Source organism: Serratia sp. CY71090, from assembly GCF_052166845.1.
GTDB lineage: Bacteria > Pseudomonadota > Gammaproteobacteria > Enterobacterales > Enterobacteriaceae > Serratia > Serratia nematodiphila.
Map to the genome: position 1 here is coordinate 113,856 of NZ_JBJNOA010000011.1, position 54,691 is coordinate 168,546.

The 54,691-nt window shown below is 60.3% G+C and carries 60 protein-coding genes (2 of these 60 only partly in view); 39 read left to right on the plus strand and 21 right to left on the minus strand.

The features are described from left to right. The 10 genes from csrD to ACJ8OK_RS19460 form a co-directional block, all read left to right on the plus strand. Positions 1–615, plus strand: partial view of an RNase E specificity factor CsrD gene (gene csrD, locus ACJ8OK_RS19415; RefSeq protein ID WP_033631995.1) — the end only. It extends 1,320 nt beyond the left edge of the window; the window shows 615 of its 1,935 coding nt (coding positions 1,321–1,935); the start codon falls outside the window, past its left edge; the stop codon is at positions 613–615. 412 nt (positions 616–1,027) lie between these two features. Next, positions 1,028–2,071, plus strand: a complete 1,044-nt coding sequence (gene mreB / locus ACJ8OK_RS19420) for a rod shape-determining protein MreB (RefSeq protein ID WP_003855260.1) — start codon at positions 1,028–1,030, stop codon at positions 2,069–2,071. Between the two features lie 94 nt (positions 2,072–2,165). Beyond that, a complete protein-coding gene (mreC, locus tag ACJ8OK_RS19425; protein WP_028127540.1) occupies positions 2,166–3,191 on the plus strand; it encodes a rod shape-determining protein MreC in 1,026 nt (341 codons plus the stop codon). Continuing rightward, positions 3,188–3,676, plus strand: a complete 489-nt coding sequence (gene mreD / locus ACJ8OK_RS19430) for a rod shape-determining protein MreD (protein ID WP_004936918.1) — start codon at positions 3,188–3,190, stop codon at positions 3,674–3,676. Before mreC ends, mreD begins: the two co-directional genes overlap by 4 nt. A gap of 10 nt (positions 3,677–3,686) precedes the next feature. Beyond that, positions 3,687–4,271: a Maf family protein gene (locus ACJ8OK_RS19435; protein ID WP_004936921.1), complete on the plus strand. Its 585-nt coding sequence runs from the start codon at positions 3,687–3,689 to the stop codon at positions 4,269–4,271. A 38-nt stretch (positions 4,272–4,309) separates the two neighbouring features. After that, entirely contained in the window at positions 4,310–5,779 is a 1,470-nt protein-coding gene (gene rng / locus ACJ8OK_RS19440; protein ID WP_004936922.1) for a ribonuclease G, read from the plus strand. An 88-nt stretch (positions 5,780–5,867) separates the two neighbouring features. Next, the gene (gene yhdP / locus ACJ8OK_RS19445) at positions 5,868–9,671 is read left to right on the plus strand and encodes an AsmA2 domain-containing protein YhdP (protein WP_442530850.1); all 3,804 of its coding nucleotides are present in this window, start codon (positions 5,868–5,870) and stop codon (positions 9,669–9,671) included. After that, positions 9,668–10,528, plus strand: a complete 861-nt coding sequence (gene nit1, locus ACJ8OK_RS19450; protein ID WP_082997296.1) for a deaminated glutathione amidase — start codon at positions 9,668–9,670, stop codon at positions 10,526–10,528. Before yhdP ends, nit1 begins: the two co-directional genes overlap by 4 nt. A 7-nt stretch (positions 10,529–10,535) precedes the next feature. Then, positions 10,536–11,981 (plus strand): metalloprotease TldD, encoded by a 1,446-nt coding sequence (tldD, locus tag ACJ8OK_RS19455; RefSeq protein ID WP_442530852.1) that lies wholly within the window; start codon positions 10,536–10,538, stop codon positions 11,979–11,981. A gap of 151 nt (positions 11,982–12,132) precedes the next feature. Continuing rightward, positions 12,133–12,897, plus strand: a complete 765-nt coding sequence (locus ACJ8OK_RS19460) for a CDP-diacylglycerol diphosphatase (RefSeq protein ID WP_033631998.1) — start codon at positions 12,133–12,135, stop codon at positions 12,895–12,897. A 59-nt stretch (positions 12,898–12,956) separates the two neighbouring features. Here the strand turns inward: ACJ8OK_RS19460 and ACJ8OK_RS19465 are convergent, their stop codons facing one another. Together ACJ8OK_RS19465 and uriH are read right to left on the minus strand one after the other, a co-directional pair. Beyond that, a complete protein-coding gene (locus ACJ8OK_RS19465) occupies positions 12,957–14,639 on the minus strand; it encodes a Wzy polymerase domain-containing protein (protein ID WP_442530853.1) in 1,683 nt (560 codons plus the stop codon). Positions 14,640–15,332: 693 nt separating this feature from the next. Next, complete coding sequence (gene uriH / locus ACJ8OK_RS19470; RefSeq protein ID WP_033632000.1) at positions 15,333–16,274, minus strand: uridine-preferring nucleoside hydrolase UriH; 942 nt, start codon at positions 16,272–16,274, stop codon at positions 15,333–15,335. Positions 16,275–16,481: 207 nt separating this feature from the next. On the opposite strand from uriH, the gene ACJ8OK_RS19475 reads away from it, so the two are divergent. After that, entirely contained in the window at positions 16,482–16,745 is a 264-nt protein-coding gene (locus ACJ8OK_RS19475) for a zinc ribbon domain-containing protein (protein ID WP_442530855.1), read from the plus strand. Next, the gene (locus ACJ8OK_RS19480) at positions 16,742–17,086 is read left to right on the plus strand and encodes a hypothetical protein (RefSeq protein WP_033632002.1); all 345 of its coding nucleotides are present in this window, start codon (positions 16,742–16,744) and stop codon (positions 17,084–17,086) included. Before ACJ8OK_RS19475 ends, ACJ8OK_RS19480 begins: the two co-directional genes overlap by 4 nt. On the opposite strand, the gene aaeR is transcribed toward ACJ8OK_RS19480, so the two are convergent. Beyond that, the gene (gene aaeR, locus ACJ8OK_RS19485) at positions 17,077–17,988 is read right to left on the minus strand and encodes an HTH-type transcriptional activator AaeR (protein WP_015379188.1); all 912 of its coding nucleotides are present in this window, start codon (positions 17,986–17,988) and stop codon (positions 17,077–17,079) included. The two genes, ACJ8OK_RS19480 and aaeR, sit on opposite strands and share 10 nt — an antisense overlap. Positions 17,989–18,302: 314 nt before the next feature. On the opposite strand from aaeR, the gene aaeX reads away from it, so the two are divergent. The 5 genes from aaeX (at position 18,303) to ACJ8OK_RS19510 (ending at position 22,469) form a co-directional block, all read left to right on the plus strand. Then, on the plus strand, positions 18,303–18,506 hold the full coding sequence (gene aaeX, locus ACJ8OK_RS19490) for a p-hydroxybenzoic acid efflux pump operon protein AaeX (RefSeq protein ID WP_004936952.1): 204 nt from the start codon (positions 18,303–18,305) through the stop codon (positions 18,504–18,506). 7 nt (positions 18,507–18,513) lie between these two features. After that, a complete protein-coding gene (aaeA, locus tag ACJ8OK_RS19495; protein WP_004936954.1) occupies positions 18,514–19,449 on the plus strand; it encodes a p-hydroxybenzoic acid efflux pump subunit AaeA in 936 nt (311 codons plus the stop codon). Next, complete coding sequence (gene aaeB / locus ACJ8OK_RS19500; protein WP_015379187.1) at positions 19,449–21,416, plus strand: p-hydroxybenzoic acid efflux pump subunit AaeB; 1,968 nt, start codon at positions 19,449–19,451, stop codon at positions 21,414–21,416. Before aaeA ends, aaeB begins: the two co-directional genes overlap by 1 nt. A 280-nt stretch (positions 21,417–21,696) precedes the next feature. After that, positions 21,697–22,164, plus strand: a complete 468-nt coding sequence (locus tag ACJ8OK_RS19505; RefSeq protein WP_033632004.1) for a ribonuclease — start codon at positions 21,697–21,699, stop codon at positions 22,162–22,164. A gap of 5 nt (positions 22,165–22,169) precedes the next feature. Next, positions 22,170–22,469 (plus strand): barstar family protein, encoded by a 300-nt coding sequence (locus ACJ8OK_RS19510; protein ID WP_004936963.1) that lies wholly within the window; start codon positions 22,170–22,172, stop codon positions 22,467–22,469. Positions 22,470–22,499: 30 nt separating this feature from the next. Here the strand turns inward: ACJ8OK_RS19510 and yjgA are convergent, their stop codons facing one another. After that, on the minus strand, positions 22,500–23,048 hold the full coding sequence (gene yjgA, locus ACJ8OK_RS19515) for a ribosome biogenesis factor YjgA (protein ID WP_004936968.1): 549 nt from the start codon (positions 23,046–23,048) through the stop codon (positions 22,500–22,502). A 179-nt stretch (positions 23,049–23,227) separates the two neighbouring features. Here yjgA and pmbA point away from each other — a divergent pair, with 179 nt between their 5' ends. Both pmbA and cybC read left to right on the plus strand, forming a co-directional pair. Further along, positions 23,228–24,568 carry a metalloprotease PmbA gene (pmbA, locus tag ACJ8OK_RS19520; protein WP_004936970.1) on the plus strand — a complete coding sequence of 447 codons (1,341 nt, stop codon included), beginning with the start codon at positions 23,228–23,230 and terminating at the stop codon, positions 24,566–24,568. Positions 24,569–24,706: 138 nt separating this feature from the next. Beyond that, complete coding sequence (cybC, locus tag ACJ8OK_RS19525; protein WP_015379185.1) at positions 24,707–25,093, plus strand: cytochrome b562; 387 nt, start codon at positions 24,707–24,709, stop codon at positions 25,091–25,093. Between the two features lie 4 nt (positions 25,094–25,097). Here cybC and ACJ8OK_RS19530 read toward each other — a convergent pair whose 3' ends face one another. Beyond that, positions 25,098–25,880, minus strand: coding sequence for an AraC family transcriptional regulator (locus tag ACJ8OK_RS19530; protein ID WP_033632005.1), 783 nt, complete (start codon positions 25,878–25,880; stop codon positions 25,098–25,100). A 283-nt stretch (positions 25,881–26,163) separates the two neighbouring features. Here ACJ8OK_RS19530 and ACJ8OK_RS19535 point away from each other — a divergent pair, with 283 nt between their 5' ends. From ACJ8OK_RS19535 to ACJ8OK_RS19545, 3 genes are read left to right on the plus strand one after another with little or no spacing between them, the layout of a single operon-like run. Beyond that, entirely contained in the window at positions 26,164–27,618 is a 1,455-nt protein-coding gene (locus ACJ8OK_RS19535; RefSeq protein WP_442530859.1) for an FAD/NAD(P)-binding protein, read from the plus strand. Beyond that, positions 27,615–28,496 carry a formyltransferase family protein gene (locus ACJ8OK_RS19540; protein ID WP_442530861.1) on the plus strand — a complete coding sequence of 294 codons (882 nt, stop codon included), beginning with the start codon at positions 27,615–27,617 and terminating at the stop codon, positions 28,494–28,496. The genes ACJ8OK_RS19535 and ACJ8OK_RS19540 overlap by 4 nt, the downstream gene beginning before the upstream one ends. Then, positions 28,489–29,277 (plus strand): sulfite exporter TauE/SafE family protein, encoded by a 789-nt coding sequence (locus ACJ8OK_RS19545; protein ID WP_235363161.1) that lies wholly within the window; start codon positions 28,489–28,491, stop codon positions 29,275–29,277. The genes ACJ8OK_RS19540 and ACJ8OK_RS19545 overlap by 8 nt, the downstream gene beginning before the upstream one ends. A 37-nt stretch (positions 29,278–29,314) precedes the next feature. Here the strand turns inward: ACJ8OK_RS19545 and rnk are convergent, their stop codons facing one another. After that, on the minus strand, positions 29,315–29,725 hold the full coding sequence (gene rnk / locus ACJ8OK_RS19550; protein ID WP_004936993.1) for a nucleoside diphosphate kinase regulator: 411 nt from the start codon (positions 29,723–29,725) through the stop codon (positions 29,315–29,317). Between the two features lie 444 nt (positions 29,726–30,169). Between rnk and ACJ8OK_RS19555 the strand changes: the two genes are divergently transcribed. The 10 genes from ACJ8OK_RS19555 (at position 30,170) to ACJ8OK_RS19600 (ending at position 38,975) form a co-directional block, all read left to right on the plus strand. Beyond that, on the plus strand, positions 30,170–30,496 hold the full coding sequence (locus ACJ8OK_RS19555) for a glycine dehydrogenase (protein WP_089192640.1): 327 nt from the start codon (positions 30,170–30,172) through the stop codon (positions 30,494–30,496). A 36-nt stretch (positions 30,497–30,532) separates the two neighbouring features. Beyond that, positions 30,533–30,898 (plus strand): glycine-rich SFCGS family protein, encoded by a 366-nt coding sequence (locus ACJ8OK_RS19560; protein ID WP_004937000.1) that lies wholly within the window; start codon positions 30,533–30,535, stop codon positions 30,896–30,898. Beyond that, positions 30,898–31,194, plus strand: a complete 297-nt coding sequence (locus tag ACJ8OK_RS19565) for a DUF4312 family protein (protein WP_004937003.1) — start codon at positions 30,898–30,900, stop codon at positions 31,192–31,194. Before ACJ8OK_RS19560 ends, ACJ8OK_RS19565 begins: the two co-directional genes overlap by 1 nt. A gap of 30 nt (positions 31,195–31,224) precedes the next feature. Further along, positions 31,225–32,001 (plus strand): DUF4311 domain-containing protein, encoded by a 777-nt coding sequence (locus ACJ8OK_RS19570; protein ID WP_004937006.1) that lies wholly within the window; start codon positions 31,225–31,227, stop codon positions 31,999–32,001. Between the two features lie 11 nt (positions 32,002–32,012). Beyond that, complete coding sequence (locus ACJ8OK_RS19575; protein ID WP_004937013.1) at positions 32,013–32,663, plus strand: DUF4310 family protein; 651 nt, start codon at positions 32,013–32,015, stop codon at positions 32,661–32,663. A 63-nt stretch (positions 32,664–32,726) separates the two neighbouring features. Further along, the gene (locus ACJ8OK_RS19580; RefSeq protein WP_004937015.1) at positions 32,727–33,866 is read left to right on the plus strand and encodes an amidohydrolase/deacetylase family metallohydrolase; all 1,140 of its coding nucleotides are present in this window, start codon (positions 32,727–32,729) and stop codon (positions 33,864–33,866) included. Next, entirely contained in the window at positions 33,850–34,968 is a 1,119-nt protein-coding gene (locus ACJ8OK_RS19585) for a DgaE family pyridoxal phosphate-dependent ammonia lyase (protein ID WP_442530863.1), read from the plus strand. Before ACJ8OK_RS19580 ends, ACJ8OK_RS19585 begins: the two co-directional genes overlap by 17 nt. Further along, a complete protein-coding gene (gene dagF / locus ACJ8OK_RS19590) occupies positions 34,965–35,705 on the plus strand; it encodes a 2-dehydro-3-deoxy-phosphogluconate aldolase (RefSeq protein WP_033648993.1) in 741 nt (246 codons plus the stop codon). The genes ACJ8OK_RS19585 and dagF overlap by 4 nt, the downstream gene beginning before the upstream one ends. Positions 35,706–35,792: 87 nt before the next feature. Beyond that, a complete protein-coding gene (locus ACJ8OK_RS19595) occupies positions 35,793–37,007 on the plus strand; it encodes a lactonase family protein (protein ID WP_033632011.1) in 1,215 nt (404 codons plus the stop codon). Positions 37,008–37,058: 51 nt separating this feature from the next. Next, positions 37,059–38,975 (plus strand): BglG family transcription antiterminator, encoded by a 1,917-nt coding sequence (locus ACJ8OK_RS19600; protein WP_033632012.1) that lies wholly within the window; start codon positions 37,059–37,061, stop codon positions 38,973–38,975. A gap of 4 nt (positions 38,976–38,979) precedes the next feature. Here the strand turns inward: ACJ8OK_RS19600 and ACJ8OK_RS19605 are convergent, their stop codons facing one another. The 13 genes from ACJ8OK_RS19605 to ACJ8OK_RS19665 all read right to left on the minus strand — a co-directional run bounded on the left by ACJ8OK_RS19605 (position 38,980) and on the right by ACJ8OK_RS19665 (position 48,025). Next, a complete protein-coding gene (locus tag ACJ8OK_RS19605; RefSeq protein ID WP_004937031.1) occupies positions 38,980–39,402 on the minus strand; it encodes a helix-turn-helix domain-containing protein in 423 nt (140 codons plus the stop codon). After that, positions 39,399–39,710, minus strand: coding sequence for a type II toxin-antitoxin system HigB family toxin (locus ACJ8OK_RS19610; protein ID WP_004937033.1), 312 nt, complete (start codon positions 39,708–39,710; stop codon positions 39,399–39,401). The genes ACJ8OK_RS19605 and ACJ8OK_RS19610 overlap by 4 nt, the downstream gene beginning before the upstream one ends. Before the next feature lie 282 nt (positions 39,711–39,992). Continuing rightward, positions 39,993–40,265: a PTS phosphocarrier protein NPr gene (npr, locus tag ACJ8OK_RS19615; protein WP_004937034.1), complete on the minus strand. Its 273-nt coding sequence runs from the start codon at positions 40,263–40,265 to the stop codon at positions 39,993–39,995. After that, complete coding sequence (gene rapZ / locus ACJ8OK_RS19620) at positions 40,262–41,116, minus strand: RNase adapter RapZ (RefSeq protein WP_015379177.1); 855 nt, start codon at positions 41,114–41,116, stop codon at positions 40,262–40,264. The genes npr and rapZ overlap by 4 nt, the downstream gene beginning before the upstream one ends. A gap of 127 nt (positions 41,117–41,243) precedes the next feature. Beyond that, positions 41,244–41,705 (minus strand): PTS IIA-like nitrogen regulatory protein PtsN, encoded by a 462-nt coding sequence (gene ptsN, locus ACJ8OK_RS19625; protein WP_016930212.1) that lies wholly within the window; start codon positions 41,703–41,705, stop codon positions 41,244–41,246. Between the two features lie 155 nt (positions 41,706–41,860). Continuing rightward, positions 41,861–42,148, minus strand: a complete 288-nt coding sequence (gene hpf / locus ACJ8OK_RS19630) for a ribosome hibernation promoting factor (RefSeq protein WP_004937038.1) — start codon at positions 42,146–42,148, stop codon at positions 41,861–41,863. 23 nt (positions 42,149–42,171) lie between these two features. Beyond that, positions 42,172–43,605 (minus strand): RNA polymerase factor sigma-54, encoded by a 1,434-nt coding sequence (gene rpoN, locus ACJ8OK_RS19635; RefSeq protein ID WP_021505109.1) that lies wholly within the window; start codon positions 43,603–43,605, stop codon positions 42,172–42,174. A 52-nt stretch (positions 43,606–43,657) separates the two neighbouring features. Next, the gene (gene lptB / locus ACJ8OK_RS19640) at positions 43,658–44,383 is read right to left on the minus strand and encodes an LPS export ABC transporter ATP-binding protein (RefSeq protein ID WP_004937040.1); all 726 of its coding nucleotides are present in this window, start codon (positions 44,381–44,383) and stop codon (positions 43,658–43,660) included. Positions 44,384–44,389: 6 nt separating this feature from the next. After that, entirely contained in the window at positions 44,390–44,929 is a 540-nt protein-coding gene (gene lptA / locus ACJ8OK_RS19645; protein WP_004937045.1) for a lipopolysaccharide ABC transporter substrate-binding protein LptA, read from the minus strand. After that, on the minus strand, positions 44,898–45,476 hold the full coding sequence (gene lptC / locus ACJ8OK_RS19650; protein ID WP_004937047.1) for an LPS export ABC transporter periplasmic protein LptC: 579 nt from the start codon (positions 45,474–45,476) through the stop codon (positions 44,898–44,900). Before lptC ends, lptA begins: the two co-directional genes overlap by 32 nt. After that, positions 45,473–46,027 carry a 3-deoxy-manno-octulosonate-8-phosphatase KdsC gene (gene kdsC, locus ACJ8OK_RS19655; protein ID WP_021505108.1) on the minus strand — a complete coding sequence of 185 codons (555 nt, stop codon included), beginning with the start codon at positions 46,025–46,027 and terminating at the stop codon, positions 45,473–45,475. The genes lptC and kdsC overlap by 4 nt, the downstream gene beginning before the upstream one ends. 17 nt (positions 46,028–46,044) lie before the next feature. Continuing rightward, a complete protein-coding gene (gene kdsD, locus ACJ8OK_RS19660; RefSeq protein ID WP_033632015.1) occupies positions 46,045–47,031 on the minus strand; it encodes an arabinose-5-phosphate isomerase KdsD in 987 nt (328 codons plus the stop codon). Positions 47,032–47,047: 16 nt separating this feature from the next. Next, on the minus strand, positions 47,048–48,025 hold the full coding sequence (locus ACJ8OK_RS19665) for a calcium/sodium antiporter (protein ID WP_033632016.1): 978 nt from the start codon (positions 48,023–48,025) through the stop codon (positions 47,048–47,050). A 303-nt stretch (positions 48,026–48,328) separates the two neighbouring features. Between ACJ8OK_RS19665 and mlaF the strand changes: the two genes are divergently transcribed. The 7 genes from mlaF (at position 48,329) to murA (ending at position 53,140) form a co-directional block, all read left to right on the plus strand. Beyond that, on the plus strand, positions 48,329–49,144 hold the full coding sequence (mlaF, locus tag ACJ8OK_RS19670) for a phospholipid ABC transporter ATP-binding protein MlaF (protein ID WP_004937055.1): 816 nt from the start codon (positions 48,329–48,331) through the stop codon (positions 49,142–49,144). 4 nt (positions 49,145–49,148) lie between these two features. Then, entirely contained in the window at positions 49,149–49,931 is a 783-nt protein-coding gene (gene mlaE, locus ACJ8OK_RS19675) for a lipid asymmetry maintenance ABC transporter permease subunit MlaE (RefSeq protein WP_004937059.1), read from the plus strand. Positions 49,932–49,935: 4 nt separating this feature from the next. Then, positions 49,936–50,484: an outer membrane lipid asymmetry maintenance protein MlaD gene (gene mlaD / locus ACJ8OK_RS19680; protein WP_004937061.1), complete on the plus strand. Its 549-nt coding sequence runs from the start codon at positions 49,936–49,938 to the stop codon at positions 50,482–50,484. 14 nt (positions 50,485–50,498) lie between these two features. Next, positions 50,499–51,128, plus strand: a complete 630-nt coding sequence (gene mlaC / locus ACJ8OK_RS19685) for a phospholipid-binding protein MlaC (protein ID WP_004937063.1) — start codon at positions 50,499–50,501, stop codon at positions 51,126–51,128. Further along, positions 51,128–51,430, plus strand: a complete 303-nt coding sequence (mlaB, locus tag ACJ8OK_RS19690; RefSeq protein WP_004937064.1) for a lipid asymmetry maintenance protein MlaB — start codon at positions 51,128–51,130, stop codon at positions 51,428–51,430. The genes mlaC and mlaB overlap by 1 nt, the downstream gene beginning before the upstream one ends. Positions 51,431–51,570: 140 nt before the next feature. Then, positions 51,571–51,825 (plus strand): BolA family iron metabolism protein IbaG, encoded by a 255-nt coding sequence (gene ibaG / locus ACJ8OK_RS19695; RefSeq protein WP_004937066.1) that lies wholly within the window; start codon positions 51,571–51,573, stop codon positions 51,823–51,825. Positions 51,826–51,880: 55 nt separating this feature from the next. Next, positions 51,881–53,140, plus strand: a complete 1,260-nt coding sequence (murA, locus tag ACJ8OK_RS19700; protein ID WP_004937068.1) for a UDP-N-acetylglucosamine 1-carboxyvinyltransferase — start codon at positions 51,881–51,883, stop codon at positions 53,138–53,140. 71 nt (positions 53,141–53,211) lie between these two features. Here murA and degS read toward each other — a convergent pair whose 3' ends face one another. Together degS and degQ are read right to left on the minus strand one after the other, a co-directional pair. After that, positions 53,212–54,270, minus strand: a complete 1,059-nt coding sequence (gene degS / locus ACJ8OK_RS19705; protein WP_004937070.1) for an outer membrane-stress sensor serine endopeptidase DegS — start codon at positions 54,268–54,270, stop codon at positions 53,212–53,214. A gap of 88 nt (positions 54,271–54,358) precedes the next feature. After that, a protein-coding gene (gene degQ, locus ACJ8OK_RS19710; RefSeq protein ID WP_004937072.1) for a serine endoprotease DegQ crosses the window boundary here: on the minus strand, positions 54,359–54,691 show its 3' portion. The gene runs 1,038 nt beyond the window's last position; the window shows 333 of its 1,371 coding nt (coding positions 1,039–1,371); its start codon lies off the right edge, out of view — the gene reads right to left on this strand; the stop codon is at positions 54,359–54,361.

Consider the following 54,691-nt stretch of genomic DNA (forward strand, 5'->3'; position numbering starts at 1 on the left):
CTGCCGGCGGAATATATGCCGCTGGTGCAGCAGCTGGGGTTGGCGGAGAGTTACGATCGCCAACAGGTGAGCCGCATCATTCCCTTGTTGGCGCAGTGGCCTGAGGAAACGCTGGCGTTTCCACTGTGCGTGGACTCGATTTTGCAGCGCTCTTTCCAGCGCTGGCTACGCGATACGCTGTTGCAATGCGAAAAAAGTCAACGTCGGCGAATTCTGATTGAACTTGCGGAGGCAGATGTGTGTCAACATATCGACCGTTTGCGTCCGGTGCTGAGGCTGTTGTCAGGGCTGGGCTGCCGCCTTGCGGTGTCCAAAGCGGGTTTAACCGTGGTCAGTACGTCCTATATCAAGTCGCTGCAGGTGGAGATCGTCAAGCTCCACCCGGGGTTGGTGCGGAGCATCGATAAGCGGGACGAAAACCAGCTGTTCGTGCAGAGCCTGACCGGCGCCTGCGCGGGCACGCGCGCGCAGGTGTTCGCTGCCAGCGTACGTACGCGCAACGAATGGCAGACGCTGAAAGAGCGTGGGATCCATGGCGGGCAGGGCGACTTTTTCGCGTCGCCGGAACCGATCGACGCGGGGCGTAAAAAATATTCACGTCGTTATCGTGTTTAAGCTGATTGACGGACAAAAATTGACGTAGAATGAGGGCCGGATCCATCTGGGCCTCGTTACCGTCTTTTTGGAGTTTTTTCCAAACTGCCTGCGACAACAACGCCTATTTGAGATAGGCTCTTGTCTGCCTTTATCTGGTTGACGTTGGTAGGTGCTTACCACCGGCGGCAATCAGGGAATATGTTAGATTTTATGAGCTGTGTTACGCCGTTTCGTGCGTTGACAGGGTGGTAAACTGAGCCTTTGTTCAGGGAATTCAGGCCTCATCCAATTTCCGTGCATTCGAGCAGAAACAATACAGACTATTTTTCACCGAAGTAGAACGTTTTTGCGCCTTGTCGCTGCTTCGTGTGGTTGGTAAAGTAGGCGGATTTTATTTTCCGCCCCCAGCTTGCAGGATTATCCTTTCGTTATGTTTAAGAAATTTCGTGGCATGTTTTCCAACGACTTGTCCATCGACTTGGGTACCGCCAATACCCTGATTTATGTTAAAGGGCAAGGCATCGTACTGAATGAACCTTCGGTGGTTGCCATTCGTCAGGATCGTGCCGGCTCCCCAAAGAGCGTTGCGGCCGTCGGTCATGACGCCAAACAGATGCTGGGCCGCACCCCCGGCAACATCGCGGCTATTCGCCCGATGAAAGACGGCGTGATCGCCGACTTCTTCGTGACCGAAAAAATGCTGCAGCACTTTATCAAACAGGTTCACAGCAACAGCTTCATGCGCCCAAGCCCGCGCGTGCTGGTCTGTGTGCCGGTCGGCGCGACCCAGGTTGAACGCCGCGCTATCCGCGAGTCCGCCCAAGGGGCCGGCGCGCGCGAAGTGTTCCTGATTGAAGAACCGATGGCGGCGGCGATCGGCGCAGGTCTGCCGGTCTCCGAAGCGACAGGCTCCATGGTGGTGGATATCGGTGGCGGTACCACTGAAGTGGCGGTGATCTCGCTGAACGGCGTGGTGTACTCCTCTTCCGTGCGCATCGGCGGCGACCGCTTCGATGAAGCCATCATCAATTATGTGCGCCGCAACTACGGCTCGCTGATCGGCGAAGCGACCGCCGAGCGCATCAAGCACGAAATCGGTTCTGCCTATCCGGGCGACGAAGTGCGCGAAATCGAAGTCCGCGGCCGTAACCTGGCCGAAGGCGTACCGCGCGGCTTTACCCTGAACTCCAATGAAATCCTCGAAGCCCTGCAAGAGCCGCTGACCGGCATCGTCAGCGCGGTGATGGTGGCGCTGGAGCAGTGCCCGCCAGAATTGGCCTCCGACATTTCCGAACGCGGCATGGTATTGACCGGCGGCGGCGCGCTGCTGCGCAACCTCGATCGCTTGCTGATGGAAGAAACCGGCATCCCGGTCGTAGTGGCGGAAGATCCACTGACCTGCGTGGCGCGCGGCGGCGGCAAGGCGTTGGAAATGATCGACATGCACGGCGGCGATTTGTTCAGCGAAGAATAGTCAGCCCCTGGAAGGAGGAATCGTATCGGATGAATGCGCACAGCGAGAATCGGGTACGGTTCCTCTTTCTGTTGTCGAGGAACTCGCATAATTTATGAAGCCGATTTTTAGCAGGGGGCCTTCCCTGCAACTGCGACTTTTTTTGGCGGTGATTGCGGCCATTGGCCTGATCGTTGCCGACAGCCGGCTCGGCACGTTCGTGAAGATACGCAACTACATGGACACCGCAGTCAGCCCTTTCTATTTTCTGGCCAACGGGCCGCGTAAAGTTTTGGACAGCGTGTCAGAGACGCTGGCCACCCGCCAACAGCTGGAGCTGGAAAACCGCGCTCTGCGGCAGGAACTGCTGCTGAAAAACAGCGATATTCTTCTTCTTGGCCAATTCAAGCAGGAAAACGCCCGCTTGCGCGAGCTGCTGGGTTCTCCGTTGCGTCAGGACGAACACAAGATGGTCACCCAGGTGATCTCCACCGGTTCCGATCCGTATAGCGATCAGGTGGTGATCGACAAAGGGTCGGACAACGGCGTCTATGAAGGCCAGCCGGTGATCAGCGACAAGGGCGTGGTCGGTCAGGTGGTGGCGGTGGCGAAAGTCACCAGCCGCGTGCTGCTGATCTGCGACGCCTCGCATGCGCTGCCGATCCAGGTGCTGCGCAACGATATTCGGGTGATCGCCGCGGGCAGCGGCTGCGCCGACGATCTGCAACTGGAGCATCTGCCGAACAACACCGACATCCGCGTTGGCGACGTGCTGGTCACCTCCGGCCTCGGCGGCCGCTTCCCGGAAGGGTATCCGGTGGCGGTGGTTTCCTCGGTCAAGGTCGACAACCAGCGTGCTTACACTGTGATTCAGGCGCGGCCGACCGCCGGTCTGCAGCGCTTGCGTTACCTGTTGTTGCTATGGGGCGCCGATCGCAACGGCGACATGCCGCTGCCGCCGGACGAAGTGCACCGCGTGGCCAATGAACGCCTGATGCAGATGATGCCGCAGGTGCTGCCGCCTGCCGGTTCCGTCGGGCCGCAGCTGCCGGCTCCGGCCACCGGGGTGGCGCCGCAAACCACGGCACCGGCCTCTGCTCAGCCTCAGGTTCAGCCCGCGGCGGCGGGGGTGGTGCAATGAACAGCTACCGCAGCCACGGGCGCTGGATAATCTGGCTGTCGTTCCTGGTGGCGTTGGTGCTGCAAATCATGCCGTGGCCGGAGCAGATCTACATGTTCCGGCCTTCCTGGCTGGTGCTGATCCTGATCTACTGGGTGATGGCTTTGCCACATCGGGTCAACGTCGGCACCGGCTTCGTGCTGGGGCTGATCATGGATCTGATCCTCGGTTCCACGCTGGGCGTGCGCGCGCTGGCGCTGGGCATCATCGCCTATCTGGTGGCGTTCAAATTCCAACTGTTCCGCAATATGGCGCTGTGGCAACAGGCGCTGATTGTCGTGCTGCTGTCGCTGTCGATGGACGTGGTGGTGTTCTGGGCTGAGTTTTTAGTGATCAACGTCTCTTTCCGCCCAGAGGTGTTCTGGAGTAGTGTGGTAAACGGCATTTTGTGGCCGTGGTTATTCCTGTTGATGCGCAAAATCCGCCGTCAGTTCGCCGTACAGTAAGGGTATATCAATGACTTCGCTTTATCTGGCCTCCGGCTCCCCACGTCGACGTGAACTGCTGACCCTGCTGGGCGTGTCGTTCGACATTCTGCTGACGCATACCGAAGAGCAGCGCCGGGAAGGCGAAGCCGCAGAAGCCTATGTGCGCCGCCTGGCGCAGGACAAGGCCAAAGCGGGCGTGGCGCTGGCGCAGGAAGATCGGCCGGTGCTGGGCGCCGACACCATCGTGGTGCTCAACGGCCGGGTGCTGGAGAAGCCGCGCGACGAAGCCCATGCGGCGGACATGCTGGCGGCCCTGTCCGGCAAGCAGCATCAGGTGATGACGGCAGTGGCGATCGCCGATCGCCACGACGTGCGTTGCCAGCTGGTGGTGACCGACGTGACGTTCCGCAGCCTGTCACAACAGGATATCCGCGACTATATTGCTACGGGCGAACCGATGGATAAGGCGGGCGCCTATGGAATTCAAGGAAAGGGTGGTTGTTTCGTCAGAACGATAACCGGGAGTTATCACGCAGTGGTCGGTCTGCCGCTGGTCGAAACACATGAGCTGCTCAGTAATTTTGTCGCATTACGTGATGTAAGAACCGGTTGATGGGCGCTGCCACTATCGACCGGCTCTGAGGAGAAGGCATGACAGCTGAGCTACTGGTTAATATCACACCGTCTGAAACGCGGGTCGCCTATATCGATGGCGGCATTCTGCAAGAGATCCATATCGAACGCGAATCCAAACGCGGCATCGTCGGCAATATCTATAAAGGGCGCGTCAGTCGCGTCCTGCCGGGCATGCAGGCGGCGTTCGTCGACATCGGCCTCGATAAGGCCGCCTTCCTGCACGCCTCTGACATCATGCCGCATACCGAATGCGTCGCCGGCGACGAGCGGAAAAACTTCCACGTGCGCGACATCGCCGAGCTGGTGCGCCAGGGGCAAGACCTGATGGTGCAGGTGGTGAAAGATCCGCTTGGCACCAAGGGCGCGCGTCTGACCACCGATATCACGCTGCCTTCGCGTTATCTGGTCTTCATGCCGGGTGCGGCGCACGTCGGCGTGTCGCAGCGCATCGACAGCGAAGCCGAGCGCGAGCGCCTGAAGGCGATCGTGGCGCCGCACTGCGACGAGCTGGGCGGCTTTATCATCCGCACCGCGGCGGAAGGCATCGGCGAGGAAGAGCTGGCGCAGGACGCCGCATTCCTCAAACGGCTGTGGACCAAGGTGATGGAGCGCAAGAAGCGCAACCAGACCAAATACAAGCTGTACGGCGAGCTGGCGTTGGCGCAGCGCATCTTGCGCGATTTCGCTGGCGCGGCGCTGGATCGCATCCGCGTCGATTCGCGGCTGACGCACGATCTGCTGGTGGAGTTCACCGGCGAGTACATCCCGGACATCACCAACAAGCTCGAGCTCTATACCGGCAGCCAGCCGATTTTCGATCTGTACGATGTGGAAAACGAGATCCAGCGTGCGCTGGAGCGCAAGGTGGAGCTGAAGTCCGGCGGCTATCTGATCATCGATCAGACCGAGGCGATGACCACGGTCGACATCAACACCGGCGCCTTCGTCGGCCATCGCAACCTCGATGAAACCATCTTCAATACCAACATCGAGGCGACGCAGGCCATTGCGCGCCAGCTGCGGCTGCGCAACCTGGGCGGCATCATCATCATCGACTTTATCGATATGAACAACGAAGAGCATCGCCGCCGGGTGCTGCACTCGCTGGAGCAGGCCTTGAGTAAAGATCGGGTAAAAACCACGATCAACGGCTTCTCTCAGCTAGGCTTAGTTGAAATGACGCGTAAACGAACGCGTGAAAGCATTGAACATGTGCTCTGTCACGATTGTCCTACTTGCAATGGGCGCGGCACCGTGAAAACGGTGGAAACCGTGTGCTACGAGATCCTGCGCGAGATTGTGCGCGTGCACCATGCTTACGATTCCGATCGCTTCCTGGTGTACGCCTCTGCGGCGGTCGGCGAAGCGCTGAAGAGCGAAGAGTCGCATGCGCTGGCCGAAGTGGAGATCTTCGTCGGCAAACAGGTGAAGGTGCAGATCGAACCGTTGTACAGCCAGGAGCAGTTCGACGTCGTCATGATGTAGCCCGCCCGACATCGATAGGGGCTCGGCACGCCGGGCCCGTCAGTGCATAGATATTCCCGTTGCCAGGCAGCGGAGCAAGGAGAACTGCGTGAGGCGACTGCCTGGGATTCTGTTAGCAACAGGCGCCACCCTAATCGTGATTGTGGCGCTGCTGATCAGCGGGCTGCGCCTGATGCTGCCGAAGCTGAACGACTACCGTCCCCAACTGCTGGCGCAGGTGGAGAAGTTGTCCGGCGTGCCCGTGCAGATGGATTTCCTACAGGGCAGTTGGGAAACCTTCGGCCCGCAGCTTGAAGTGCGTAACCTGAGCGTTACGCTGCCCAAAAGCGATGTGCATATCGAGCGCGTGACGCTGGCGCTGGATGTGTGGCAGTCGCTGTTGCACTGGCGCTGGCAGTTCCGCGATCTGACCTTCTATCAATTCCGGCTTGATTTGAACGCCACGCTGGGCGGCGATCGGCAGGGCGATGGCCTTGAACCCGGTAAAATCAGCGATCTGATGCTGCGCCAGCTCGACCATTTCGATCTGCGCGACAGTCGTATTTCATTCCTGACGCCCGCCGGCGCGCGCGCCGAATTCGACATTCCCCAGCTGACCTGGCTCAACGGCCGCGATCGCCACCGCGCCGAGGGGCAGATCAGCCTGTCGACGCTGAACGGCCAACACGGCGTGGTGCAGCTGCGCATGGACCTGCGCGATAATCAGGGCCTGCTGGACACCGGCACGGTCTATCTGCAGGCCGATAACATCGACATGAAACCCTGGTTTACCCGCTGGCTGCGTGCCAACACCGGGCTGGAAAGCGCCGACTTCAGCCTGGCTGCTTGGCTGCAGGTGCAGAACGGCGAGATCGCCGGCGGCCATGCGTTGCTCAAGCAGGGAGCGGCCAACTGGAATACCGGCTCCGCGCAGCACCGGCTGGACGTGGACAATCTGGCGCTGTCGCTGCGCCGCCAGGGCACAGGGTGGCAGCTCGACGTGTCGCAGCTGCGTTTGAGCACCGACGGCCAGGCCTGGCCGCAGGGCGCGCTTTCCGCCCTGTGGCTGCCGGAAAACACCGAATTCATGGGGCCGGCGCAGAATGAAGAGCTGCGGGTGCGCGCGACCAACCTTCAGCTGGAGCGCCTGTCGGCGCTGCTGCCGACCTTCTCGTTCCTCAGCCCGGACGTGCTCGAGCGCTGGAACGATCTGCAGCCGCAGGGGCAGGTGGCAGCGCTGGCGCTGGACATCCCGCTCAAGCAGCCGGAAAAGAGCCGTTTTCAGGCGCTGTGGCGCGATGTCAGCTGGCAGCGTTGGGAACTGCTGCCCGGCGTCAACCACTTCTCCGGTGCGCTGAGCGGCGGGGTGGAGAACGGCCGCCTGACGCTGGGGCTCACCGACAGCACCCTGCCTTACGGCGACATGTTCCGCGCTCCGCTTGAAATCAACAGCGCGCGCGGCGCGCTGACCTGGCGTTACAACGATCAAGGGTGGGAGCTGGCGAGCCAGGGGCTGGACGTCAAGGCGAAGTCGCTGTGGGTCAACGGTGATTTCCGTTATCAGCAGCCGGCCAAGGGCGATCCGTGGCTGAACATTCTGGCGGGCATCCGCCTGTATGACGGCGCCGACGCCTGGCGCTATTTCCCGGAGCCGTTGATGGGCAAGCATCTGGTGGACTACCTGAGCGGCGCCATTCAGGGCGGCCAGGTGGATAACGCCACGCTGATTTATTCCGGCGATCCGCAGCACTTCCCGTATCGTAAAAACGAAGGGCAGTTTGAAGTCTTCGTACCGCTACGTCACGCCACCTTCCAGTTCCAACCGGGTTGGCCGGCGCTGACCGATTTGGCGATCGATCTCGATTTCGCCAACGAGGGATTGTGGATGCATGCGCCGCAAACCCGATTGGGTAAGGTGGCGGGTAAAAATATCAGCGCGGTGATCCCGGATTACCTGAAAGAGCGGCTGCTGATCGATGCCGAAGTCGCGGGTGCGGGCAGCGACGTGCATGACTACTTCATGCAGACGCCGTTGCACGATTCGCTCGGGGCGGCGCTGGAGCAGCTGCAGATTGGCGGTGATGTCAGTGGGCGCTTACATCTTGATATTCCCCTGGACGGCGAGCAGGTCAGAGCCACCGGCGAAGTGGCGCTGAACAACAATTCGTTGCTGATAAAGCCGCTGGACAGCGAACTGCAAAAGCTCAGCGGCAAGTTCCGCTTCGACAACGGCAACCTGCAGAGCGACCCCCTGTCGGCCAACTGGTTCGGGCAGCCGGTGGCGGTCAACTTTTCCACGCAGGAAGGCGATCGCGATTACAAGATCAATGTCGGCCTGAAGGGCGACTGGCAGCCGGGCAAGTTCCCCGGCCTGCCGACAGAGGCTGCCGCTGCGCTCAGCGGCAGTGCGCCCTGGCAGAGTCAGGTGGCCATCACGTTGCCGCATCAGGGCTCGGCCAGCTACGATATCGGTCTGGACGCAGACCTGAAGAAAGTGAGCAGTCACTTACCTTCACCGCTGGACAAGGCGCCGGGCGAGGCGTTGCCGGTGAACGTCAAGGTTAAAGGCGGTCTTAACGGCTTCACGTTGACCGGCAGCGCGGGCAAGCAGAACCGCTTCAACAGCGAATGGAACTTCGACAAAAAACAGGTGAATCTGGCGCGTGCCGCCTGGCAAACCAACGGTGGCGGCACCCCGCCGCTGCCGGCCGGCAAATCGATGACGCTGAACCTGCCGGCGCTGGACGGCGAGCAGTGGCTGGCGCTGCTGGCGCCGGCGCTGAAACAGGGCGGCGGCAGCGGTCAGGTGGGCGGTTTCAGCTTCCCCACCACCGTGGCGCTGACCACGCCGCAGCTGCTGTTGGGCGGCCAGGCCTGGCATAAGCTGACGCTGTCGGCCGAAAAACAGCTTGGCGCTACCCTGGTGAGCGCCAAGAGCGACGAAGTGGACGGCAGCCTGCGGGTGGCCGATCGCGGGCCGTGGCGCGCCGATATCAACTACCTGTATTACAACCCACAGTTCGCCGAGACGAAAAATGCGGCGGGCGCGCCGTCGCCGTCGACCGAGAAAGTTTCCTTCCGCGACTGGCCTTCGCTGATGCTGCGCTGCAAGTCGTGCTGGGTGCTGGGGCAGAACCTCGGCAAGGTCGAGGCGGATTTGACTAATCGGGGGGATACCCTGACGCTGGATCACGGCCTGGTCGATACCGGTAAAGGGCGCATGAGCGCCACCGGCTTGTGGAAGCAAAACGCGCAGGAAGAGCGCAGCTCGCTGAAAGGCAAACTACTCGGCGGCAAGATAGATGAAACCGCCGCCTTCTTCGGCATCACTATCCCGCTGAAGGGGGCGCCTTACGACGTGGACTTCGATCTGTACTGGCACGGCGCGCCGTGGCAGCCGCAGGTCAATACGTTAAGCGGCGCGCTGCAGGTCAAGATGGGCAAGGGCGAGATCGACAGCATGGGCGGCGGCCGCGCCGGCCAGCTGCTGCGGCTGGTCAGCTTCGACGCCCTGCTGCGCAAGCTGCAGTTCGATTTCAGCGATACCTTCGGCAAAGGTTTCTACTTTGATTCCATCCGCAGCACCGCCTGGCTGAAAGATGGCATAATGCATACTGATAATCTATTGATCGACGGCCTGGCAGCGGACATCGCCATGAGCGGCCAGATCGATCTGGCGCGCCGCCGCATCGATATGGAGGCGGTGGTGGCGCCGGCGATTTCGGCGACCGTCGGCGTGGCCACGGCGTTTGTCGTCAACCCGATCGTCGGCGCGGCGGTATTTGCCGCCTCGCAGGTGCTGGGGCCGCTGTGGAGCAAGATTTCGCTGATTCGCTACCATATCGGCGGCGATCTCGACCAGCCGAAGATCAATGAGGTACTTCGTAAGGCAAAGGAGGATAAGGCGTCATGAGGAATGCTAACGTTGCGTTGTTGCAGTTGTGCAGTGGCGATCAGGTGCGCGATAACCTGGCCCAGATTGAACAGCAGATCAAGCAGCTCAATGCCGGGGTAAAACTGGTCATGACGCCGGAGAACGCGCTGCTGTTCGCCAACTCCGCGGCCTACCGCCAACAGGCGGAAAAACAGGGCGATGGCCCGCTGCAGAACGCGGTGCGCGAGCTGGCGCGCCGCTATCGGGTGTGGTTGCTGGTGGGCTCGATGCCCTTGATCAGCCGCGAAAACCCGGAACTTATCACCACCAGCAGCCTGTTGTTTGACGAGCAGGGCGAAATCCGCGCCCGCTATGACAAACTGCACATGTTCGATGTGGATATCAACGATGCGCACGGCCACTACCGCGAGTCGGATACCTACCAGCACGGGCAGCACCTGACGGTGGTGGATACGCCGGTCGGGCGTTTGGGCATGACCATATGCTACGATTTGCGCTTCCCCTCGCTGTTCCAGGCGTTGCGGGCGCAGGGCGCCGAACTGATTTCGGTGCCGGCTGCCTTTACCCGAGTGACCGGTGAGGCACATTGGGAAATCCTGCTGCGCGCCCGGGCGATCGAAAACCAGTGCATGATCCTGGCGCCGGCGCAGGTGGGGCGCCACGGGCCGACTCGTCGCACCTGGGGCCACACGCTGGCTGTTGACGGCTGGGGCAAGGTGCTGGCCGAGAACGCGGACGCCGTGGCGGCGCTGAAGGTGCGCGTGGACGCCGCAAGCCTGAAAAATATTCGTGCGCAGATGCCGGTGCTGCAGCACAACCGATTCCAGACGTCGCTGACGGCGCCGTCTGACAAGCTATCCTCCAATCAAGAGTGAAACCATTATGAGCCTGACGTTTGTCAGTGAGCAGTTACTCGCTACCAACAAGCTGAGTCATCAAGACCTGTACAGGGTACTGGGTCAACTGGCAGAACGCCGTATCGACTACGCCGATCTCTATTTCCAGTCCAGCTATCACGAAGCCTGGGTGATCGAGGACGGCATCATCAAGGATGGCTCTTACAATATCGACCAGGGCGTCGGCGTGCGCGCCGTCAGCGGTGAGAAGACCGGCTTCGCCTATGCCGATCAGATCACCCTGAATGCGCTGCAGCAGAGCGCCCAGGCGGCGCGCAGCATCGTGCGCGAGCAGGGGGACGGGCGGGCGCATACCCTGGGCGAGATCGGTTACCGGGCGCTGTATCCGCTGCTCGATCCGCTGCAAAGCCTGCCGCGCGAAGAGAAAATTGCCTTGCTGCACCGCGTCGACAAGGTGGCGCGCGCCGCCGATGCGCGAGTGCAGGAAGTGAACGCCAGCATCACTGGCGTTTACGAGCAGGTGTTGGTGGCCGCCACCGACGGCACGCTGGCGGCGGACGTTCGCCCGCTGGTGCGCCTATCCGTCAGCGTGCTGGTGGAACAGGACGGCAAGCGTGAGCGCGGCTCCAGCGGCGGCGGCGGCCGTTTCGGTTACGACTATTTCCTGGAAACCGTCGACGGCGACGTGCGCGCCGATGCCTACGCCAAAGAAGCGGTGCGCATGGCGCTGGTCAATCTTGGCGCGGTGGCGGCGCCGGCCGGCAATATGTCGGTCGTGCTGGGCGCCGGCTGGCCGGGCGTGCTGCTGCATGAGGCGGTGGGCCACGGCCTGGAAGGCGACTTCAACCGACGCGGCACCTCGGTATTCAGCGGCCATATGGGTGAGCTGGTGGCTTCCGAACTGTGCACCGTAGTGGATGACGGCACCCTGCAAGGGCGCCGCGGCTCGCTGGCGATCGACGACGAAGGCGTGCCGGGTCAGTACAACGTGCTGATTGAAAACGGCGTATTGAGAGGCTACATGCAGGACAAGCTCAACGCGCGGCTGATGGGTGTCGCCCCGACCGGCAACGGCCGCCGCGAGTCCTACGCGCATCTGCCGATGCCGCGCATGACCAACACCTACATGCTGGCGGGCCAATCGACGCCGGAAGAGATCATCGCCAGCGTCGAGTACGGTCTGTACGCGCCGAACTTTGGCGGCGGTCAGGTGGACATCACCTCCGGCAAGTTCGTGTTCTCCACCACCGAAGCCTACCTGATCGAAAAGGGCCGCATCACCAAACCGGTAAAAGGGGCGACGCTGATCGGCTCCGGCATCGAGGCGATGCAGCAGATCTCGATGGTCGGCAACGATCTGGCGCTCGATAAAGGCGTGGGCGTGTGCGGCAAGGAAGGCCAGAGCGTGCCGGTAGGCGTTGGCCAACCGACGCTGAAACTGGATACGTTGACCGTCGGTGGCACGGCGTAATCTTTCTTCAAGGGGGCATGCGTTGGCCCCTCAACCATTCTCCATTTCGCGGCCTTTCTCGCATTCGTAACGCTAAGCGCGGCAGGACGCCGTAGCCTGCACGACATAATGGAATGAAATTGACGTGGCGAAAAAACAGAGCACGACAAGAATGACGCGCCTGGCATTATCCGCTCGGCGTTGGCTGCTGGTGCTGGGCGTTCTGTCCCTGACGGGCTGCGCCCGTTCCGATGCGCTGTGGGGCGTGGTCGATAAACTCTGCATGGCCAACTATCAGCAAAAACGCAATCCGGCCCCGTGCGAGCAGATTTATATGCCGCAGGGGAAAGCGCAGGGCTTTAGCGTGCTGCAGAACCCGCGTTACCCTTATCACTTTATCCTGGTGCCGACGGCGCCGCTCTCCGGCATTGAAAGCCCGCAGCTGCTGGTTGGAGAACGGACAGACTATTTTGGCTATGCCTGGCTGATGCGTTACCGGCTGGCCGCCGAGTATGGCGGGCCGGTGCCGGATGATATGTTGGGCATGGCGATCAACTCCGCTTACGGCCGCAGCCAAAACCAGTTGCACATTCACCTGACCTGTCTGCGCGAGGACGTGCGGCGCCAATTGCAGGCGGAACGCCCCTACATACAGGAACAATGGCGGCCTTTGCCGGATAAGTTGTTGCGCCACACCTATTATGCTCGCCGCGTGATGCAGCCAGCCGTGATGGGCATCTACCCGATTAAGGATTTGGCGGATTATTTCCATCTGTCGCCGCCGCAGCTGGCGGAATATGGCGTGGTCGTCGTTCCGACGACGTTTGCCGGCCGGCAAGGGTTTATCTTGCTGGCCTCGAAACGCGGCTGGGACGTCGGCAATCGCGCGTCGGTAGAGTCGCTGCTGGATAAAGAGTGCGCGATTTTGCCACGTTGATTTTGCTACATAAATGACGCAGGTGAGAGCAACGAGGCATCGCTCTCACCTTGTTGTCCCTACCTAAACCGCGCATCCCGCGTAAACAGGAAAGCGGCTTCCCGCAGGCGAGCGTCGGCTTGTGCCTGATCCCCCTGATAGCGCAAGATCATGATCAGCGTGGCGTAGACGTTGGCGTCGATACGGCGCTGCAGATAGGCATTGGCCCACTGCCGATAGCCGGTCAACAGGGCATCATCACGCGTCTGGTTATAGACCAGCAGCGCGTGAGATTGCTCGTCGAAGGTTTTGCGCTCCCGGTAGATCCAGGCAGCCGGCGGCGGCATGTGCTCGATGCTGTCGATGTTGGCCAGCATAGTGCGTTCCGACTGGGTGAGCGCCATGCGCCCTTGCCAGGCGAAGACCGCCATCACCAGCACGCCGACCGCCGCCATCGCCACCGGCAGGCTCAGGGTTTTGGCGAACGGCAGCGGGCGGGGTTCGCCGGTTTGGCCATCCAGCAACGCCAGCAGCAACAGAAACGCCAGCCAGTGCGGCGCAGACAGATAGAAAGGGTATTCCAGCTGGGTGTGCACCAGCATTGGCAGCAGCACCAGGAACAGCCCGACGCGCGCACCGTTCGGCTGCTCGCGATCCCGTTGCCAGGCGCGTTTCAGCAGCAGCGCGCCGGCGATGAGGACGATCATGATACCCGCCAGCGCCGGCAGGCCACCCTCAACCCACCACAGCAGGATTTCATTGTGCGGATGCCCGGCGACTTCCAACACTTCTCGCCAGGGCATTTCCTGCAGGCGAAAGTGCGCGAAGCTGTATTCAAAACCGCCGTAACCCCAGCCCAGCAGCGGCTTGGCTAGGATCATGGCGCCGACGTCATGCAGCATGGTCAGACGCGCGCTGTTGGACAGCCCCCGACCGATCAGGCCGGCGCGGCCATCCAGACCGAAACCGGTGAACACCACTGTGAGGCCGATCGCCATCCCCAACAGCAGCGCGCCGCCGGCCCAGCGGCTTGCGGCCGGGCGCCGGCGGGCAAAACGCCACAGCAGCAACGCCGCCGCCAAGGCGCCGCCAAGCCAGGCGGCGCGCGACTGGATCAGCACCAGCAGGGCGGAGAAAACGGCCAGCAGCGCGAGCAGCGGGATTTGCCGCCGCCACGTTGGCGCTGAGAGGGGAGCAAGCAGCAGCCAGAGCGCCAAGGCCAGCCCGGTGGCGATAAAGCTGCCCAGCACGTTCGGTTGCTGAAAGACGCCGTAGACCCGGCTGCCGTTAGGGGCTACCCAGGCCAGCGTGGGGGCGAACAGTTGCAGCGCCGCCAGCAACGCCTGAACGCCGATGGCAAACAGCAGACCGTACAACAGCAGCTCGCGCTGCCGGGCGTTGAGGCGCAGCTGCAGGCAGGCGACATAGAACAGCCAGCCGCCGAGCAGACCGGCGCAGCGCCACAGGGCGTCTTCGCGCCATTCGGGGCGGGTATACAGCAGCGGCAGCGCCAGCACGGCGATGCCGAGCAGCAACCGCCGTGCGGTGGGGGTCAGCGAAAGACGGGTACGGCCAAGGCAAATGGTGAACGTCACTATCAGCGTGGTGAGCGCCATGACAGCCCAGGCCAGAATGTTTTGCGGCAGCGCCAGACCGTCGCCTCCCATGTTGGGGTAATAAACCGGCAGGACCGCCGCCATCCAGATCAGCAGCAGGGGCAGCACGGCGATGGTCGCTGCGTTAGCGGGAGATTTATCGGCCATGGTTAACCTGCCATGGCCTGATAGCGTTTATGAAATGCATGTTTTGATTATTCCCTATCCTTTATCCTGATGTTGAAATGCGTGTAATGTTCAATTCGAAATGTCTCACGGGAAATTTAAATCGTCTTTATGGTGAAGCGATAAATAATGTTTGCCCTGAGAATGCGCGAGGCTGTATGCCTAAAGAAAGGTTAAGCCGTAATTTTCACCCGCAAAAGGCATTTTTGTTGTTTGCAAAAACAGACGCGCTATTTTCTCAAATCTATTGTGATTCAGTCAATTTTTAATCGAATTTTATTTTTGTTTATTAAAATCAGTTGATTGAGTGTTATTTTTGCGTGTATGAATATCGTGAGGTATCTCGGCGATGGCCTATGTCGGCAGTCAATGTGAAGAATAAGATAGGTATCTTATTTTTTAATTTGTTTCGTCAGCGGCGGCGTGATGGCGGAGATTTATTCCATCGTTTTCCATTGCTGATTTTTAAATTAAAATTGATTTTCATCGTTGTATTTTTATTGAGATTATTCTTGTCTTCATCTGTTTTTTTTTGGTTTTTATAAAATGATTTATTGTTAGGATTGTTCTGCTGCATTGGAAATAAAAGAGGTTATGGCTTGAGCCTCCCCGTTGCCGCGGCAGAATACAGACTAACGCGCCTGCCCAAGCGCGTTAATCTCGTCTCTTGTGCGCTTACTCCACGTCGCCGATCCGCTCCAGCGCATCCACCACCAGATCCCAGAATTTATCCTGATCCAGTTTGACCGCTACCTGGGTGTGGCAATCCGGCGGCGGCGGCGCGCGGAAGTCCGCGACCGTCATGCCTAAGGTGAGGGTGCCGGTCAGCTCTATATTTACCGGCGCTTTGCGCACCGACATGACGCTCGGATCGATCACATAGGCCACCGCGCAAGGATCGTGCACCGGCGGGGCGCTGAAGCCTTGCGCCTGTTGGTACATACGGCCAAAGAATGCCAGCAGTTCGCCGACGAAGGCGGCCGGCCGGGTGCCGAGGGCGGCGATGCGTTCGCAGACTGCCGGCGTGGCCAGCGCCTGGTGGGTAAGATCCAGCCCGACCATGGTGAGCGGCCATTTTTCGTTGAACACGATGTGCGCCGCCTCGGGATCGATTTTGATATTGAACTCCGCCACCGCGCTCCAGTTGCCCACATGATAGCCGCCGCCCATCAGCACCACTTCCTTGACCCGTTCGGCAATGCGCGGCTCTTTACGCACCGCCATGGCGATATTGGTCAGGCCGCCGGTCGGCACCAGCGTCACGCTGCCCGGCGGGTGGGCCATCACGGTCTCGATGATCAGGTCTACCGCGTGGCGTGAGTCCAACTGCAGGTGGGGTTCCGGCAGCACCGGGCCATCGAGGCCTGAGTCGCCGTGAATGTCGGGCGCCACTTCGATATTGCGCACCAGCGGACGCGGGCAGCCGGCGGCGAAGGGGACGCCGGTGATATTGGCGATACGGGCCACCGCCAGGGCGTTGCGCGTCACTTTGTCCAGCGTCTGGTTACCCACCACGGTGGTGACCGCCAGCAGGTCGATCTGCGGATTGCCCCAGGCCAGCAACAGAGCGATGGCGTCGTCATGCCCCGGGTCACAGTCCAGTATGATTTTTTTCATGGTTATTCCTGATGCAGGGAGAGGTTTCCGCAGCATAACGCAGCGCGACGGTGTGGGATAATGCCGATGGTGCTTTTGTTAACGGCATCAAAGCCTTGCCACTTTTACGATGTAATGAAACGTAAATCCTGCTCGCCGGGCTTTACCCTGGAGTTTACTCCAGGGTTTACAGTGAGGTTCAGCGTCAATGCACAGAGGAGAGGCGGGATGAGCTTACTGAAACGGTTGTTGGGGCAAGGCGGTCATCAGCGCGCGGGCCACGGCGGCGGGCATCATGGCAACCGCTATAACCAGCATGGTGAGCCGGGGCCGCAGTGCCCGGAATGCCAGGCAGTGAATAAATCGGGCGCCCGTTATTATCACCGCTGCGGTCAGCCGTTTGCCGCGCTAAGCGCCACCTGCGGCCAGTGCGCCGCGCCGTTGCCGCCGGGCAGCCGCTTTTGTCCGCAGTGCGGCGGCGGTGTGCCGTGAACCGGGGCGGTTGGACACTCGCGCTGCTGCTGGGCGCCATGGCGCTGTGGACGCTGCTGGCCTGGGGCGTAGCCGGGGTACTGGCCTGGCTCCCGGCGTTGGCGGAGGCAGCCGGGAATGCATCGTTGCCGGTGAACGGTGCGCTGAGCCTGGTGCCGCAGGCGGTGCTGGACGCCTGGCTGCCATGGCTGAAACAGCTGGGCAGCGGGCTGGCGAGCTATTTTCCTGTGCTGCTGACCTGGGCGGGCTACGCCGTCTGGCTGCTGTGGGGCTTCGGCATGGTGGCGCTGACGCTGCTGGCCGCGCTGGCGCGCCGTTATTTGAGCGCCGCTCAGCGATAGCCCTGATAGACCGCCGCTACGCGTTCGAAATAGTCGGTTAAATAGTTGATGCACACCTGCACCTTCAGCGGCAGTTTGTCTTTCTCGGTATAGAGCGCGTAGATCGGCCGCGGATCCGAATGGTAGCTTTTGAACAGGATCTCGATCTCGCCGCGTTTGATCTCTTCGATCACCCACATCAGCGGGGCGTAGGCGATGCCGGCGCCGTTTTTCAGCCAACGGATCATGGTGGAGGAGTCGTTGGTGACGAAGCGCCCCTGCGGGGAAATGCGTGTGGTGATGCCTTCCGGCGACATCAGTTCAAATTCGCTGTCGGGCCGCACGCTGTACTCCAGCCAGGAGAAGTTGACCATGTCGCTCGGCTTCTGCGGCGTACCGTGCTGGATCAGGTAGCTTTTGGCGGCGCACACCACCATCGGCATCTGCCCCAGGCGGCGGGAGAACAGGCTGGAGTCCTGCAGCGCCCCGGTGCGGATCACCAGATCCAGTCCGTCGGTGATCAGATCCGGCGCCGGAATGCCGGTTACCAGGTTGACCGTCAGGCCTGGGTACTCTTTCATCATCTCGGCGGTCATGTTCGCTAGCACGTTTTGCGCCATGGTGGATGAGCTGCCGATGCGCAGCGTGCCGGCGGGCGTATTGTTAAACGCGTACAGCTGCTCATGCACCTCGCTGACTTCCTGCAGCATGCGTCGGCAGCCCTGATAGTAGATTTTGCCGGCCTCGGTCAGGCCGATGCTGCGCGTGCTGCGGTTCAACAGCTTGACCTGCAGTTCATTTTCCAGTTTCGAGACGGTTTGACTGATCGATGAAACGCTCATGTCGAGTTGGCGTGCGGCCGCGGTAAACGACCCGAACTCAACCACTTTGGCGAATACCGACATCCGTTTTAATCTTTCCATTATTCACTCTGGCTTAAAAGTGATTTAGATCACAGATTGTTGATGCCTTGATAGTAAGCAGGCTAATATAACGTGGTCGGGTGAATAGACCTTACCAACGTGCGAGAGCGATCGGCAACGCAATCCTGCCGCTCCTCCGGCACCCTCGCAATCCCTGTCGTGGATGTCTGCCCCCAAGTTTAACCTTTTTTCGGGTTCGTGACCTGGACAAGCTGCCTGGTCAAGATTTGTGGCGCGCGCACGCTAAAATGTAAAGAGAATGTGAATGGCGAGATGTGTCTTTCCCCGGCGTAGTGAACAATAAGGAAAAAGTGATGAGTTTGCTTCCGGTTATGGTCATCTTCGGGCTGTCGTTTCCGCCGGTGTTTTTCGAGCTGCTGGTGTCGCTGGCGCTGTTTTTTCTCTTGCGCCGCCTGCTGCAGCCGACGGGGATTTACGATTTTGTCTGGCATCCGGCGCTGTTTAACACCGCGCTGTATTGCTGCTTGTTTTATCTGATTTCGTGTCTTTTTGTTTGAGGTCGCTGTGAAAAATTTTTCGATAAAAATAACCCGAATCGCGATCACTTTGATTCTTGTGCTGTTGGGCATCGCCGCGATATTCAAGGCCTGGGTGTTCTACACCGAGTCGCCGTGGACGCGTGATGCCAAGTTTACCGCCGATGTGGTGGCGATCGCGCCGGACGTCAGCGGCCTGCTGACCGACGTGCCGGTGGTGGATAACCAACTGGTGAAGAAAGGCCAGGTGCTGTTCGTGGTCGATCGGCCGCGTTATGAGCAGGCGCTGGCGGAAGCCGGCGCCGACGTCGCCTACTATCAGACGCTGGCGGCGGAAAAACGGCGCGAGGCCGGCCGCCGCGTGAAGCTGGGCGTGCAGGCGATGTCGCAGGAAGAGATTGACCAGTCGAACAACTCACTGCAGACCGTGCAGCACCAACTGGCGAAGGCCATTGCGGCGCGCGAGCTGGCGCAGCTGGATCTGGAACGCACCACGGTGCGGGCGCCGGCCGATGGCTGGATCACCAACCTCAACGTCCATGCCGGCGAATACATCACCCGCGGCTCGGTGGCGGTGGCGCTGGTGAAGAAAGATTCCTTCTACATCCTGGCGTACCTGGAAGAAACCAAGCTGAATGGCCTGAATAAGGGCGACCGCGCGGAGATCACCCCGCTCGGCAGCAACCGCATCATGCACGGCACCGTCGACAGCGTGGCGGCGGCGGTGAACAACAGCAGCAGCACGGTGAACAACAAAGGGTTGGCCTCGATCGACAGCAACCTGGAGTGGGTGCGCCTGGCGCAGCGCGTGCCGGTGAAGATCCTGCTGGACGCCAAGGATCAACAGCATCCGTACCCGGCCGGCACCACCGCCACCGTGGTGATCGTCGGCAAGAACGATCGCAATGCCGACAGCGGCTCGCCTTTTGTGCGCCTGATGCACCGGCTGCGTGAGTTCGGCTAATGAGCAGCCCAACCTTTATCCGGCTGAGATTCGCCTTCAAACTCAGCTTCGCGATTGTGTTTGCGCTGTTCGTCGGCTTCCATCTCAATCTGGAAACCCCGCGCTGGTCGGCGATGACCGCCGCCATCGTCGCCGCCGGCCCGGCCTTTGCCGCCGGCGGCGAACCCTTCTCCGGCGCCATCCGCCACCGCGGCTGGCTGCGCATTATCGGCACCTTTATCGGTTGCTTCGTCGGCCTGATCATTATCATCACCACCGCCCGCGCGCCGGTGGTGATGCTGTTGCTGTGCTGCATCTGGGCCGGTTTCTGCACCTGGCTCTCTTCGCTTATCAAGGTGGAGAACTCCTATGCCTGGGGGCTGGCCGGGTATACCGCGCTGATCATCATCGTGACGGTCGCCACCAGCGAGTCTCATCTGCTGGAAGCGCCGCAGTTCGCCATCGAACGTTGCAGCGAGATCGTGCTGGGGATCGTCAGCGCCGTGTTGGCGGATCTGCTGTTCTCGCCGCGTTCGATCAAACAGGACATCGATCGGGCGGTGGATCAACTGCTGGTGGCGCAATACCGCCTGATGCAGATGTGCATCAGCAATGCCGACAAAGAGGATATCGACCGCGCCTGGAGCAATCTGGTGAAGAGCACCACGGCGCTGGACGGCATGCGCAACAACCTGATGATGGAGTCCTCGCGCTGGCAGAAGGTCAACCGCCGGGTAAAAGCGCTGCATACGCTGTCGCTGACGCTGATCACCCAGGCCTGCGAAACCTATCTGATCTTGTTGAATCACCCGGACGCGCTGAAAGACAGCCTGCGTGAGCAGCTGATGGTCCCGGCGGAAACCCCGCAGGAGATCCACAAGCGCATGAAGCTGCTGCGCCAGGTGCTGACCACGCATCGTTCCGAGGAAACGCTGCCGACCCTCACCGGCTGGGTCGGCGCGGCGACGCGCTACCTGCTGCTGTCGAAAGGCGTGCACGCCAACTGCAGTATCAGCGCGGTGGAAGAGGGGGTGTTGAGCAACGAAACCGTGGTCAAGCCGACTTCGGCGGAAGGGCATCACGCGATGATCAACGGCCTGCGCACCTTTGTGGCGACGGCCTTCGGCAGCCTGCTGTGGCTGTGGACCGGCTGGACGTCCGGCAGCGGTTTTATGGTGATCATCGCGGTCATCACCTCGCTGGCGATGCGCACCCCGGCGCCGCGCATGGTGGCGATGGATTTCGTGCTGGGCATGCTGGCGGCGATCCCGGTCGGCTCTCTGTTCTTCATGGTGATCCTGCCGGCGACGCAGCAGAGCATTTTGCTGCTGTGTCTCAGCCTCGGCCTGCTGGCGTTTTTCATCGGCATCGAGGTGCAGAAGCGGCGGCTCGGTTCGCTGGGGCTGCTGGCCGGGACCATCAACATTCTGGTGCTGAGCAACCCGATGGAGTTCAACGTCACCCAGTTTCTCGACGGGGCGCTGGGCCAGTTCCTCGGCAGCTGCGTTGGGCTGATGGTGCTGCTGCTGATCCGCGACAATTCGCGTGAACGCACCGGCCGCACGTTGCTCAACCAGTTCGTCAGCAGCGCGGTGTCGGCGCTGACCACCAAGGCGGCGCGTCGTCGGCAAAACCACCTGCCGGCGCTGTATCAGCAGCTTAACCAACTGCTGATGATGTTCCCGAACGACATCGCCAAGTATCGTCTGGCGCTGAACCTGATCATTGCCCACCAGCGCATGCAGCGGGCGGAGATTCCGGTCAGCGAAGAGCTGTCGGCCTTCCACCGCCAGATCCGCAGCACCGCCGATCGGGTGGTCTCCGCCAAGAACGACGTCAAGCGCGCCTATTACTACGATCGCTTGCTGGGTGAAATGAACGAGTACCAGCAGAAGCTGGTGGACAATCAGGCGCCGCTCAGCGTCACCGGGCCGGTGAAACGCCTGGCCGACATGCTGCATCGCTATCGTCACGCCTTGATCGATTGATGCGTTCCCTCCTGTTGCGCCGCGTTGTGCGGCGCCTTCCCTGACTATACTGAAAGCAGCGCCTGGCATGGCGAGCCGTCTCATGTGAGGCGGCCTGTTTTCAGAGAGACTCCGAGTGCCAGAACGACTGGAAAGTGGCATCATTGTCATGAGTGGATGAAACGCTTACCGCCGCGAAAACGTGACGTGCCGGTCATCTTAGTTTCATCCAGGTCGGCTATATACCTAACTAGCCTGGGGGAGCTGCGGCGCCTTCGGCGGCATAATTTCAGGGAATGTCATGAACAAGCGGATTCTGTTGGCGATTGTCATCGCCGTGGTCATCGCCGTCTTCAGCGCGCTGCGCGGCAACGAGCACCGTGCGATCGGCGGCAATGCGGCGGTGGTGCAAGCGCCGGCGGGGCAACAGCAGAGCATCGATCGGCTCACGCAGCAGCAAACGGTGGTGAGCTACCTGCAGCAGCATCAGCGGCTTCCGGGCTATTACGTCACCAAGAAGCAGGCGCGCGAGCAGGGCTGGGACCCGCGTTCAGGCAACCTCTGTGCGGTATTGCCGGGCAAGGCGATTGGCGGCGATCGATTCTCTAACCGTGAAGGGCAACTGCCGAGCGCCGGCGGCCGGGTCTGGCGCGAAGCGGACATCAATTACCAGTGTGGCCGGCGCGGCGCCGATCGCCTGCTGTATTCGAGCGACGGTCTGATCTTCGTCACGCGCGACCATTACAAAAACTTCATTCGTGTGGAGTGAGTTTGATGGCAAAAGTAGAGTTTGATTTTGAACAGATCCAGGATGTGCCGACCTTCTACCGCGATTTTGCGCACAAGTTTGCGCTGGACGAGGGATTCGGCGCCAACCTCGACGCGCTGTGGGACGTAGTGACCGGCGATATCGGTCTGCCGGTGGAAATCGAGTTCACTCACCTGAATGCCCGCAGCAAGCGTCGTTTCGGCGCGATCATTCTGCTGTTTGAAGAGGCGGAAGAAGAGCTGGAAGGCAGCCTGCGCTTCAATATCCGCGAAAGCAGCGGCGAACCGGCACATCACCGGGGATGAAACGGGTTCATCCCGGGATGGCGGCGGCGCTTAGTCGGCCGCTTCGGCCAGCTCGCGCAGGTATTGGAAGATCTGGCGGTAAGCCTTAGGCGGCTTGTTGGCGGCCTTCTCTTTCTGCGCGTTGCGCACCAGTGAACGCAGCTGTTGGCGATCGGCGGCCGGATACAGATCCAGGATCGACGGAATGACGTCATCGCCTTCTTCGACCAGACGGTCGCGCAGCGCTTCCAGCTTGTGGAACAGCGAAACCTGCTGGTTGTGGCGGTTTTTCAGCTTGTCGAGCGCGGTCTGGATCGGTTCGATATCGCGGGCGCGCAGCATCTTGCCGATCAGCTGCAGCTGACGGCGACGGCCCTCTTTTTTGATCTTCTGCGCCAGCTCGATGGCGGCGCGCAAATCTTCGTCCAACGGAATGCGATCCAGCGCGTTTTTGCCCAGATCGACCATTTCGGCCCCCAGGTCTTTCAGCGCTTCGGCATCACGTTTAATTTCACTTTTACTGACCCAGATAATCTCGTCATCGTCCTCGTTTTCATTCTCCGGGACATCGTCGAGCCAGTCTTCAGGCTGTTTGTTCATGGTAGGCTCCGTTAAAAAGAGGCTAATCCTAACAGGTTGCCGGCTTTATGCGAAATTCAACGCGGTTCCTGTTAGACTCAACGGCAGAGATCTCAGGATTTTTGCGCGCCGCTCCGCGTGCACAACTACGCCGCTCCGGCACTTTTCTCAACGATTTTCTGATTAATTATGGCAGATTGATGAAAGTAGTCACTCAAGTTGCAGAACAGCGCAAGGCGCTGGAACAGGCCGTTTCTCAGGCGCTGGAGCTGGCCCGCGCCGGTTCCGACGCGGCGGAAGTCGCGGTCACCAAATCGACCGGCATCAGCGTCAGCACCCGCTTCGGCGAAGTGGAAAACGTCGAGTTCAACAGCGATGGCGCGCTGGGCATTACCGTGTATCACCGCCAGCGCAAAGGCAGCGCCTCTTCCACCGATCTCAGCCCGGACGCCATCGCCCGCACCGTACAGGCGGCGCTGGACATCGCGCGCTATACCTCTGAGGATCCCTGCGCCGGCCCGGCGGAGAAAGATCTGCTGGCGTTTGAGGCGCCGGATCTCGATCTGTTCCACCCGACCGAGCTGGACGCCGAGCGCGGCATCGAGCTGGCGGCGCGCGCCGAGCAGGCTTCGCTGGCGGCGGACAAACGCATTACCAACACCGAAGGCGGCAGCTTCAACAGCCACTACGGCATCAAGGTGTTCGGCAACAGCCACGGCATGCTGCAAAGCTACTGTTCCAGCCGTCACTCGCTGTCCAGCTGCGTCATCGCAGAACAGGACGGCGACATGGAGCGGGATTACGCTTACACCATCGGCCGGGCGATGGGCGATCTGCACAGCCCGGAGTGGGTGGGGCAGGAGTGCGCCCGCCGCACGCTGGCGCGCCTCGCGCCGCGCAAACTGTCGACCATGAAGGCGCCGGTGCTGTTCGCCTCCGAGGTGGCCACCGGGCTGTTCGGCCATCTGGTGGGCGCCATCAGCGGCAGCAGCGTTTATCGCAAATCCACCTTCCTGCTGGACTCGCTGGGCAAGCAGATCCTGCCGGCGTGGCTGACCGTCGAGGAGCATCCGCACCTGCTGAAAGGGCTGGCGTCGACGCCGTTCGACAGCGAGGGCGTGCGCACCCAGCGGCGCGATATCGTCAAGGATGGCGTGCTGCAAACCTGGCTGATGACCAGCTACTCGGCGCGCAAGCTGGGCCTGCACAGCACCGGCCATGCAGGCGGCATCCATAACTGGCGCATTGCCGGGCAGGGCGCAGACTTCGCCGGCATGCTGAAGCAGCTTGGCACCGGCCTGGTGGTCACCGAATTGATGGGCCAGGGCGTCAGCGGCGTCACCGGCGATTATTCTCGCGGCGCCGCCGGTTTTTGGGTGGAAAATGGCGAGATCCAGTACCCAGTCAGCGAGATCACCATCGCCGGCAACCTGAAAGACATGCTGCGCAACATCGTCAGCGTCGGCAGCGATATCGAAACCCGCAGCAATATCCAGTGCGGTTCGGTGCTGCTGCCGGAAATGAAGATCGCCGGCCAGTGATCCGCTGCGCGGCCGGCGCCCGCCGGCCGCGCGTTACCCTGTCTCAACCTTGCTTACAAATCTCCGGTTTCGATTTTTCCCGGCCTTGCCTATGGTAACGGTGGGTTAATTAAAACAATAACTGGAAGGTGAGCAAACATGCAGAATACCCTGAAAGCGCTGGCGGCGTTGACGCTGCTGGCAGCCAGTTCGCTGGCGGTCGCCGCCGATCTGGGCGACGATATGGACACCCTGGCGGAAAACTACAAAACGGTGCTGAATACCGACTCCGCCGCTACCCTCAAACAGAGCCTGCAGAACATGCGCGCCGCCGCGCAGGATGCCAAACAGGGCACCCCGCCGAAGCTGGAAGACAAAGCCGCCGACAGCCCGGAGATGAAAGATTTCCGCAGCGGGTTGGATACCCTGATCGGCCAGATCGATCAGGCGCTGGCGCTGGCCAATCAGGGCAAAGTCGCTGAAGCGAAGCAGCTGGCGCAAGGCTTCAAACAAACCCGCGACGCCAACCACAAGAAATTCCGCTAATCCGTCAACCGTCGCGCCCGTCTTCCGTCAGATAGGAGGAGGGCGCCTGCCCCAGCACGCGGCGGAACATGGTTGAAAACGCCGCGCTGCTGTCATATCCCATCTCCATCGCCACCTGCGTCACGCTGCGCCCTTCGGCCAGCAGCGCCAACGCCAGCACCACGCAGGCGCGCTGGCGCCATTGCGAAAAAGGCAGGCCGGTCTGCGCGCGAAAGAAGCGGCTGAAGGTGCGAATGCTCATGTACAGACGGGGCGCCCACCGCTGCGCGGAGTCGTGGGCGTCGGGGTGTTGCAAAAAGGCGCGGCACAGCTCAACCAGCCGAGGATCGGCGGGCAGCGGGATGTGCAACGGCAAAGGTTGCAGCCGGGCCAGCTCGTGCAGCAGCAGCGCCGCCAGCGCTCCGTCGCGGCCCTGTTGTTCATACTCCAGCGGCATATCCACCGCCGCCATCAACAGCTGGCGCATCAGCGGCGTGACGCTGACCACCTGACATACCTGCGGGCGTTCGGCGGGCAACGCGCCGGGTTCGAGGTACAGACTGCGGGTGGTGACGCCGACCATCCGCACCGCGTGCGGCATCTGCGGCGGCAGCCACACCGCGTGCTGCGGCGGAACGACCCAATTGCCTTGCTGCGTGAAAACGTGCATGACGCCGGTAGCGCCGTACAGCAACTGCGCGCGCCGGTGGCTGTGCATTGGCAGCAGGTGCCCCGGCGGATAATCGGTGCCGATGGCGATCACCGCGCGGGTTACGTGGTCGATGTCATCAATGCGGACGTTGCGCATGTGTTCCCTTTGGCGGGCAAATTGGCCGAAACGCAATGATAGTTGGCCTTTCATATAAAGCAAGCCAGCGACGGTCGCCCTACTATCGGGGCAGAAAAATAACGCTTGTTCGGGTCGCCGTTATTTTATCGGCCATGAAACCCGTGCAAGTTTTCACACCAGGGTGGGACGAAGGTTCTCGTTCTCGCAATACAAGAAGTTAATAAGGAATAAAGCGTTATTTTATTCCAACACCTGAAGCAATAGTTCTTAGCGCAGTTCAATGACTATAAGGTGATATTTCATGTATAAGTTCGGTGTGATTGGCGGCGGGGCCGCCGGCATCTCTTTTGCGTATAACTTTATAAAAAATAAGTCGGTTAATCATTGCAAAAGGCCGCTTTCCCTGACGGTTTTCGACAAGCAGGGATTTAAAGGCGGTATGGCATACAGCAGCGATTTTGACAGCCATATATTAAATATGACGCCGGAAAATATGTCGGCGGATATTTTCGACGAAGCGCACTTCGTTGATTGGATCGCCATGCATTTCCCGCAGTTTTGTCAGGATCGTTATCCGCCGCGCTGGCTGTATCGGGAATATCTCGATTTTATTCGCGACATGACGATATATATGGCGGCGGACAGTAACGTAGCGCTGAATTTCGTGACCGCCGAAGTGAATGCCATCGCGCCGCACGAGGCCGGCTACCGGCTGACCACCGCCTGCGGCGGCGCCGAGCAGATGAACGCGCTGGTGCTGTGTTCGGGGCACAACCCGCCGGAATGCCTTTACCCAGTGGATGGGGTGATCGCTTATCAGGCTCATCAGGATCTGCCGCCGATCAACCCTTATTCGAGCATCGGCGTGATCGGCTGCAGCCTGACGGCGATTGACGCCATCGTTGAACTGATGGAGCGCCTGGGAGCGACCGACATCTGCGCCCTGTCGCGCTCGGGCCTGTTCCCCAGCGTGCAGCCGGCGCTGATGCGTCCGCCGCCGGAGGCGTTTGTTGAGGCGCTGCGGCGCTTTGTCGCCGGCCGCGATTTTATTGACGCGCATCAGCTGGTGCATGCGATCAACGCCGCGCTGGCGCGCCACTATCCGGGGCCGGAGCGGCTGACGGTGCTCTCGGCGCTGGGGGAAAGGCGCGATTGCTACCGCGATCTGGCGGACAGCCTCGATCGCGCGCGCTTTGCCAGGGAGCATATCTGCAGCTATCTGGCGGCGATCCACCCGGCGGTGTGCGCCGCCTGGGTCAAGATGGATGCCAACAACCGGCAGGTCTTCATGCGCTTTTACAACTCCTCCTGGATGCGCAATCGGCACGCCATGCCGATCAAGAATGCCTACAAGATCGTGGCGGCGCTGGAGAGCCAACGCCTGCGCGCCTGCGGCGGCCTGGTGGATATCAGCAAGGCAACGGACGGGTTTATCCTTCGTTGCCATGAGTCGCGGGTGCGCGCGCAGTATCTGTTCAACTGCACCACGCCTTCCTATCAACTGCCGCCCAACCGCCTGAGCCAGCAGCTGCTGCAAGACGGGCTGGTGCAAGAGAACCTGTTCGGCGGCGTGAAGTGCAACCCGCATACGCTGAAAATCGCCGACCGACGCGGCCGTGAGCAGCATCTCTACTCGCTCGGCGCGCCCGCCAAGGGCGATCTTTTTTATACCTCGGCGATGGAATCCATCACGCGGGATATCAGCAAAATCGTGTTCAACAACCCTATTTTCAATGCAAAGAAGGCTGAAGTATGAAAAACGTAGCGCTCTTTGTCGGCAACGACATTTTCTCCTGGCTGGTGTGTCAGGATCTGATCGCCGCCCTGAAAGGCGAGTGTGCTTTTACGGTGTATTTCCCCCTGGCGAAAAGCGGCGGCCGCATCCAGGAGCTGGCGGTTCGCCGCCTGGGGCTGTACGAGCGCGAGGTGCTGAACGATTTTGTGTTCCCGTTCGTTGGCCGCAACGCCGCCGCCTGTGAGGGTGCCTATCAACCGCCGGCCCTGTTCCTGGCCGCCGCCGGGGTCAAAGCGCATCGCGTTCTCGACATCAATGACGCCACGTTTATCAGCAGCCTGGAGCATATGGACGCGGTGATCTCCCTGCGCTGCTATCAGAAATTCTCCGCCGACTATGTGCGCGCCTTCAGCCGACGCGGCAAGCTGCTGTGGAACCTGCACCCCGGCGACTTGCCGCGTTATCGCGGGGTGATGACGCTATTCCGCGCAATGATGAACGGTGACAAGGGCTGTGCGGTGACGCTGCATGAAATGGATGAGCACTGGGACGCCGGCCCGGTGCTCGCCCGTCTGCGCGCCGAGCTGCGTCACGATCTGTCGTTCCTGGAAAACATGATGTTGCTGGGCGTGCAAAGCGGCGCCTTCCTGGCGCGCCAGCTGATGCGGGCGGAACGGCGCGAAGCGATAGCGGCGGAAAAGCAGGGTGATTCGCGCTATTGGGGCTTCCCGGACGCACAGACGCTGGCGCGGGCGGAACAGGCGGGCATTGAGCTGGTGGATCACGACGCCGTGCGCGAGCAGTATCTGGGGCTGTTCGTCGGCGATCGTTTCCACCCGCTGGCGGGGCAGTTCTGCGCCGGGTTCGATGACTTCGTGCGGGCGCACGGCCATGATTGAAATGTTAATCGTTCTGGGTGCCGGTTTTCTGACCGGCATCACCACCATTCTGTTCGGCTTCGGCGGCGGCTTTGTGGTGGTGCCTTTTGTCTATCACCTGATCTCCGCCTCGGGCGAGCAGCCCGGCCAGGCGATGCATATTGCTGTAGCGACCTCGACAGCGGTGATGATCCTCAACGCGAGTTATGCCACCCTGACCAACTGGCGCAGCGGCAACCTGCTGCGAGAAACCATCGTACCGCTGATCTTTTTCATCGGCATCGGCGCGGCGCTGGGCGCGTTCGCCTCCTCGCTGCTGGCGGACGGCGTGATCCGCTGGCTGTTTGTGGTCTATATGGCGGTGACCATCGCAGACTGTCTGTTCCGCCGGGGCTTCCTGACCAAACCGGCGCGCGCTGAACTGTCTCCCGCCACGTTGTGGGGCGGCGGGCCGTTGATCGGCGGCATCGCCACGCTGCTGGGGGTGGGTGGCAGCGTGATGACCGTGCCGCTGCTGCGTCGCCATGGTTACGACATGAAATATTGCGTCAGCGCCGCCAACCCGCTGTCGATCCCGGTGGCGGTGATCGGGGCGCTGATGTATATCGTGTTGGGGTGGCGCGAGATGAGTGGGCCGCAGTATCTGGGTTACGTCAATCTGAACATTCTGGGGCTGCTGGTGGTAGCGGGGGTTGCGGGGATCGTGTTTGCCAGGCGCTGTTTGCCGAAGGTGAGCGACGCGCTGCATGCCAAAATCTACGTGCTGCTGCTGATCGCCGTGCTGATCGCCATCTGCCTCTGAGACAGAAAGGGCGGCCGGATGCCGCCCTGAAAACCGCTTAACGGTGGTATTCGCCCGCCGCTTCCGGCTGGTACAGCAATTCCAGCACTTCAATCCGCGCTTCTTCACCGTTCGGCAATTGCCAGGAGATCTGCTTGCCGACGTGCATGCCGAGCAGCGCTGCGCCCAGCGGCGCCATCACCGACAGCTGATCGTGGCTGTCTTTCAGCGAGGCTGGGTAGACCAGCGTGCGCACATGCTCTTCATCGGTGTGCAGATCGCGAAAACGCACGCGGCTGTTCATGGTCACCACGTTGGCCGGCATTTTCTCCGGCGGCAGGATTTCCGCGCGATCCAACTCGTCGTTCAGCGCGGCGGCGACGTCGGTGTTGGCAAAGGCCGGTTGTTCCAATAGCGCATCCAGGCGTTCCGCATCCAGCTCATTAATAGTAATGATGGGTTTGGTCATTCCACTCTCCAGTCAAATCAAAGGGCGCCAGTCTGTGCGCCCATAAATTCGGAAAAACAACACAAAGCAACACCCCCGCGCCAGAGGAGCGGGGGTGTGGGTAATGTCGATTTGTCCCATTGATAGTAGGCGGTTGGGGCGAGAAAAGAAAGAGATCCCGATCACGAAGGCTTTTATCGTCAATCGAGACAAAAAAAACCGTTAGCCGGGTTATGTATTTGTTATCTCATTCACTTTTTCGCCGTAGCGCCGTTTTGCGAAATGGATCTCCGCGCGTCATTCGATTTCCACTTCGAACTGGAAAAAACCGGTCTCCACAGAAAATCTTGCCGGGGGTAGGGTAAAGACATCACAGAAAGCGGGTTATTCAGGTGATGCGCTTTACGGCTTACTGATTAATGTGGGATCTAGGGGTACTGAAAAGTGAATGATGGATCTGCTTCGATAAAAGAAATTGAACAATCCGATATCAGCGAAGCCGGTGAGATCACCGCTCGGGTGCTGGCGGATATTACCGCGATGCTGAATGCTGAGAATATTTATACCAATGCGGTGCAGCAACAGATGCTGGAATCGCATATTCGCGCCATGGTGCTGCGCTCAATAACCGGTGAGCCGTTGCCGGAGGTGGATAAATCATTGTTCGACGAAATTTCCGCCGAGTCCATGCAAATGGCGGAGCGCGTGGTGGATCAGTTTGGCACATTGCCCATCGAAGAGGCCTATTTGCTGTCCGTGCACTTCGAAGTGGCGAAAGATAATAACGCATAGCGGTTAACGCATCGATTTCAATCAGGAGAATATACCATGGGTCAAATTACCGTAGTGATCGGCGATCGTTTGGGCAAAGGGCAAAAAGTCGGCCAGGGCGTTGAAAACGCAGGCGGAAAAGCGGTGGTCATCCCCGGCGTGGCGGCGGATATGAAGCTGGGCGACGTCATGAAAGCGGAAAACGCGCAGCTGGGCATCTCTTTTTGCGGCAGCGGCGGCGCCGGTGCGATTACCGCGCAAACCAAATACGGCTACAAGGCCAAATACGGCATGCGTTCGGTGGAAGAGGGCGTGACGGCAATTAACGAAGGCTGCAACGTGCTGGGTTTCGGCTTTATGGATAAAGAAGAGCTGGGCCAGAAACTGGTGGAAGCCTACGTCAAAAAACATGGCAATCCATAATGAAAGAGCAATATACCACATCGGTGAAGGTGGAGGGTAAAGGCGACAGCAAAGCGAAAGCTTTTGCTTCCGCCTTGGCTAATGTGCAGGGCGCGGTATTAAAGTCCACCAACAATATTCTGCTGCGCATCGAGCCGCAGGACGTCAGCGTAGTGAAGGCGGAAGAGAAAATAACTAAAGAGAAATTTCTTTTCTTCTTTTTGCCGCGTGAAAGAAAGAGCTATGCCGTTTCTCTGGAAATAACCGTGAACGTAACCATTATCAATACCGAGAAGGTTGTCTTCGTCACGAAATAAAAACGTTAGCATAAATGAAAGGGTATACTGATGTTTTTAATCATCTTATTTAAATCGATTATTATCGGTGGGCTGGTGGGGGTCGGCGTAGGGGCCGGCGCCGCACGCATGTTCCACGCGCCGACAACACAGGGCATGGGGGCGTTTCGCACCCTGGGCGAGCTGAACTCCTGCGAGGGCGATCCGGCTTCCCACTTCTCATTCGGTCTGGGCTTCTTCTTCAACGCCTGGGCGTCTTCCGTGGCGGCGGGCTCCTTCACGCAGGACGTCGATCACCGCATCATCCCCCACTGGGGCGCGGCGGCCCTGATGGTCAAGAACCGCAATCTGGCGCAAACGCTGCACGATCCGAAAAAAATGGCTATCGCCTGCGGCATCATCGGCATGCTGGTGGTGGCCTTCCTCAATACCACCGCTTCCGCCGTGCCTGCCGCGCTGCAGGTCACCGCGATCAAGGTGCTGGTGCCGGCGGCCAACCTGCTGGTGAACACCGTGATGCCGGTGATCTTCTGGCTGGCGGCGATCGACGCCGGGCGCCGTTCCGGCTTCTGGGGCACCATCTTCGGCGGCCTGGCGCAGCTGATCATGGGCAACGCCGTACCGGGCCTGGTGCTGGGCATTCTGATCGGCAAGGGCGTGGAAGAGAGCGGCTGGAACAAGATCACCAAGATCATGATGGCGGTGATCGTGCTGCTGTTCGTGCTGAGCGGCTTCTTCCGCGGCTTCGATATGAAAGTTCTCGAGTCCTTCAGCCTCGGCGTGCCGGGCTGGCTGGACGCCATTCACAACACCCTGAGCGGTAAATAAGGAGCGGGATGATGGAAGAGCAAACCCAAAAAGGCTTCTGGTACGCCGACTGGTCATTCCCGATTTTTGTTGGCCTGCTGTCCTCCGGCGTGTTCGCCGGGACGCACATGTACTACCTGTACGGCATCGGCGCCTTTAACGAAGTGGCCTTCGTCTCCATGCTGCGGGCGGGGATGGATACCGGCGTATACGGCGCGGTGGCGGCGTTCGGCGCCAGCTTCCTGTTCGCGCGCATCATCGAAGGCTCGCTGGTGGGCATCCTCGACATCGGCGGCGCGATCCAGACCGGCGTCGGGCTGGGCGTACCGGCGCTGCTGCTGGGGGCCGGGATTGTGTTCCCGGTCGCCAACTTCGCCGCGTCACTGGCCACCGGTCTGATCATCGGCCTGGCGATCGGTTACGTGATCATCCTGGCGCGCAAATTCACCATCAATCAGAGCAACTCCACCTACGGCGCGGATGTGATGATGGGCGCGGGCAACTCGTCGGGCCGTTTCCTCGGGCCGTTGATCATCCTGTCGGCGATGACCGCTTCGATCCCGATCGGCATCGGTTCGCTGCTCGGCGCACTGCTGTTCTATATCTGGGGTAAACCGATCACCGGCGGAGCGATCCTCGGCGCGATGATCCTGGGGGCGATCTTCCCGGTAGCCATTTCTTAAGAGGCCTGCGCCAGGCGCCGCCCGAGGCTGCGGCGGCGCCCGGGCTAACAGGAGCAATGCGGTATGTATGACTTAGTAATCAGAGGCGCCAGACTGGCGGACGATACGCTGATCGATCTGGCGGTAAAGGACGGCAAAATAGCCTCGGTGGGGCGGCTGGCGGCGGACGTCAGCGCCGTTCGCCAGCTGGATCTGGCGGGCAACTGCCGCCTGAGCGCCGGTTGGATCGACGCGCACGTGCACTGCTATCCCGAATCGCCGATTTACCATGACGAGCCGGATCGGGTCGGCGTCGCCAGCGGCGTCACCAGCGTGGTCGACGCCGGCAGCACCGGCGCCGACGATATCGACGCCTTTTATCAGCTGACGCGCAGCGCCAAAACCAACGTTTTCGCCTTCCTCAACATCTCGCGCATCGGCCTGCTGCGGCAGAACGAGCTGGCGGAGTTGACGGATATCGACAAGCGCGAGGCCGGCCAGGCCATCGCCAATCACCCCGGTTTCATCATCGGCATCAAGGCGCGCATGAGCAGCAGCGTGGTGGGGAAAAACGGCACCCGGCCGCTGGTGTTGGCCAAAGAGATCCAGCAGGAAAACCGCCAACTGCCGCTGATGGTGCATATCGGCAACAACCCGCCGGATCTGGACGACATCGCCGATCTGCTGACCCGCGGCGACATCATCACCCACTGCTACAACGGCAAACCGAACCGCATTCTGACGCCGGCGGGCACATTGCGCGAGTCTATCCAGCGCGCGCTGCGGCGCGGCGTGTTGCTCGACGTGGGGCACGGCACCGCCAGCTTCAGCTTCGAGGTGGCGCGCCAGGCGATCAAACTGGGCATTTTGCCGCACACCATCAGCTCCGATATTTACTGCCGCAACCGCATGAACGGGCCGGTGCATAGCCTGGCGACGGTGATGTCCAAATTCTTCAGCGTCGGCCTGACGCTGCCGCAGGTGATCGCCTGCGTGACGGAGAACGCCGCGTCGGCGCTGCAGCTCAGCGGCAAAGGGCGGCTGGAGCCGGGCTATGACGCCGATTTCACGCTGTTTGAACTGCGCCGCGAACCGCAGGTGTTCGCCGACGCCGAAGGGCAAACCGCCGAGGGCGAACGGCTGTTGGTGCCGCTGGCTGCGGTGGTGGCCGGGGAAATCCTATTAACCGAACAAGGGGAGGCAAGCCATGTCTTCGATTTATGAAAAATACGGTTTGAAGCAGGTGATCAACACCTCCGGCCGCATGACCATTCTCGGCGTTTCCACGCCGCGCCAGGACGTGATCGACGCCGTTGATTACGGCCTGAACCACTATTTCGAAATCAAGGATCTGGTCAACAAGACCGGCGTCTACATCGCCGATCTGCTCAATGTGGAGGACGCGGTGATCGTTTCCTGCGCCTCGGCGGGGATCGCCCAGTCAGTGGCGGCGGTGATCGTTAAAGATAACGCCAATCTGCTGGTGAACCTGCACTCGGCGCCGATCGCCGTGCCGCGCGAGATCGTGCTGCCGCGCGGCCACAACGTCAACTTCGGCGCGCCGGTGGACACCATGGTGGCGCTGGGCGGCGGCAAGGTGGTGGAGGCGGGCTACGCCAATGAATGTTCGCCGGAGCAGATTGAAGCCTGCATCACGCCGCAGACGGCGGCGATCCTGTACGTCAAATCGCACCACTGCGTGCAGAAAAGCATTCTGTCCGTCGAACAGGCGGCGGTGGTGGCGCGTAAACATAACCTGCCGCTGATCGTCGACGCCGCGGCGGAAGAAGATCTGATGTGTTACTACCAGATGGGGGCCGATCTGGTGATCTACAGCGGCGCCAAAGCCATCGAGGGGCCGACCAGCGGCTTGGTTATCGGCAAGAAACAGTACGTCGAGTGGGTGAAGCTGCAGTCCGGCGGCATCGGCCGGGCGATGAAGGTCGGCAAAGAGGGCATCCTCGGCCTGACGCAGGCAATTGAAAGCTATCTGACGCTTGAGAAAACCACCGGGCAACAGATGGTGGCGCGGATGACGCCGTTCCTCAACAGCCTCAACACCCTGACCGGCGTCAGCGCCAAAACCGTCTGGGACAGCGCCGGCCGCGATATCGCCCGCGCCGAGATCACCTTTGATGAGGCGGTGCTGGGGCGGTCGACCTATGACATCGTTCAGGCGCTGAAAACCGGCGACATCGCCATCTACTTCCGCGGCTACAAGGCCAACGAGGGCAAGATTGAGGTCGACGTGCGCAGCGTCGACGAGCAACAGCTGATGACCGTCTTTAGCTGTATCAAGAACCTGTTTACGGAGAAACAAGCATGAAGCTGCAGCCTAACTACTATCGCGACCGCGTCTGCCTGAACGTGCTGGCCGGCTCCAAAGCCAACGCGCAGGACATTTACGCGGCGGCGGAAGGCCATGTGCTGGTGGGCGTGCTTTCCAAGAACTACCCGGACGTCGACAGCGCGGTGACCGACATGCTGCGCTATGCGCGCCTGATTGAAAACGCGCTGTCGGTCGGCCTGGGCGCCGGCGATCCGAAGCAGTCGGCGATGGTTAGCCTGATCGCTCAGCAGGTGCAGCCGCAGCACGTTAACCAGGTGTTTACCGGCGTCGGCGCCAGCCGCGCGCTGCTGGGCCAGAACGACAGCGTGGTCAACGGCCTGGTGTCGCCGACCGGCCGCGTCGGCTGGGTGAAGATCTCTACCGGCCCATTGAGCGCCGCGGCGCCGGACGGCATCGTGCCGGTGGAAACCGCCATCGCTTTGCTGAAGGACATGGGCGGCAGTTCCATCAAGTATTTCCCGATGGGCGGCCTGAAGTGCAAGGACGAATACCAATACGTCGCCAAGGCCTGCGCCGAGCATGATTTCATGCTGGAGCCGACCGGCGGCATCGATCTGGAAAACTACGAGCCGATCGTTGAGATCGCCCTGGCGGCCGGCGTGAAACGCGTGATCCCGCATATCTACAGCTCGATCATCGACGCCGCCAGCGGCGACACGCGTCCGCAGGACGTGAAAACCCTGCTGGCGATGACCAAAAAGCTGGTGGGTTGAACGCGTAATGGGATGAGGTAAACGCTGGGAGGCGAAGGTTTTCCCGTGGCGCGGCATGCCGCGCCGTTACCTATACTGAGGATTACTATGCGAAACTGGCAGGTTCCAACCCGACGCACCGCGTTGTTCCTGGCGCTGCTGGCCGTGACCGGCCCGGCGCTGCATGCTGAGGATGCAATGAACTCCACGTCATCTCATTTCGCCTATATCGGCACCTACAATCCCAACGGCGAAGGCGTTTACCGGGTGCAGGTCGATCCGGCCAGCGGCGCGCTGAGCCACGCCACGCTGGTCAGCAAAGTGCCGAATCCGGCGCAGCTGACGCTGAGCGTTGACGGCAAGACGCTGTATGTCGCCAGTGAAGTGGCCGACTTCAACGGCGGCAAACACGGCGGCATCACCGCTTACCGGGTCAATCCGGCCGATGGCGCACTGACGCAGCTCAACCAGGTAGATTCGCAGGGGGCAGGGCCGGTGTATCTCTCCTCGACGCCGGACGGCCGCCATCTGCTGGTGGCGAACTATGTCAGCGGCAGCGTGGCGGCTTTCCCGATTGAAGCGGACGGCAGCCTGGGCGCCGCCAGCTCGGTGCAGCAACAGCAGGGCCCGGCGGGCGCGGCCAAACCGGCGGCGGCGGTGAACGGCAGCTTCGCCATCAGCGATCACAATGGCCCGCATGCCCATATGATCGCCAGCGATCCGAGCGGCAAGTTCGTGTTCTCCACCGATTTGGGGTTGGATCGCATCTACCAATGGCGCTTTGACACCGCGAGCGGCCGGCTGACGCCGAACGATCCGCCGTGGATCGCCGCCTCTTCCGCCGGCGCCGGCCCGCGTCATTTTGTGTTCCACCCGGACGGCGACACCGTGCTGCTGGTGAACGAAGAGGCCTCGACGTTGACCAGCTACCGTTTTGATCGCCAAAAAGGTACTCTGAAACAACTGCATGCGGTTTCCGCGCTGCCCGCCGACTATCAGGGCACCAGCTTCGCTTCGGGGCTGGCGCTCAGCAAGAACGGCGACACGCTGTACGTCGCCAACCGGCTGCATAACAGCATTGCCCAGTTCAGCGTGGGCGCCGGCGGCGAGTTGAAACCGGTGGCGGAAACCTGGACCCGCGGCGATTATCCGCGTTCGCTGGCGCTGAGCCCGGATGGCCGCTATCTGTATGCGCTGAACCAGCGCAGCGATAACGTCACCCGCTTCAGCGTCAACCCGACGGACGGCAAACTCAGCTTTGTGGGCGGCTATCTGCCGATCGGCAGCCCCTCGCAAATGGCGTTCCTGCCGCCAGCGAAGTAACCCGTGGCCCGCCCGGTTCGCCGGGTGGGCCGCCTGATTGACGGACACAGAATGGTGCGATTTCCTTACCCGCGTTTGGCTTACTTGTTCGATGCTTTGCAAACCGAGACTTTGCCGCAGGATGAGCTGGCGAAGCGTTTCGCCGTGTCCACCCGCACGGTGCGGGCGGATATCACCGCGCTGAACGAGATCCTGGACAAATACGGCGCGCGCTTCGTGCATAGCCGCGGGGCCGGCTATCGCCTGCAGGTCGATAATGCCGCGCTGTTCAGCGCCCTGCAGCATCAGGAACGCCGTAAACAGGCCACCCCGCGCAGTGCGCAGGAACGGGTGCATTATCTGCTGGTGCGTTTTTTGACCTCAGCCTTCTCTCTCAAACTGGAAGATCTGGCCGACGAATGGTTCGTCAGCCGCGGCACGCTGCAAAACGACATGGCTGAGGTGAGAGAGCGTCTGGCGCACTATCAATTGACGATCGAAACCAAGCCGCGCTACGGCATGAAGCTGTTCGGCGCGGAGATGGCGATCCGCGCCTGCCTGACCGATCTGCTGTTCCAGCTGCAGCTGGCCGACGCCGAGAACCCGTTGCTCAACAACGAGATCCTGTTGCAGCCGCAGGTGGCGGCGTTCGCCGGATTGCTGCACCCGCTGTTGTCGCAATACGCCATTCGCCTGACCGACGAGGGCGAGCAGTACCTGATCTTCTACTGCGCGGTGGCGCTGCGGCGCATCAACGACGGTTATCCGCTGCCGGACTTCGAGGTGGAGGACGGCGACGAGGCGGTGCGTCAGGTGTCGACCCGTCTGGCGGCGGAGCTGCGCGCGGCCTCCGGCAAAGAGATCTCGATGGCCGAAGAGGCCTATCTGCGGGTCAACATCGCCGCGCGGCGCGTGCAGGACGTGCAGCCGACCGAGATCAACGCCGACGATGAAGAAGCGCTGGTGGACTACATCCTGTCCTACATCAACGCACACTATAACTACAATCTGCAGGGCGACGAGCAGCTGCGGGCCGATCTGCTCACCCATATCAAGACCATGATTACGCGGGTGAAATACCAGATCAACATCCCCAATCCGCTGCTGGCCAACATCAAGCAGCACTATCCGATGGCTTACGACGTGACGCTGGCGGCGGTCTCCAGCTGGGGCAAGTACACGCCTTATACCCTGAGTGAAAACGAGATCGGCTATCTGGTGTTGCACATCGGCGTGGGGCTGGAGCGGCATTACAACATCGGTTATGAACGCCACCCGCAGGTGATGCTGGTGTGCGACACCGGCAACTCGACGGTGCGCATGATCCAGGCGCAGATTGCGCGCAAGTACCCGCAGCTGGTGATGACGCGCATCGTTTCGCTGCGCGATTACGAGATGCTCGCGCACATCGACGAAGACTTCGTGATTTCCAACGCCCGCATCGGCGAGAAGAACAAGCCGGTGGTGGTGATGTCGCCGTTCCCGACCGATTATCAGCTGGAACAACTGGGCAAATTGGTGCTGGTGGATCGCACCAAACCGTACATGCTGGAGAAGTTCTTCGACGCCGAACATTTTATGGTGCTCAACGAGCCGCTGACGCAGGCGGAGCTGTTCAGCCGGGTGTGCGGCCAGCTGGAGCGAGAAGGGTATGTCGGCGCGGATTTTTATCCGTCGGTGGTCGAACGCGAGGCGATCGTTTCCACGCTGCTGGGCGAGGGCATCGCGCTGCCGCATTCGCTGGGGCTGCTGGCGAAGAAGACCGTGGTGGTGACGCTGCTGGCGCCGCAGGGTGTCGCCTGGGGGGAAGGTGAGGTTGCGCACGTGATTTTCCTGCTGGCGATCAGCAAGAGCGATTATGAAGAGGCGATGGCGATCTACGAGCTGTTCGTCACCTTCGTGCGTGAACGTTCAATGAGCCGCCTGCTGGGCAGCGACAGCTTCGACAGCTTCAAAGCGGTGGCGCTGGACTGCCTGAGCCGAAGTTGAGGGGCTAATCCGCTTCCGGCAGGAACAGGGCCGGGGGCAGATTGAAACGCTTGGCCAGCGCCATAATGTGCGGAATGGTCAGCGATCTTTTGCCGTTCAGGATTTGGTTAACCAACGACTTTTTACCGATCTCATGTTCAAAATCACTTTGGCTGAGTTGGTGCTGTTCCATAAGGACGCGAAGCGCGGCTACCCCCTGTGGTAACTGGGCGATATGCTGGTTGAATGCGGTAAATTCGGCGCTGTTGTCTTCATATTCGGCGATCTTTTTTGCCAGCATGTCAATCAGCGGATGGCGTTCATCGTTTTCCAGCAGGTATTCCACCAATTCGAGCGCTTCCCGGTAGTCTTGCTGAGCGCGGCTGCCCTGCAACAAGGGCACGGCGCGCAGTAGCGCATCGGCCGCCTTAATGGCATCTGTAATCATGATGAACTCCTTCGATAGTGCTGCATCAGCTTGTCGTATTCGGCGTGGCTAACGATATGCTTTATGAAGACTTTCTGTGTCTCGAAGCTGGCAAAGAACAAGATCCGCAGGTGGTTGCCGCCGACGTCAATGACCCACCATTTCTCTTTGTATTTCATACGATCGAGCGAAGGAAAAAGCGCTTTTAACTCGTCCGGCGTGCGGAACTCGCCCCGTCGCAACGCTTTATAAATGGCCTCGAGAGCAGTGGCTTCATTGGGATATTGTTTCGTTGCGTTATTGAACGGTTCCCTGGAAATGATATGCATCGTTCCTTCGATTCCTACCCGGTGAACATTATAGCGACTGCCGGTGAAGTTCACAAATTGTAAACTTTCCGTTGTCCCACAAGCAAAGCGTGGGGAAACACCCGCCTGTTGTCTGTTTTTGCGTTACACACTATTGCGATTACCAAATCCATGATGTGAATTTACAGGCGGTTACGGCTGATTCTGGAAGCGGATTCGCAAAGTGAGAAACGGGAGGGCTACGTTATGGGAGGGGCGGAGGAACACATGCGCCGAGGCGACGCATGGGGAGAGTTTCAGCGACTAATCTTCATCAAACCCGGAGTTGAACAGCTCGACCACTGCCGCCAGCGCGTTGACTTCGTCGGGGCCGGTCGCTTCGACTTCGATATGCCGGCCCTGGGCGGAGTCCAGCATCAGCAGCGCGATGACGCTGCTGGCTTCGGCCTCGGTGCCGCTTTCGTTGCGCAGCATCACCTCGGCATCGAAGCTTTGCACCAGTTCGAACAGTTTCATCGCCGGGCGCGCGTGCATGCCCAGCTTGTTTTTGATTTCAACCGTCTGTTTGACCGTCATTGTTTACGCTTTTCCAGCGTGCGGTGGCGCGACTGCACGTTCTTGCCGCGCGAGCGGAAGTAATCGGCCAGCTGTTCCGCCACGTACACCGAACGGTGCTTGCCGCCGGTACAGCCGATGGCGACCGTCAGGTAGCTGCGGTTGTTGGTTTCCAGCATCGGCAGCCACTGTTCCAGATAGCTGCGGGTCTGGTAGATGAAGTTGTGCACTTCGGTATGGCGATCGAGGAACGACGCCACCGGTTTGTCCAGGCCGGTCATCGGCCGCAGCTTCGGATCCCAGTGCGGGTTCGGCAGGAAGCGCACGTCGAACACGTAGTCGGCGTCGATCGGGATGCCGTGTTTGAAGCCGAAGGATTCGAACACCATGGTCAGTTCGCGCTCGCGCTTGCCCAGCAGGCGGGTGCGCAGCATTTCGGCCAGTTCGTGCACCGACATTTCCGAGGTGTCGATAATCAGGTCCGCCCGCGAGCGCAGCGGTTCGAGCAGATCGCTCTCTTCGTCGATGGCGCTTTCCAGCGACAGGTTTTTGCTGGAGAGCGGGTGCAGGCGGCGGGTGTCGCTGTAACGGCGGATCAGCGTGTTGCGATCGGCGTCGAGGAACAGCAGCTGCGGCGAGAAGCTGTCCGGCAGCTGAGTCATCGCGTATTCGAACACTTCCGGTGATTCCGGCATGTTGCGCACGTCGATGCTGACCGCCGCGGAGATATTGCGTTCCGCCAGCGTATTGGCGAGCTGCGGCAGCAGCACCACCGGCAGGTTGTCAACGCAGTAAAAACCCATGTCTTCCAGCGCCCGCAAGGCGACGGATTTTCCGGAACCGGAACGGCCGCTGACAATCATCAGCACCATGTGGCAACTCCCCTGGCATCGCGGCGGCGTTCATCGCCACCGTTAAACTTTGTTATTCCGGCCGCAGCCGGATCCATCATCGTAAAACAGTATCGTTATCCGGGCTGGAAGTCACGCCGGCCGGGCATCACTCGGTGATGATTTGGTAAAGTTCTTCGTCGCTCTGCGCGGCGCGCAGGCGGCGGCATACGGTTTTGTCGGCCAGGCGTTTGGCGACCAGCGACAGCGTATGCAAATGGGTTTTGCACTGATCGGCAGGCACCAGCAGCGCGAACAGCAGGTCGACCGGCTGGTTGTCGATAGCGTCGAAAGCGATGGGTTGGTCGAGACGGATAAACACGCCAACGGCCCGCAGTGTGTCCTCTTCCAGTTTGCCGTGGGGAATGGCGATACCGTTGCCGATACCGGTGCTGCCCATGCGCTCCCGGGTGAGAACCGCGTCAAACACCACCTGCGAAGGCAGGTTGAGCTGTTTGGCGGCCAGTTCGCTGATAATTTCCAAAGCCCGCTTCTTGCTGGTGCAGTGTACCGAGCTTTTGGTGCACTCGATGTTTAACACCGAGCTTAATTGCATATATTCGTTGTTCATCTCATCTTCACTTAAAACCGCGCCGCCGGGCGAACCCGGCAAGGCGGTTTTTCGTCGGTTTTAACCCTGATTACCGTTCGGCGCGTCACCCATGCGGGTCACGCGCCGAAGGGTGAGGCGGCGACGGATGCCGCCTCATGGAATGGGTTAGGGTGTCAGTGTTGCTTCAATTTGTCTTTATGTTTGTTCAATTGACGTGCCAATTTGTCGATCAGCGTATCAATTGCGGCATACATATTCTCGTCTTCCGAGGTGGCGTGCAACTCGCCTCCATTCACGTGCACCGTTGCTTCCGCAATTTGCTGCACTTTTTCCACACTTAATACAACATACACCTGATTGATGCGATCAAAGTACTGTTCGAGTTTGGCGAACTTGTTGTTCACGAACTCGCGCAACGGATCGGTGATTTCGATGTGGTGTCCGGTAATGTTGAGCTGCATAGTGTCTTCCTTCTCAATAGAGGTCAAACCAACTGTTTACGCTGGTTCGACGGCGGGATGGACAAAGACTCTCGGTACTTGGCGACGGTGCGCCGCGCCACGATGATCCCCTGATCGGCGAGCAGGGTGGCCAGCTTGCTGTCGCTGAGTGGTTTGGCGGGGTTTTCCGCCGCAATCAATTTCTTCACCAACGCGCGGATCGCCGTCGAGGAGGCTTCGCCGCCGCTGTCGGTATTCACGTGGCTGGAGAAGAAATATTTCAATTCGAAAATGCCGCGCGGGCTGTGCAGAAACTTCTGCGTGGTGACGCGCGAGATCGTCGATTCATGCATCTCCACGGCCTGGGCGATATCCGCCAGCACCATGGGTTTCATAAACTCTTCGCCTTGCTCGAAGAACGCCTGCTGTTGATCGACGATGCAGCGGGTGACCTTCAGCAGCGTCTCATTGCGGCTCTCCAGGCTTTTAATCAGCCACTTGGCTTCCTGCAGGTTGCTGCGGATGAACTGGCCGTCGGCTTCACTGCGGGCGCTGTTGCCCAGCGCGGCGTATTGCTGATTGATCTTCAAACGCGGCACGCTGTCGCCGTTGAGCTCGACCGTCCATTTGTTCTGCGTCTTGCGCACCAGCACGTCCGGAATCACGTATTCCGATTCGCCGGTATTGATCGACTGCCCCGGGCGCGGATCGAGCGACTGAATCAGCAGCATCGCTTCTTTCAGTGTATCTTCTTTTAGCCGGGTTGATCGCATCAGGCTGCGAAAGTCGTGGTTGGCCAGCAGATCCAGATGGTCGCTGATGATCAGCCGCGCTTCGGCCAGGTAAGGGGTGTCTTTGGCGTATTGGGAGAGCTGCACCAGCAGGCAATCGCGCAGATCGCGCGCGGCGACGCCGATCGGATCGAAACGCTGCACGCGCTTCAACACCGCCTCGACTTCCTCGAGGGTCACGTTTTCGTCGCCCAGGCTTTCCAGAATGTCTTCCAGCGGCACGGTGAGATAGCCGGTGTCGTCCACCGCGTCGACGATGGAGGTGGCGATGGCGGCGTCGGTATCGGAAAACGGCGTCAGATCCACCTGCCACATCAGGTAATCCTGCAGCGTTTGGGTGGTCTCGCCCTGATAGACCGGCAGCTCGTCGTCGCTGTAGTCGGTGCCGGTGCCGGACGGCGTGCCCGCGGTATAGATTTCATCCCACGTGGCGTCCAGCGGCAGCTCTTCCGGCATGTCTTTCTGCTCCAAGGCCTCGCGGGTATCGAGCCCCTCGGTCTCCTGGGTTTCTTTGGCGTCGATTTCGTCGTGCAGATCGGTCTGTTCAAGCAGCGGATTGCTCTCCAGCGCCAGCTGGATCTCTTGCTGAAGCTCAAGCGTGGACAACTGCAGCAGGCGGATCGCCTGCTGGAGCTGAGGAGTCATGGCCAGCTGTTGACTGAGCCTGAGTTGCAAACCTTGCTTCATAGTTTTCTGTCTACTTCCGTTAACGGTGTCGCCCCGCAGGGCGCGCCGGCGCTTAGAGGCGGAACTCTTCGCCCAGATAAACGCGTTTAACCTGCTCGTCGGCCAGAATAGCATCCGGCGTGCCGTGGGCAATCAGTTTGCCCTGGCTGACGATGTAGGCGCGTTCACATACGTCCAGCGTCTCGCGCACGTTGTGGTCGGTGATCAGCACGCCCAGGCCGCTGTCACGCAGGTGCTCGATGATTTTTTTGATGTCGATAACGGAAATCGGATCCACCCCGGCGAAGGGTTCGTCCAGCAGAATGAATTTCGGGTTGGCCGCCAGCGCGCGGGCGATTTCGACGCGGCGGCGTTCACCGCCGGACAGCGCCTGGCCGAGGCTGTCGCGCAGATGGGAGATATGGAACTCTTCCATCAGCTCCTTGGCGCGGTCTTCGCGCTGTTCGCTGGTGAGGTCGGGGCGAATCTCCAGCACCGCCATCAGGTTGTCGTACACGCTCAGGCGGCGGAAGATCGACGCTTCCTGCGGCAGGTAACCAATACCGCGGCGCGCGCGGGCGTGCAGCGGCAGCAGGCTGATGTCTTCTTCGTCGATCACGATGCGCCCGGCGTCGCGCGGCACGATGCCGACCACCATGTAGAAGGTGGTGGTTTTACCCGCACCGTTCGGGCCGAGCAGGCCGACGATCTCGCCGGATTTCACTTTCAGGCTGACGTCTTCGACAACTTTACGGCCCTTGTAGGCTTTCGCCAGGTTTTCTGCGATGAGTGTTGCCATAAGTGATTAGTTACTCTTTTTTTGCTCGTTTTTGTCTTGCAACTGCGACGGTACCAGAACCGTTGTCACGCGTTTGCCTTTATCGCTAAACGCCTGCATTTGCTGCTGTTGCACCAGATAGGTGATGCGATCGCCTTTCACGTTGCTGTCGAGCTGCTCCAGATAGGCGTTGCCCGTCAGGGTCACCAGCTGGGTCGCCACGTCGTAACGCACTTTCTGCGCGTGGCCTTTGACCGGCTTGCCGCTGTCCTGCATCTGGTAGAAGGTTACCGGGTTGCCGAACGCTTCAATATAGGTCTTATTCTGATCCCCGCCCGGGCGGGTGACCACCACCTTGTCGGCGCGAATATCGATGGTGCCCTGTTTGATCACCACGTTGTCGGTGAAGGTGCTGACGTTGCTTTGCATGTCCAACGACTGCTTGAGCGAGTCAATGCTGACCGGCTGGCTGGAGTCGGATTTCAGCGCCAGAGCGGGGGCGCTGGCGGCCAAAACTAAGCTGCCGAGCAACAGGTTACGGAGTTGGTTTTTGGTTCTGAATTTCATAGTTGGTCTTAACCTTATCAATCAGCTCAGCGGTTTTGGTCCGCAGGTTCCCACGCATTTTCATGCCGTTAGAGGTAAAATTGGTCCCGTAAAGCGTGACTTCGTCATCGGAGGTGACGTCCTGGGTGACCAGGTTTACCTGAGCGTTGTCCGTCTTAATTTTTTCCAGCTGCGAGGTGGTGGTCAGGCTGTTCACCTCGACGTGACCATACAGATACAGCATTCGGTCTTTAGTCAGTTTGGCGCGATCGGCGCGAACTGACCAGGTGGCCACCGCATTCTCATCGAACAGCGTCATCACTGGCTGGGTGAACCAGCTCAGCTCGCCGGCGGTGTAATACTTCGCGTCTTCCGCCACCAGTTTGTAATTCAGCTTGCCGGCCGGGTTGTACACCACGGTGACCGTGTGCTGGCTCTGGTAGGTCGGATCCTGATCGTTGACCGGGCCAGGGGCCGTGTCGTCGCTGAAGTCCGTCATGTTCCAGCCGATCAGCGCCAGAACGATCACCGTCAACAGGATGGTGATCCACAGTTTGGTTTTACTCATATCGACAGCCCTTTGGCGTCCTCCAGCTTATTTTGAGCCAAAAGAATGATGTCGCACAGTTCGCGCACCGCGCCGCGGCCGCCGGCAATGCGGGTGACGTAGTGGGCGCGCGGCGTCAGCAGCGGATGGGCGTCCGCCACCGCGACCGCCAGGCCGACCTGCGCCATCACCGGCCAGTCGATCAGGTCATCGCCGATATAGGCGACCTGATCCGCCGTTAACGACAGTTTATCCAACAGTTCGCGGAAGGCCAAAAGCTTATCGGACTGCCCCTGATACAGATGGGTGATGCCGAGCGTCTGCGCGCGGTCCTCCAGCAGCTTGGCGGAGCGCCCGGTGATGATCGCCACCTCGATGTCTGAGGTTTTCAAGCAGCGGATGCCGTAGCCGTCGCGCACGTTGAACGCCTTCAGTTCTTCACCGTTGTTGCCCATGAAGATCAGGCCGTCCGACAGCACGCCGTCAACGTCGCAAATCAACAGGCGGATGTTCCCGGCACGCGCCATAACCTCTTGTTCTACCGGCCCGTAGCAGGTTTCTACCATACCCATTCCGTTCTATTCCTTAATTAAACGACGCCGGCGCGCAGCATGTCATGCATATGTACCACACCCAGCAACTGGTCGCCATCGGCAACCAGCAGCGCGGTGATGTGGCGTTGTTGCATCAGGTTCAATGCATCGACCGCCAGGAGGTTGGGGCGCACCCGCACGCCGCCCGGCGTCATGACATCGGCAATCTTCGCCTCGTGCAGGTTGATGCCCATGTCGAACACCCGGCGCAGGTCGCCATCGGTAAAGATGCCGGCGATTTTCATCAGATCGTCGCAGATCACCGTCAGGCCCAGATTTTTGCGGGTGATTTCCAGCAACGCGTCGCGCAACGAGGCGTCGGCGCTGACGTGGGGGATTTCATCGCCGCTGTGCATGATATCGCTAACCCGCAGCAGCAGTTTGCGGCCGAGTGCGCCGCCCGGATGCGACAGCGCGAAATCTTCCGGCGTGAAACCGCGCGCTTTCAGCAGCGCGACGGCCAGCGCATCGCCCATCACCAGCGTGGCGGTGGTGCTGGTGGTCGGCGCCAGCCCCAGCGGGCAGGCTTCCTGCGGCACCTTGATGCACAGGTGGATATCCGCCGCTTTACCCATCGAGCTTTCCGGATTGTTAGTCATACAGATGAGGGTGATCTGTTGGCGTTTCAACACCGGGATCAGCGCCAGGATCTCGCTGGACTCGCCGGAGTTGGAGATGGCGAGCACGATGTCCTGCGGGGTGACCATGCCCAAATCGCCATGGCTGGCCTCCGCAGGATGAACGAAGAATGAGGGCGTGCCGGTGCTGGCGAAGGTGGCGGCGATCTTGCAGCCGATGTGGCCGGATTTGCCCATGCCCATCACCACCACTTTGCCGCCGCAGGCGGCGATGGTTTCGCAGGCGCGGGTGAAGTCTGCGTTGATGTAGCTGTCGAGCTGAGCCAGCCCTTCACGCTCTATCTGAAGCACTTCTTTGCCGGCCTGTTGAAAATCGAAGCCCGGTTGCAACTCAATGTTCGACATACTCATTCCCGTCGGTTTAGCCGAAAGTACTGAAAGGGTTAAAGAACAGCACCGCAAGATACGCAATAAAGCCGCATAATAACAGCGCGCCCGCCAGGTGGCCGATGCGATGTTTGCGGCCGATGCACAGCACGCTCAGCAGCACGCTGGCCGCCAGCATCACCCAGTAATCGCGCTGGAAGGCGGCGGTGTCTACGCTGCCCGGCGACAGCAGGGCGGGTACGCCCAGCACGATCACCGTGTTGAAAATATTGGAGCCGATGATATTGCCAATCGCCATATCATCCTCGCCCTTGAGCGCCCCGGCGATGGAGGTGGCCAGTTCGGGCAGGCTGGTGCCGATGGCGATAATGGTCAAACCGACCACCAGTTCGCTCAGACCGAAATAGTGCGCGATCACCGTCGCGTTATCGACCACCATTCTTGAAGAGAGCGGCAGAATGATAAACGCCAGCACCAGCCACAGCACGGCCACGGTATTGCTGCTGTCCTGCGGCAGCTCGGCGATCTGCTCCATGGTCAGGCTGTCGCTGCCCTCGCGCTGCGCCAGCCGGGCGATTTTCAGCATCAGCAGGATGAAGCCGGCGGCGGCGGCCAGTAGCAGCACGCCGTCCAGCCTGCTCAGGGTGCCGTCCACCAACACGAAACCGCATAATACTGTGACCGCTAACATCAGCGGCAGTTCGCGCCGCAGTATCTCAGAGCGCGCGGCCAGCGGGTGAATCAACGCCGCCACGCCCAGGATCAATAAAATGTTGGTGATGTTGGAACCTAATACGTTGCCAACGGCCATATCTATCTGCCCGTTCAGCGCGGCGGTGGTGGACACGATCAGCTCCGGCAGCGAAGTGCCGATGCCGACGATGGTCATGCCGATGATCAGCGGCGGTACGCCGAGCGAGCGGGAAATCACGGCAGCACCATAAACTAAGCGGTCTGCACCGTACACCAGTAGAAATAAACCAACGATTAATAATGCTATCGCGAGAAACATGCAGGGTCCTTTGTCGGGTATTATCCCGGTTCGTTGGTTAAAGCCGTCAATGCGGCGGTATTGCTTGCCCTCCGTTGCGCGCGTTTGAGCCGCAGCAACGGTTTTCCCCGGCTAATAGTTGAACAGTTTCGTTTTTTTTCGTTATGGCGCCAATTTTGACCGGGTGGCGCGGAAAAGTAAAACCAATGGCACCATTGGTTGCGAAATGGCAGTAAGTTTTTGTAAAGATGAGACGGATTGCGCCCATTGCTTTAACATCACGGGTAGATTCAGCAAAAGATGAGTCGTAAAGGGTCCATTAACATGCTCCAAAAGGCAGATAATTTGGTCGAAGTGCGCGACATGAGCTTCTCGCGCGGCGACCGACGGATATTTGAAGACATCAACCTGACGGTGCCCCGCGGTAAGGTCACGGCGATCATGGGGCCATCAGGCATCGGCAAAACCACGCTGCTGCGCCTGATCGGCGGCCAGCTGGCGCCGGACAGCGGGGAGATTTGGTTCGACGGCGACAACATTCCCGCGTTGTCCCGCCGTCAGTTATACGACGCGCGCAAAAAGATGAGCATGCTGTTCCAGTCGGGCGCGCTGTTTACCGATTTGACCGTATTCGAAAACGTGGCCTACCCGCTGCGCGAGCACAGCAACCTGCCGGAGCCTTTGTTGCGCAGTACGGTGCTGATGAAGCTGGAAGCGGTGGGGCTGCGCGGCGCGGCCCAGCTGATGCCCAATGAGCTTTCCGGCGGCATGGCGCGCCGGGCGGCGTTGGCGCGCGCGATCGCGCTGGACCCGGAGATGATCATGTTCGACGAACCCTTCGTTGGCCAGGATCCGATCACCATGGGGGTGCTGGTCAAGCTGATCGACGAGCTGAACCATGCGCTGGGCATTACCTGCATCGTGGTGTCGCACGACGTGCCGGAGGTGCTGAGCATCGCCGACTACGCCTACATCGTGGCCGACAACCGGGTGATCGCCGAAGGCACCACGCAGCAATTGCAGAACAATCCTGATGCGCGCGTGCGCCAGTTCCTGGATGGTATAGCGGATGGGCCGGTGCCGTTCCGCTATCCGGCCGGGGATTATCAGACCGAACTGCTAGGCTTAGGGAGTAAATAAGCTCATGTTATTAAGAGCGTTAGCGTCATTGGGGCGCAGTGGCATCAACACCAGCGCCAGCTTCGGCCGCGCCGGGTTGATGCTGTTCAACGCGTTGATTGGCCGGCCGGAACCCGGCAAGCAGTGGCCGCTATTGTTGAAACAGCTCTACAGCGTCGGCGTGCAGTCGCTGCTGATCATCATGGTCTCCGGGCTGTTTATCGGCATGGTGCTGGGCCTGCAGGGCTATATCGTGCTCACCACCTACAGCGCCGAGGCCAGCCTTGGCATGATGGTGGCGCTGTCGCTGCTGCGCGAGCTGGGGCCGGTGGTCACGGCGCTGCTGTTCGCCGGCCGCGCCGGTTCCGCACTCACGGCGGAAATCGGCCTGATGAAGGCGACGGAGCAGATCTCCAGCCTGGAAATGATGGCGGTCGATCCGCTGCGGCGCATCGTGGCGCCGCGCTTCTGGGCCGGGCTTATCAGCATGCCGCTGCTGACCATCATCTTCGTGGCGATCGGCATTTGGGGCGGTTCGGTGGTCGGCGTGGACTGGAAGGGCATCGACAGCGGCTTCTTCTGGTCGGCGATGCAGGGCGCCGTGGAGTGGAAAAAAGATCTGCTCAACTGCCTGATCAAAAGCGTGGTATTCGCCATTACCGTAACCTGGATTGCCATTTTCAATGGGTACGACGCCGTGCCTACCTCTGAAGGGATTAGCCGGGCGACGACGCGTACCGTGGTGCATTCGTCACTGGCGGTGTTGGGATTGGATTTCGTGCTGACCGCACTGATGTTTGGGAATTGATTCGATGCAAACGAAGAAGAGTGAAATCTGGGTTGGGGCATTTATGCTGATCGCGCTGTGCGCCATCGTGTTTATCTGCCTGCAGGTGGCGAACCTTAAATCGATCGGCAGCGAGCCGACCTACCGCATTTACGCGACGTTCGACAACATCGGCGGCCTGAAACCGCGTTCGCCGGTGAAAATTGGCGGCGTGGTGATCGGCCGCGTGGCGGACATCGAACTCGATTCGAAAACCTACACGCCGCGCGTAGCGCTGGATATCCAGAAAAAGTACGACCAAATCCCGGATACCAGCTCGCTGGCGATCCGCACCTCCGGCCTGCTGGGCGAGCAATATCTGGCGCTTAACGTGGGCTTTGAAGATCCTGATATGGGCACCACCATCCTGAAAGATGGCGGCACCATTCAGGACACCAAATCAGCCATGGTTCTGGAAGACCTGATCGGCCAGTTCCTGTATAAAAGCGGCGGTCAGGACAGCGCCAAATCGGGAGACGCGGCCGCTGAGCCGGCTGCCGGCGCCGCACCGCAACCCGCTGTTCCAAATCATTAAGAGAGGATACCTGCATGTTTAAACGTTTACTGATGGTGGCTCTGCTGGTGGTTGCACCGCTGGCGAGCGCAGCCGACCAAACCAATCCCTACAGCATGATGCAAGAAGCGGCGCAGAAGACTTTCAGCCGTTTGAAGAACGAACAGCCGAAGATCAAGCAGGACCCGAACTACCTGCGTGCCATCGTGCATCAGGAACTGATGCCGTTCGTGCAGGTGAAATACGCCGGCGCGCTGGTGCTGGGGCGTTACTACAAAGAGGCAACGCCTGCGCAGCGCGAAGCTTACTTCACCGCCTTCCAGGCTTACCTGGAGCAGGCTTACGGCCAGGCGCTGGCGATGTATCACGGCCAGACTTACCAGATCGCGCCTGAACAGCCGCTGGGCAATGCCGACATCGTGGCTATTCGCGTCACCATCATCGACAACGGCGGCCGCCCGCCGGTGCGTCTGGATTTCCAATGGCGCAAGAACAGCAAAACCGGCTACTGGCAGGCGTATGACATGATCGCCGAAGGCGTCAGCATGATCACCACCAAGCAAAATGAGTGGGCGTCTACGCTGCGTACTCAGGGCATCGACGGCCTGACCAAGCAGCTGCAGGCCGCCGCCGCGCAGCCTATCACGCTGGACAAGAAAAACTGATGTCGGCAGCGCTCAGCTTCGAATCAGAGCGGCAGACGCTGATCCTGCGCGGTGAACTGGACCGGGAAACGCTGCAGCCGCTGTGGCGGCAGCGCGCCGCGCTGATGGCGGATAAAACCGCGATCGACGTGGCGCAACTGCAGCGCGTGGACTCCGCCGGGCTGGCGCTGTTGCTGCATCTGCAGGAAGAGCAGCGCCAACGCGGCGTAGCGCTGAAAATTTTCGGCGCTACCGAGCGCCTGAAAACGCTGATCGCGCTCTACAACCTGCAGGCGATAATGCCTGTCGATACCGCCGGTTAGCGGCGTTTTACGCCGCTCTTGCGTGGTAAAACGATACAAAGCCCCTGTTATGCAGGGGCTTTTTCTTTAGTTTAAGAAAACATCGTATTCCACTAAGATACTAGGCTGTTTATGATCCTTTAGCGGCAGAACTGGATACTATGGAAACCAACGAGATTAAAGACGTGCTGATGCAGGCATTGGCACTGGATGAAGTACATGTGACGGGCGACGGTAGCCATTTTCAGGCGATCGTGGTCGGTGAACTGTTCGCCGGCATGAGCCGCGTCAAAAAACAGCAGACGGTTTACGCACCGCTGATGGAATACATTGCGGACAACCGCATTCATGCCTTGTCTATTAAGGCGTACACCCCTGAAGAGTGGCAGCGAGACCGCAAACTCAACGGATTTTAAGGCTGTTTGCCCTGCCGGGCGGGCAGCTTCAGATTAGATAACAGAGAGTAGTCAGATGGATAAATTTCGTGTGCAGGGTCGGACCCGCCTGAGCGGTGAAGTGTCTATTTCCGGGGCCAAAAACGCCGCCCTGCCGATCCTGTTCGCCGCCCTGTTGGCGGAAGAGCCGGTCGAGCTGCAGAATGTCCCCAAGCTGAAGGACATCGACACTACCATTAAACTACTCAACCAGTTGGGTACCAAGATTGAGCGCAACGGTTCGGTCTTCGTGGACGCCAGCGGCGTGAACGAGTTTTGCGCCCCTTACGATCTGGTGAAAACCATGCGCGCTTCCATTTGGGCGTTGGGGCCGCTGGTGGCGCGTTTCGGCCGCGGTCAGGTTTCCCTGCCGGGCGGCTGCGCGATTGGCGCGCGTCCGGTCGATCTGCACATCACCGGCCTGGAGCAGTTGGGTGCCGAGATCAAGCTGGAAGAAGGCTACGTCAAGGCGTCCGTCGAGGGCCGCCTGAAGGGCGCGCACATCGTCATGGACAAGGTGAGCGTGGGCGCGACCGTGACCATCATGAGCGCCGCGACCCTGGCGACCGGCACCACCGTTATCGAAAACGCCGCGCGTGAGCCGGAAATTGTCGATACCGCCAACTTCCTCAACACGCTGGGCGCGAAGATCAGCGGCGCCGGCAGCGACAAGATCACCATCGAGGGCGTCGAGCGTCTGGGCGGCGGCGTGTACCGCGTGCTGCCTGACCGCATCGAGACCGGCACCTTCCTGATCGCCGCCGCGGTTTCCGGCGGCAAAGTGATGTGCCGCAACACCCGTCCGGACACGCTGGATGCGGTGTTGGCCAAGCTGCGCGAAGCCGGTGCCGATATCGAAGTGGGCGAAGACTGGATCAGCCTGGACATGCACGGCAAGCGCCCGAAAGCGGTCACCGTGCGCACCGCGCCGCACCCGGGCTTCCCGACCGACATGCAGGCCCAGTTCAGCCTGCTGAACCTGGTGGCGGAAGGCACCGGCGTTATCACCGAAACCATCTTCGAAAACCGCTTCATGCACGTGCCGGAACTGATCCGCATGGGCGCACACGCGGAGATCGAGAGCAACACCGTGATCTGCCATGGCGTTGAACAGCTGTCCGGCGCTCAGGTGATGGCGACCGATCTGCGCGCTTCCGCCAGCCTGGTGATCGCCGGCTGCATCGCCGACGGCGTGACCGTTGTCGATCGCATCTATCACATCGATCGCGGCTATGAGCGTATTGAAGACAAGCTGCGTGCGCTGGGTGCGAACATCGAGCGCGTGAAAGGCGAGTAAGCCATTAGCGCCGGCGCGGCTGCGTCGGCAGGATGAATAGCAAAGGGCCGGCTATCAATGCCGGCCCTTTTTTAATTGCTGTCTTCCGGGAATTCACCCACCGTCATTTTCAACGTAATGCGTTTGCCGTCGCGCAGCACGATAACCGGTATCTCGGTGCCCGGCCTGATCTCCGCCACCTGGTCCATGGTTTCCAGCACGGATACCGCCGGTTTGTTATCCACGTTGATGATGATGTCGTTGATCTGGAAACCGGCGTTGCTCGCCGGGCCGTTCGGCGTAATTTCGGTCACGATGATGCCCTGCAGGCGATCGATGCCGGAATTGGAGGGGCGCAGCGGAATGATCTCCTTGCCCTGAATGCCGAAATAGCCACGGATCACGCGGCCGTCGCGGATCAGCTTGTCCATGATCTTGGTAGCCAGTTCGATCGGGATCGCAAAGCCTAGGCCTTCCGGCGTTTCGCCGTCGGTGATTTTGTCATAGGTCAGGGTGTTGATACCGATCAGCTCACCCAGCGAGTTGACCAGCGCGCCGCCGGAGTTGCCGCGGTTGATTGAGGCGTCGGTCTGCAGAAACGTCTGCCGGCCGGTGGTGCTCATACTGATGCGCCCGGTAGCGCTGAGGATGCCCTGAGTCACGGTTTGCCCCAGGTTATAGGGGTTGCCGATCGCCAGCACCACGTCGCCGACGTGGGCAACGCGATTTTTATTGGTCGGGATCACCGGCAGGTTGCCGGGATCGATCTTCAGCACCGCCAGGTCGGTCAGGCCGTCGGAGCCGACCAGCAGCGCTTCATAGCGGCGGCCATCCTGCAACACCACGGTGATCTGCTGAGCGTCTTTGATCACGTGGCGGTTGGTGATGATGTAGCCGCGTTCGTTCATGATCACGCCGGAACCGAGCGACAGCACGTTGGCGGCGCCGTTCAGGTTGCGGTTGTAGATGTTCACCACGGCAGGGGCGGCGCGGCGCACCGCCTTGTTGTAGCTCACCGGCGTTTCGTCGCTGGTATTCTCGGTTTTCTCTGCAAACAGGCCGTTGGAAGAGCGCAGCATGGGCAGGGCGGCCAACAGAAGGCCGGCAACGATGAGACCGATAACGACAGAACGCAAGAGCTTAGCAAACATGGAGTTTTCGTGGTGTGGTGAACGATGTTCGGAGGATAGCATGAGTTAACCGGGCGCAGTATGTCACCGAGCCCGGTTTTTGCACAAATTAACGCAGCAGCAGATAAATGGTTTCGTTACCGCGCACGATATTGAGCGCCATCACCGGTGGCTTGGCTTCCAGCACCTTGCGCAGCGCGGTGATACTGTCCACGCGCTGGCGGTTGACGCCGATGATCACGTCGCCTTTTTGCAGGCCGATTTGCGCCGCCGTCGAGCCTTTATCCACGTTCTCCACCTTCACGCCCTTGTCGCCGCTCGGCAGCGCGCCGTTGCTGAGGGATACCCCCTGCAGCGCCGGCGACAGCGTTTCGGCATTGGTCGAGGCGCTCTCGCTGTTGTCCAGCGTGACCGAGACTTCCTGCGGTTTACCGTCGCGCAG

Coding starts and splice junctions, on each gene's coding strand:
- mreB (WP_003855260.1), top strand. CDS start 1,028: ATGTTTAAGAAATTTCGTGGCATGTTTTCCAACGACTTGTCCATCGAC.
- mreC (WP_028127540.1), top strand. CDS start 2,166: ATGAAGCCGATTTTTAGCAGGGGGCCTTCCCTGCAACTGCGACTTTTT.
- mreD (WP_004936918.1), top strand. CDS start 3,188: ATGAACAGCTACCGCAGCCACGGGCGCTGGATAATCTGGCTGTCGTTC.
- ACJ8OK_RS19435 (WP_004936921.1), top strand. CDS start 3,687: ATGACTTCGCTTTATCTGGCCTCCGGCTCCCCACGTCGACGTGAACTG.
- rng (WP_004936922.1), top strand. CDS start 4,310: ATGACAGCTGAGCTACTGGTTAATATCACACCGTCTGAAACGCGGGTC.
- nit1 (WP_082997296.1), top strand. CDS start 9,668: ATGAGGAATGCTAACGTTGCGTTGTTGCAGTTGTGCAGTGGCGATCAG.
- tldD (WP_442530852.1), top strand. CDS start 10,536: ATGAGCCTGACGTTTGTCAGTGAGCAGTTACTCGCTACCAACAAGCTG.
- ACJ8OK_RS19460 (WP_033631998.1), top strand. CDS start 12,133: ATGACGCGCCTGGCATTATCCGCTCGGCGTTGGCTGCTGGTGCTGGGC.
- ACJ8OK_RS19465 (WP_442530853.1), bottom strand. CDS start 14,639: ATGGCCGATAAATCTCCCGCTAACGCAGCGACCATCGCCGTGCTGCCC.
- uriH (WP_033632000.1), bottom strand. CDS start 16,274: ATGAAAAAAATCATACTGGACTGTGACCCGGGGCATGACGACGCCATC.
- ACJ8OK_RS19475 (WP_442530855.1), top strand. CDS start 16,482: ATGAGCTTACTGAAACGGTTGTTGGGGCAAGGCGGTCATCAGCGCGCG.
- aaeR (WP_015379188.1), bottom strand. CDS start 17,988: ATGGAAAGATTAAAACGGATGTCGGTATTCGCCAAAGTGGTTGAGTTC.
- aaeX (WP_004936952.1), top strand. CDS start 18,303: ATGAGTTTGCTTCCGGTTATGGTCATCTTCGGGCTGTCGTTTCCGCCG.
- aaeB (WP_015379187.1), top strand. CDS start 19,449: ATGAGCAGCCCAACCTTTATCCGGCTGAGATTCGCCTTCAAACTCAGC.
- ACJ8OK_RS19505 (WP_033632004.1), top strand. CDS start 21,697: ATGAACAAGCGGATTCTGTTGGCGATTGTCATCGCCGTGGTCATCGCC.
- ACJ8OK_RS19510 (WP_004936963.1), top strand. CDS start 22,170: ATGGCAAAAGTAGAGTTTGATTTTGAACAGATCCAGGATGTGCCGACC.
- yjgA (WP_004936968.1), bottom strand. CDS start 23,048: ATGAACAAACAGCCTGAAGACTGGCTCGACGATGTCCCGGAGAATGAA.
- pmbA (WP_004936970.1), top strand. CDS start 23,228: ATGAAAGTAGTCACTCAAGTTGCAGAACAGCGCAAGGCGCTGGAACAG.
- cybC (WP_015379185.1), top strand. CDS start 24,707: ATGCAGAATACCCTGAAAGCGCTGGCGGCGTTGACGCTGCTGGCAGCC.
- ACJ8OK_RS19530 (WP_033632005.1), bottom strand. CDS start 25,880: ATGCGCAACGTCCGCATTGATGACATCGACCACGTAACCCGCGCGGTG.
- ACJ8OK_RS19535 (WP_442530859.1), top strand. CDS start 26,164: ATGTATAAGTTCGGTGTGATTGGCGGCGGGGCCGCCGGCATCTCTTTT.
- ACJ8OK_RS19540 (WP_442530861.1), top strand. CDS start 27,615: ATGAAAAACGTAGCGCTCTTTGTCGGCAACGACATTTTCTCCTGGCTG.
- ACJ8OK_RS19545 (WP_235363161.1), top strand. CDS start 28,489: ATGATTGAAATGTTAATCGTTCTGGGTGCCGGTTTTCTGACCGGCATC.
- rnk (WP_004936993.1), bottom strand. CDS start 29,725: ATGACCAAACCCATCATTACTATTAATGAGCTGGATGCGGAACGCCTG.
- ACJ8OK_RS19560 (WP_004937000.1), top strand. CDS start 30,533: ATGGGTCAAATTACCGTAGTGATCGGCGATCGTTTGGGCAAAGGGCAA.
- ACJ8OK_RS19565 (WP_004937003.1), top strand. CDS start 30,898: ATGAAAGAGCAATATACCACATCGGTGAAGGTGGAGGGTAAAGGCGAC.
- ACJ8OK_RS19570 (WP_004937006.1), top strand. CDS start 31,225: ATGTTTTTAATCATCTTATTTAAATCGATTATTATCGGTGGGCTGGTG.
- ACJ8OK_RS19575 (WP_004937013.1), top strand. CDS start 32,013: ATGGAAGAGCAAACCCAAAAAGGCTTCTGGTACGCCGACTGGTCATTC.
- ACJ8OK_RS19580 (WP_004937015.1), top strand. CDS start 32,727: ATGTATGACTTAGTAATCAGAGGCGCCAGACTGGCGGACGATACGCTG.
- ACJ8OK_RS19585 (WP_442530863.1), top strand. CDS start 33,850: ATGTCTTCGATTTATGAAAAATACGGTTTGAAGCAGGTGATCAACACC.
- dagF (WP_033648993.1), top strand. CDS start 34,965: ATGAAGCTGCAGCCTAACTACTATCGCGACCGCGTCTGCCTGAACGTG.
- ACJ8OK_RS19595 (WP_033632011.1), top strand. CDS start 35,793: ATGCGAAACTGGCAGGTTCCAACCCGACGCACCGCGTTGTTCCTGGCG.
- ACJ8OK_RS19600 (WP_033632012.1), top strand. CDS start 37,059: ATGGTGCGATTTCCTTACCCGCGTTTGGCTTACTTGTTCGATGCTTTG.
- ACJ8OK_RS19605 (WP_004937031.1), bottom strand. CDS start 39,402: ATGATTACAGATGCCATTAAGGCGGCCGATGCGCTACTGCGCGCCGTG.
- ACJ8OK_RS19610 (WP_004937033.1), bottom strand. CDS start 39,710: ATGCATATCATTTCCAGGGAACCGTTCAATAACGCAACGAAACAATAT.
- npr (WP_004937034.1), bottom strand. CDS start 40,265: ATGACGGTCAAACAGACGGTTGAAATCAAAAACAAGCTGGGCATGCAC.
- rapZ (WP_015379177.1), bottom strand. CDS start 41,116: ATGGTGCTGATGATTGTCAGCGGCCGTTCCGGTTCCGGAAAATCCGTC.
- ptsN (WP_016930212.1), bottom strand. CDS start 41,705: ATGAACAACGAATATATGCAATTAAGCTCGGTGTTAAACATCGAGTGC.
- hpf (WP_004937038.1), bottom strand. CDS start 42,148: ATGCAGCTCAACATTACCGGACACCACATCGAAATCACCGATCCGTTG.
- rpoN (WP_021505109.1), bottom strand. CDS start 43,605: ATGAAGCAAGGTTTGCAACTCAGGCTCAGTCAACAGCTGGCCATGACT.
- lptB (WP_004937040.1), bottom strand. CDS start 44,383: ATGGCAACACTCATCGCAGAAAACCTGGCGAAAGCCTACAAGGGCCGT.
- lptA (WP_004937045.1), bottom strand. CDS start 44,929: ATGAAATTCAGAACCAAAAACCAACTCCGTAACCTGTTGCTCGGCAGC.
- lptC (WP_004937047.1), bottom strand. CDS start 45,476: ATGAGTAAAACCAAACTGTGGATCACCATCCTGTTGACGGTGATCGTT.
- kdsC (WP_021505108.1), bottom strand. CDS start 46,027: ATGGGTATGGTAGAAACCTGCTACGGGCCGGTAGAACAAGAGGTTATG.
- kdsD (WP_033632015.1), bottom strand. CDS start 47,031: ATGTCGAACATTGAGTTGCAACCGGGCTTCGATTTTCAACAGGCCGGC.
- ACJ8OK_RS19665 (WP_033632016.1), bottom strand. CDS start 48,025: ATGTTTCTCGCGATAGCATTATTAATCGTTGGTTTATTTCTACTGGTG.
- mlaF (WP_004937055.1), top strand. CDS start 48,329: ATGCTCCAAAAGGCAGATAATTTGGTCGAAGTGCGCGACATGAGCTTC.
- mlaE (WP_004937059.1), top strand. CDS start 49,149: ATGTTATTAAGAGCGTTAGCGTCATTGGGGCGCAGTGGCATCAACACC.
- mlaD (WP_004937061.1), top strand. CDS start 49,936: ATGCAAACGAAGAAGAGTGAAATCTGGGTTGGGGCATTTATGCTGATC.
- mlaC (WP_004937063.1), top strand. CDS start 50,499: ATGTTTAAACGTTTACTGATGGTGGCTCTGCTGGTGGTTGCACCGCTG.
- mlaB (WP_004937064.1), top strand. CDS start 51,128: ATGTCGGCAGCGCTCAGCTTCGAATCAGAGCGGCAGACGCTGATCCTG.
- ibaG (WP_004937066.1), top strand. CDS start 51,571: ATGGAAACCAACGAGATTAAAGACGTGCTGATGCAGGCATTGGCACTG.
- murA (WP_004937068.1), top strand. CDS start 51,881: ATGGATAAATTTCGTGTGCAGGGTCGGACCCGCCTGAGCGGTGAAGTG.
- degS (WP_004937070.1), bottom strand. CDS start 54,270: ATGTTTGCTAAGCTCTTGCGTTCTGTCGTTATCGGTCTCATCGTTGCC.